This window comes from Companilactobacillus halodurans (genome assembly GCF_009600985.1).
Taxonomy (GTDB): domain Bacteria; phylum Bacillota; class Bacilli; order Lactobacillales; family Lactobacillaceae; genus Companilactobacillus; species Companilactobacillus halodurans.
Genome location: NZ_VDFP01000020.1, coordinates 1 through 47,155, shown reverse-complemented (window position 1 = coordinate 47,155; position 47,155 = coordinate 1). Strand labels below are relative to the sequence as shown.

The 47,155-nt window shown below is 35.6% G+C and carries 36 protein-coding genes and 1 pseudogene; 22 read left to right on the top strand and 15 right to left on the bottom strand.

Translation table 11 applies throughout. The features are described from left to right. A partial coding sequence (locus FHL06_RS15125; RefSeq protein WP_153384874.1) for an IS3 family transposase occupies positions 1 to 95 on the top strand: 95 nt, incomplete at its 5' end. Between the two features lie 52 nt (positions 96 to 147). Here FHL06_RS15125 and rlmD read toward each other — a convergent pair. Beyond that, entirely contained in the window at positions 148 to 1,530 is a 1,383-nt protein-coding gene (gene rlmD / locus FHL06_RS09515; RefSeq protein WP_153386064.1) for a 23S rRNA (uracil(1939)-C(5))-methyltransferase RlmD, read from the bottom strand. Between the two features lie 69 nt (positions 1,531 to 1,599). On the opposite strand from rlmD, the gene recX reads away from it, so the two are divergent. The 6 genes and pseudogenes from recX to FHL06_RS09485 all read left to right on the top strand — a co-directional run bounded on the left by recX (position 1,600) and on the right by FHL06_RS09485 (position 6,047). Continuing rightward, on the top strand, positions 1,600 to 2,373 hold the full coding sequence (gene recX / locus FHL06_RS09510; RefSeq protein ID WP_153386062.1) for a recombination regulator RecX: 774 nt from the start codon (positions 1,600 to 1,602) through the stop codon (positions 2,371 to 2,373). A 76-nt stretch (positions 2,374 to 2,449) separates the two neighbouring features. Then, positions 2,450 to 2,983 (top strand): DUF402 domain-containing protein, encoded by a 534-nt coding sequence (locus tag FHL06_RS09505; RefSeq protein ID WP_153386060.1) that lies wholly within the window; start codon positions 2,450 to 2,452, stop codon positions 2,981 to 2,983. A 68-nt stretch (positions 2,984 to 3,051) separates the two neighbouring features. Continuing rightward, positions 3,052 to 3,918 carry a LysR family transcriptional regulator gene (locus FHL06_RS09500; protein WP_153386058.1) on the top strand — a complete coding sequence of 289 codons (867 nt, stop codon included), beginning with the start codon at positions 3,052 to 3,054 and terminating at the stop codon, positions 3,916 to 3,918. Between the two features lie 102 nt (positions 3,919 to 4,020). After that, the gene (locus tag FHL06_RS09495) at positions 4,021 to 4,374 is read left to right on the top strand and encodes a MerR family transcriptional regulator (protein ID WP_153386055.1); all 354 of its coding nucleotides are present in this window, start codon (positions 4,021 to 4,023) and stop codon (positions 4,372 to 4,374) included. A 49-nt stretch (positions 4,375 to 4,423) separates the two neighbouring features. After that, a complete protein-coding gene (locus FHL06_RS09490) occupies positions 4,424 to 5,413 on the top strand; it encodes an aldo/keto reductase (RefSeq protein WP_153386053.1) in 990 nt (329 codons plus the stop codon). Positions 5,414 to 5,462: 49 nt separating this feature from the next. Then, positions 5,463 to 6,047: pseudogene (locus FHL06_RS09485) on the top strand (histidine phosphatase family protein). Between the two features lie 47 nt (positions 6,048 to 6,094). On the opposite strand, the gene FHL06_RS09480 reads toward FHL06_RS09485, so the two are convergent. The 6 genes from FHL06_RS09480 to FHL06_RS09455 form a co-directional block, all read right to left on the bottom strand. Then, positions 6,095 to 6,850 carry an amino acid ABC transporter ATP-binding protein gene (locus FHL06_RS09480; protein WP_153386051.1) on the bottom strand — a complete coding sequence of 252 codons (756 nt, stop codon included), beginning with the start codon at positions 6,848 to 6,850 and terminating at the stop codon, positions 6,095 to 6,097. Beyond that, positions 6,850 to 7,545, bottom strand: coding sequence for an amino acid ABC transporter permease (locus FHL06_RS09475; RefSeq protein ID WP_153386049.1), 696 nt, complete (start codon positions 7,543 to 7,545; stop codon positions 6,850 to 6,852). Before FHL06_RS09475 ends, FHL06_RS09480 begins: the two co-directional genes overlap by 1 nt. A 31-nt stretch (positions 7,546 to 7,576) precedes the next feature. After that, positions 7,577 to 8,362, bottom strand: coding sequence for a transporter substrate-binding domain-containing protein (locus FHL06_RS09470; RefSeq protein ID WP_153386047.1), 786 nt, complete (start codon positions 8,360 to 8,362; stop codon positions 7,577 to 7,579). 78 nt (positions 8,363 to 8,440) lie between these two features. After that, positions 8,441 to 9,364, bottom strand: a complete 924-nt coding sequence (gene cysK, locus FHL06_RS09465; protein WP_153386045.1) for a cysteine synthase A — start codon at positions 9,362 to 9,364, stop codon at positions 8,441 to 8,443. 13 nt (positions 9,365 to 9,377) lie between these two features. Next, a complete protein-coding gene (locus FHL06_RS09460) occupies positions 9,378 to 10,172 on the bottom strand; it encodes a homoserine O-acetyltransferase/O-succinyltransferase family protein (RefSeq protein WP_162000282.1) in 795 nt (264 codons plus the stop codon). Between the two features lie 254 nt (positions 10,173 to 10,426). Beyond that, positions 10,427 to 10,888 (bottom strand): hypothetical protein, encoded by a 462-nt coding sequence (locus tag FHL06_RS09455; RefSeq protein WP_153386043.1) that lies wholly within the window; start codon positions 10,886 to 10,888, stop codon positions 10,427 to 10,429. Positions 10,889 to 11,016: 128 nt separating this feature from the next. On the opposite strand from FHL06_RS09455, the gene FHL06_RS09450 reads away from it, so the two are divergent. From FHL06_RS09450 to citG, 9 genes are all read left to right on the top strand, one after another. Further along, positions 11,017 to 12,372 carry a hemolysin family protein gene (locus FHL06_RS09450; RefSeq protein WP_153386041.1) on the top strand — a complete coding sequence of 452 codons (1,356 nt, stop codon included), beginning with the start codon at positions 11,017 to 11,019 and terminating at the stop codon, positions 12,370 to 12,372. A gap of 133 nt (positions 12,373 to 12,505) precedes the next feature. Further along, the gene (locus FHL06_RS09445) at positions 12,506 to 14,083 is read left to right on the top strand and encodes a peptide chain release factor 3 (RefSeq protein ID WP_153386039.1); all 1,578 of its coding nucleotides are present in this window, start codon (positions 12,506 to 12,508) and stop codon (positions 14,081 to 14,083) included. 398 nt (positions 14,084 to 14,481) lie between these two features. Beyond that, positions 14,482 to 15,483: a glycoside hydrolase family 73 protein gene (locus FHL06_RS14935; RefSeq protein WP_153386038.1), complete on the top strand. Its 1,002-nt coding sequence runs from the start codon at positions 14,482 to 14,484 to the stop codon at positions 15,481 to 15,483. A 257-nt stretch (positions 15,484 to 15,740) separates the two neighbouring features. Next, positions 15,741 to 18,833 (top strand): L-type lectin family protein, encoded by a 3,093-nt coding sequence (locus FHL06_RS09435; protein WP_153386036.1) that lies wholly within the window; start codon positions 15,741 to 15,743, stop codon positions 18,831 to 18,833. A gap of 102 nt (positions 18,834 to 18,935) precedes the next feature. Then, positions 18,936 to 20,291, top strand: coding sequence for a branched-chain amino acid transport system II carrier protein (gene brnQ / locus FHL06_RS09430; RefSeq protein WP_153386034.1), 1,356 nt, complete (start codon positions 18,936 to 18,938; stop codon positions 20,289 to 20,291). Between the two features lie 326 nt (positions 20,292 to 20,617). After that, the gene (locus tag FHL06_RS09425) at positions 20,618 to 20,929 is read left to right on the top strand and encodes a PTS sugar transporter subunit IIB (protein ID WP_153386032.1); all 312 of its coding nucleotides are present in this window, start codon (positions 20,618 to 20,620) and stop codon (positions 20,927 to 20,929) included. 11 nt (positions 20,930 to 20,940) lie between these two features. Next, complete coding sequence (locus tag FHL06_RS09420) at positions 20,941 to 22,164, top strand: PTS sugar transporter subunit IIC (RefSeq protein ID WP_153386030.1); 1,224 nt, start codon at positions 20,941 to 20,943, stop codon at positions 22,162 to 22,164. 5 nt (positions 22,165 to 22,169) lie between these two features. After that, positions 22,170 to 22,514, top strand: a complete 345-nt coding sequence (locus tag FHL06_RS09415) for a PTS sugar transporter subunit IIA (protein ID WP_153386029.1) — start codon at positions 22,170 to 22,172, stop codon at positions 22,512 to 22,514. Between the two features lie 219 nt (positions 22,515 to 22,733). Further along, complete coding sequence (gene citG / locus FHL06_RS09410) at positions 22,734 to 23,546, top strand: triphosphoribosyl-dephospho-CoA synthase CitG (RefSeq protein ID WP_153386027.1); 813 nt, start codon at positions 22,734 to 22,736, stop codon at positions 23,544 to 23,546. A gap of 47 nt (positions 23,547 to 23,593) precedes the next feature. On the opposite strand, the gene FHL06_RS09405 is transcribed toward citG, so the two are convergent. The 5 genes from FHL06_RS09405 to FHL06_RS09385 all read right to left on the bottom strand — a co-directional run bounded on the left by FHL06_RS09405 (position 23,594) and on the right by FHL06_RS09385 (position 35,960). Continuing rightward, on the bottom strand, positions 23,594 to 24,022 hold the full coding sequence (locus FHL06_RS09405; RefSeq protein WP_153386024.1) for an SLAP domain-containing protein: 429 nt from the start codon (positions 24,020 to 24,022) through the stop codon (positions 23,594 to 23,596). Between the two features lie 189 nt (positions 24,023 to 24,211). After that, on the bottom strand, positions 24,212 to 27,325 hold the full coding sequence (locus FHL06_RS09400; protein ID WP_153386022.1) for an LPXTG cell wall anchor domain-containing protein: 3,114 nt from the start codon (positions 27,323 to 27,325) through the stop codon (positions 24,212 to 24,214). 432 nt (positions 27,326 to 27,757) lie between these two features. Then, a complete protein-coding gene (locus tag FHL06_RS09395) occupies positions 27,758 to 30,148 on the bottom strand; it encodes a SpaA isopeptide-forming pilin-related protein (protein WP_153386020.1) in 2,391 nt (796 codons plus the stop codon). 460 nt (positions 30,149 to 30,608) lie between these two features. After that, the gene (locus tag FHL06_RS09390) at positions 30,609 to 33,104 is read right to left on the bottom strand and encodes a SpaA isopeptide-forming pilin-related protein (protein ID WP_153386018.1); all 2,496 of its coding nucleotides are present in this window, start codon (positions 33,102 to 33,104) and stop codon (positions 30,609 to 30,611) included. 294 nt (positions 33,105 to 33,398) lie between these two features. Continuing rightward, positions 33,399 to 35,960, bottom strand: a complete 2,562-nt coding sequence (locus tag FHL06_RS09385; protein ID WP_153386016.1) for a YhgE/Pip domain-containing protein — start codon at positions 35,958 to 35,960, stop codon at positions 33,399 to 33,401. A gap of 149 nt (positions 35,961 to 36,109) precedes the next feature. Here FHL06_RS09385 and FHL06_RS09380 point away from each other — a divergent pair, with 149 nt between their 5' ends. The 3 genes from FHL06_RS09380 to FHL06_RS09370 all read left to right on the top strand — a co-directional run bounded on the left by FHL06_RS09380 (position 36,110) and on the right by FHL06_RS09370 (position 39,147). Beyond that, positions 36,110 to 36,700 carry a TetR/AcrR family transcriptional regulator gene (locus FHL06_RS09380; RefSeq protein ID WP_153386014.1) on the top strand — a complete coding sequence of 197 codons (591 nt, stop codon included), beginning with the start codon at positions 36,110 to 36,112 and terminating at the stop codon, positions 36,698 to 36,700. Positions 36,701 to 36,826: 126 nt separating this feature from the next. Then, complete coding sequence (rpoN, locus tag FHL06_RS09375; RefSeq protein ID WP_153386012.1) at positions 36,827 to 38,107, top strand: RNA polymerase factor sigma-54; 1,281 nt, start codon at positions 36,827 to 36,829, stop codon at positions 38,105 to 38,107. Between the two features lie 110 nt (positions 38,108 to 38,217). Then, positions 38,218 to 39,147: an AEC family transporter gene (locus FHL06_RS09370; RefSeq protein WP_153386010.1), complete on the top strand. Its 930-nt coding sequence runs from the start codon at positions 38,218 to 38,220 to the stop codon at positions 39,145 to 39,147. A 330-nt stretch (positions 39,148 to 39,477) separates the two neighbouring features. On the opposite strand, the gene FHL06_RS09365 is transcribed toward FHL06_RS09370, so the two are convergent. Together FHL06_RS09365 and FHL06_RS09360 are read right to left on the bottom strand one after the other, a co-directional pair. Next, entirely contained in the window at positions 39,478 to 40,503 is a 1,026-nt protein-coding gene (locus FHL06_RS09365; RefSeq protein WP_153386008.1) for a MucBP domain-containing protein, read from the bottom strand. A 472-nt stretch (positions 40,504 to 40,975) separates the two neighbouring features. Further along, complete coding sequence (locus FHL06_RS09360; protein ID WP_153386006.1) at positions 40,976 to 43,177, bottom strand: ATP-dependent Clp protease ATP-binding subunit; 2,202 nt, start codon at positions 43,175 to 43,177, stop codon at positions 40,976 to 40,978. 326 nt (positions 43,178 to 43,503) lie between these two features. On the opposite strand from FHL06_RS09360, the gene FHL06_RS09355 reads away from it, so the two are divergent. From FHL06_RS09355 to FHL06_RS09345, 3 genes are all read left to right on the top strand, one after another. Next, positions 43,504 to 43,770 (top strand): phosphocarrier protein HPr, encoded by a 267-nt coding sequence (locus FHL06_RS09355; RefSeq protein WP_153386004.1) that lies wholly within the window; start codon positions 43,504 to 43,506, stop codon positions 43,768 to 43,770. Beyond that, a complete protein-coding gene (gene ptsP / locus FHL06_RS09350) occupies positions 43,770 to 45,494 on the top strand; it encodes a phosphoenolpyruvate--protein phosphotransferase (protein WP_153386002.1) in 1,725 nt (574 codons plus the stop codon). The genes FHL06_RS09355 and ptsP overlap by 1 nt, the downstream gene beginning before the upstream one ends. A gap of 487 nt (positions 45,495 to 45,981) precedes the next feature. After that, a complete protein-coding gene (locus tag FHL06_RS09345; protein ID WP_153386000.1) occupies positions 45,982 to 46,758 on the top strand; it encodes a hypothetical protein in 777 nt (258 codons plus the stop codon). 125 nt (positions 46,759 to 46,883) lie between these two features. On the opposite strand, the gene FHL06_RS09340 is transcribed toward FHL06_RS09345, so the two are convergent. After that, positions 46,884 to 47,155, bottom strand: a 272-nt coding sequence (locus FHL06_RS09340; protein WP_192917958.1) for a transposase, incomplete at its 5' end; no start/stop codon positions are given.

Sequence of the window (47,155 nt, the reverse complement as noted above, 5' to 3'; positions counted from 1 at the left end):
ATGTATATTACTATAACAACAAAAGGATAAGGACAAAATTGGCCGGAAAGACACCGGTAGAATACCGGAATCTTTCCGACCAACTGATTGCCTAAAATAAACTCCAATTAATGGGGTTCACTTCATTTTGTGACTTGAGATTTTTTGTTATCTTTTAACTAATTTAACGATTGTTTCAACGTGTGGCGTTTGTGGAAACATATCAACTGGTTGTAAGTAAACGACCCGATATTCCTTAGTCAAAGTAACCAAATCCTTGGCTAACGTGGATGGGTTGCAAGAAACATAAACTAGCTTTTCAACGGGATGCTCGTTTAAAGTTCTGATTAAATTGTTTTCCAAGCCAGTACGAGGAGGATCGACGATAACTGAATTAACAGCTACTTTGTCATTCAGTAGTTGTGGATAAATTTTATCAACTGAACCGACGTAGTAATCGGCATTTTCAACTTCATTTAATTTGGCATTGGCTTTGGCATCTTCAATCGCTTCAGGGATAATTTCAATACCATAGATATGTTTAACTTTATCAGCCATCGTGATGCCGATAGTCCCAACACCGCAATAAGCATCGAGTAGGATGTCTCTTGGACTTGGCTCCAAGGCTTTGTTAACTAGGTCATATAATTTATCGGTTTGTAGAGAGTTCAATTGTAAAAAAGCTCGAGGTGAAAGATTGAAGAGATAGCCATTGATATCTTCTTGCAAATATTCGTCGCCCCAAAGTAATTTCGTTTCATCGCCCCAAACAGCCCCTTGGTCTTCTTTATTGATATTTTGAGAGATTGAACTAACTTCAGGAATTTCTTTTTGAATTCTTTCAATCAATTGGTGCTCTTTGATAAACTTGGTAGAACGTGTCACGAAGGTAACTTGTAATTGGTTGAATTCGACTGATTCACGGATAATAATCATGCTAAGGATTCCTGATTTTTGCTCTGGATTGAAGACGGGAATCTGTAAATCTTTGATCATCGAAACGATTTTACGCATGGCTTGCATTGTTAAGTCCATTTGCGTAGGCATTTCTTCTAGGTCGACTAATTCTTGAGTGCCATTTTTGTAAAGACCGCAACGAATTTGTCCATCGATTTCTTGAATGGGGAATTGAGCTTTATTACGATATTTTTCTTGTTGAACAGAGCCGACGGTTGGTCTGATCATGTATTTATCGTGAGCATAAGGCTTATACTTTTCAAGCGATTCACGGAGGATATCCGCCTTATATTTTAATTGGTCCTCATATTTGATATGGGCAAATTCTAGGCCTCCTACTTCATTGGCGAGTTCAGGAGTATCAGGATTTCTTGCTGGACTAGCTTTTCTTAATTTATGGATGCGACCGTTTAAAAAATGTTCGTGGACGTCAGTTACTTCGCAGACGATGACGTCTTGCGGAACTGCTTTAGGTACAAAGACGATGACATGCTTGAAAAAGCCGATACCTTCGCCGTTGATGCCGATACGTTTGATAGTTAGCGGAAATCTGTCGCCAACTGATAGTTCTTGCGTAATGTTATTTGTATGCATAATTTTTCCTTTGAATGTTTTTGAGATAAACTTACTCTTGAGAGTATAACACGGTGAGGTAATAATATATTGGCAAAAATCACAAAAATCCAAGCACAAAAACGAAAGGGCAGGTACAATATTTACCTTGATGGTAAGTATTCTTTCCCTGTTGCAGAAAATACTTTGATTGAATTTCGCTTGATGAATGGCGTTGAATTGACTGATGGTCAAATCAAGGAAATCCAATCACGAGAAAATGTTAATAAAGCTTATGGCGATGCGGTTAACTATTTAAGTTATCAATTGCGGACTGAAAAAGAAATTAAAGAGTACTTATATAAGAAAGAATATCATCGCGATGCAGTTGATTTAACGATAGATCGACTTAAAGACTTGCACTACATAGATGATGAAAACTATGCACAAAGTTTTATTAATACTCAACTACGTATGTCTGCCAATGGTCCCAAAATAATCGAGCAGAAAATGCTGCAAAAAGGGGTGCCAAGTGCAGTCATTCAAAATAAGCTGGATGAAATTGACCAGGACATCTTAGTAGAAAACGCGATTGAATTTGCTAAAAAGCAGGTTCGTAAACAAAAACGAGCTTCATTTAAACAAATGCTGAATAAATTACGTCAAAGTTTGTATCAAAAGGGATTTAATAAAGAAATAATTGATGAGACAATCAATCACTTAGATTTAGAGCCTGATGAGGATGAAGAACTAGATAAATTACGTGCTTTGGTTAAAAAGGTTGAACACAGATATGATAAACCAGAAAAATTGATTCATTATTTAATGACTAAGGGTTATCATTTTGACGATATCAAAAAAGTTTTGGAAGAAGAGATAGAATAGGTATACCTTTCAATAGTTTCACAGCTCTGTTATAATTTTTTTGGATAGATTTAGATTTTTAGAAAGCTGGTAAGTTATGCAGATTCCTAGAGAAGGGGATTACGTAGCAATCCAGAGTTATAAGCATGATGGTCATTTACATCGTACTTGGCGTGAAACAATGGTGCTAAAGACAAGTGAAAATGAAATTATTGGTTGTAATGAGAATACTCTTGTCACCGAAGCTGACGGACGTCGTTGGGTAACTATAGAGCCCGCATTAGTTTACTTTCATAAAAAATATTGGTTCAATATTGTAACTATGATAAGAAACAGCGGCGTATCTTATTACTGCAATTTAGCGACACCGTTTGCCTTAGACAACGAGGCCATCAAGTATATTGATTATGATTTAGATGTTAAGGTTTTTCCGGATGGAGAAAAAAGATTGTTGGATGTGGATGAATATGCCGCACACAGCAAGATGTGGAATTATCCACCAGAGATAGATACAATTTTACATGATAATGTCGACGTTTTAATTGATTGGATCGATAAAGGTAAGGGTCCTTTTTCGCAAGCCTATGTTGATCTTTGGATGCAGCGTTACAAGGAATTGTCACACCATTAGGGTTGCTATATCCTATGAGACCGCCATTTGGTGGTCTTTTTTAATATCTGATATCTAAGGAGAAAATCATGGAATTACGAGTCTTGAATTATTTTTTGATGATTGCAAGAGAAGAAAATATCACTAGGGCGGCTGAATTGTTGCACGTCAGTCAGCCAACGCTTTCACGCCAAATTGCTCGTTTAGAAGAAGAATTAGGCGTTAAATTGTTTACTCGTCAAAGTCACAAGATAAGTTTGACCGAATCAGGATTATTATTACGTCGCCGAGCAGAAGAAATGCGTCAATTGAGCGATAAAATTTTTGATGAAATGTCAGAGGACAATCAAGAATTGACCGGACAGATTGCTATCGGTAGTGGCGAGTTTTTAAGTATGAATGAGCTAGCGGAATTGATTGTAAAATTTCATAAAAAATATCCATTGGTGACCTTCGATTTTCAAAGTGGCAACTCCAAAGACATTGAATCTGGTGTCGAACGAGGCTTGATAGATTTAGCTTTACTAGTGGAACCAGTCAATACTGAAAAGTACGAATTTGTCAGAATAAATCAACAAGAACATTGGGGAGTTTTAACAAGAAATGATTCTAACTTAGCATCTTTGAAACAAATCACGCCACAAGATTTGGAAGATGAGTCAATTATTTTATCTAAAGGACCTTCGATGCAAAGTGAATTACGCCATTGGCTGGGTGATTCATTTGAAAAAGTTAAAATTGTTTCTTACTATAATTTGTTATATAACTCAGTTATTTTAGCTAAAAAAGGCCTTGGTAGTGTTTTATGTCTAGATTTAGAGGCTAGTTATGAAGGGATGACCTTTGTTCCTTTGCAACCAGCTTTAACTTACAGTTCAGTATTAGCTTGGAAAGCTGATCAAATCTCTTCAAAAAGCGTGACAACTTTTGTTGAATTTGCCAAGAAATACCTTTAAGGCATTCTGTCTAATTAATAATAAGCATTATACATTTCATAATCTAGGTTTCATAATAAGGATGTTCCTCAAAGGAGCATCTATTTTTTTTGAGAGAAATTTATGAAAAAAGCAGACGTAAGTAAAAAATATGATATACCGATTGAAATCTTAGATGAATATGAGTCTTGGGGTTTGTGCAACGTTGTGAAATATGTGATGGGCGAATGGCAGTACGATGACGAAGATTTGAAGCGTTTGAGTATGATTATGGCTTTGCATGATATCGGTTTTAAAAATAGTGAAATAGAAAAATATATGAGATTATTATTGGAGACAGATAATTCACAACAACAGATAATCGATTTATTGACCGATAAACGTAAGAGCAAACTGCAACAGATTCATCTTCAAGAAAAACAATTGGAAAGAATTGATTATTTGAGATATAAGATAAAAAATTCTCAGAGGAATTAGTAAGTATAGATTGTAAAAATCATACCTTATTTGAAAGGAAGTATTTGTGTTGGAATATCGTAAATTAGGAAATACTGGTTTAGATGTATCACGATTTTGTTTAGGAACAATGGGCTTTGGCAATCCTGCAAAAGGAAATTTCCCCTGGTCAGTTCAATATGACCAAAGTGAAAAAGTTGTTCAAAAAGCCTTAGATTTAGGAATCAACTTTTTCGATACAGCTAATTTTTATTCATACGGTGATAGTGAAAGAATACTAGGTAAAGCTTTGAAAGAGAATGCCAACCGTGATGAAGTCGTTGTTGCTACTAAAGTTTTCTTTACAAAATCAGATAAACCTAATCAACAAGGCTTGTCACGTAAAGCTATCTTGAGTCAAATTGACAAAAGTTTACAGCGGTTAGATATGGACTATGTCGACCTCTATATTATTCACCGTTGGGATTACAACACTCCTATCGAAGAGACGATGGAAGCTTTGCACGATGTTGTTAAGTCTGGGAAGGCTAGATACATTGGTGCTTCTGCTATGTATTCATGGCAATTTGAGAAAGCTCAAGCAGTCGCTAAAGAACATAACTGGACTGAATTTGTTTCAATGCAAAATCACTTGAACTTGTTATATCGTGAAGAAGAGCGTGAAATGATGCCCCTTTGCGAAGACCAAAATATTGCCGTTACACCTTATAGTCCACTAGCTTCAGGACACTTAACTCGTCGGACTTGGAACGCTAATACGAAACGTTCGGAAACTGATGAGGGTGCTCGCGGTAAATACGATGCTGCCGAAGATCAAGATATGAAAATTGTCGAACGTGTTGGTGAAGTTGCCGATAAACACAATGCCACAATGGCACAAGTTGCTTTAGCTTGGTTGTTGCAAAAGAAGCAAGTTGTAGCTCCAATTATTGGTGCTACTAAGCCCGATCATTTGGCAAGTTCAGTTGATGCCTTGAAGTTGAAACTAACTTCAGAAGATATTAATTATCTAGAAGAGTTATATTTGCCACACAAGGTTGTTGGACCACTTACTAAATAAGATAATAGGTTTACTCGTTAAGATAAATTTAAGTAAAATGGTGAGGAAAATGACTAAAACACTTTATTTGATGCGTCATGGACAGACTCTTTTTAATGAGCTTCATAAAATCCAGGGTGTTTGCGATTCTCCTTTAACTCAAAAGGGAATCGATGATGCAAAAAAAGTTGGAACTTATTTTAAACAAAATAATGTGAATTTTGATCACGCTTATTCCTCTACACAAGAATGAGCTTCAGATACATTGGAATTAGTAACTGATTTGCCTTACCAAAGAGTCAAGGGACTAAAAGAATGGAACTTTGGACTATTTGAGGGTGAAAGTGAAAAGTTGAATCCTAAGTTTGATCCAAAAATTGGATCATTAGGCGACTTCTTTGTCCAATATGGAGGCGAAGGTGCAGACCAAGTTCAACAACGAATGGTCAAAACTTTGACGAATATTATGCAACAACCCGACAATGAAAATGTTTTTGTCGTAAGTCATGGTGGCGCAATTTATCTATTTCTGAAGAATTGGATTCCTTTAGAAGAAATCGTTAAGCATGTAGAATTGCACAATTGTTCAGTTTTGAAATTCACCTTTTCTGATGATGTTTTTAATTATGAAAAGACAATTAATGTTACAGAATAAAAAAATACTCCAGCCAAATTTTTGGTTGGAGTATTTTTGTGGGTTTATTACTTTTGTGAATTATCGTCACTAAATGTGATACCAGATAGGAAATCTTTAATTCTCGTTGTAGGATGATTGAAGAATTCATCAGGAGTTCCGTCAAAGATGATATTGCCATCTTCAACGAAAACTATCTTATCAGCAACTGAGCGGGCAAATTCCATATTGTGAGTTACGATGACCATTGCTTGGTCCATCTTACTTAACTCTTCTAGAATCAACAAAACTTGAGTTTCTAGTTCTGGATCTAGGGCACTGGTTGGTTCATCCAACAAGATGTAATCAGGATCCATTGCAAGTGCACGACAGATTGAAACACGTTGTTGTTGACCACCAGATAATTGGCTTGGAAAACGGTCAGCGTATCCCTTTAGACCAACTTGAGCTAGTAACTGGCGAGCTTTTTCTTCAGTTTCTTTCTTAGGTTGACCAAGAACAGTTTCTGGAGCTGTTGTGATATTTTTCAAAACAGTCAAGTTAGGAAAGAGATTCCAGTTTTGGAAAACCATACTAGTCTTTTTTCTAATATCAAAGCTGAGTTTCTTAGAAACAGGTTCTGCGTAATCTAATTTTAAGTCTGAAAAACTTAAAGTGCCGCTTTCAGGTCTAACTAGAAGGTCAAGTGATCTCAAGAGAGTCGATTTACCAGAACCAGATGGTCCTAGGATAACGGTTGTTTCATTATCGGGAAAATCAACGCTGAGGTCTTTTAAGACTGCTTTGCCATCATATTTTTTGACAATGTTTTTTAATGAAATCATTAACCTTCACTTCCTTTAACGTATTTTGAAGTTTTGCGTTCGAGATAATGTTGTAAGAATGTCAATAAAGTACAAATTACAGCATATAGGAAAGCAGCCAATGAGTACATCAATAATGGTTGATAATTCTTAGCAGTGATTTGTTGACTGACCTGGAACATTTCCAAAATCGTAATTGAACTGGCCAAAGATGTATCCTTGACCAAACCAATAAATGAATTAGAAAGTGGAGGCAACGCAATTCTGACTGCCTGAGGTAGAACAATTTTTTTCAAAGTTTGACTAGTCGTAAAGTTTAAGGTAAAAGCTGCATCCCATTGATCTTGAGGTACAGATAACAAAGCTGAACGGATAGTTTCAGATGCATAAGCACCTGTATTCATTGAAAATCCAATTACGGCCGCAATAAATGGTGAGAGTTGAATCCCAGCACTTGGAAGACCGAAGAAGATAATAAATAATTGAACTAGTAATGGTGTGGAACGGAATAACCAAACATAAAAGTCGGCAATTGCCCGAAGTACCAACCATGGATATTTGATTAGTTTATTTTCACTGGGTTTAATAAATTTAATTAGAGCTGTTAAAACGGCCAAAATCAAACCGAAGAAGAACGAAACCAATGCTAATGGAATTGTGTATTGCAACATTGCAGTAATCATTTCTGGCAATGAAGTAACGATAATGTGCCACATGAAAGAAAAACCCCCTTTGATGAGTTAATAGTTATTTTTTAGTAATATCTTCACCGAAGTACTTCATAGAAAGTTTTTTCATTGTGCCATCTTTATAAAGTTCTTTAATAGCTTTGTTGACACGACCTCTTAGGTGAGTAGAGTTCTTGTTGAAAATAGGTGCAATTTTTGAAGGAGCTAATTCCTTATTTGGAATTGTGATATATTTCAAATCAGTATTCTTGTGATCTTTCTTCCATGTTAGAAAGGCTTCTCTAGAATTGAAGGCACCCTTAACACGTCCTTCATCGATCATAGACATTGATGTTTGGAAATCACTTGATGGAACAACGTCAGCACCGAAATGCTTAGCGTGATTGTAATTATCAGTACCAGTACCAGCGGCAATCTTTTGACCCTTGATATCATCAACTGATGTGATTCCTGTACCATCTTTAGTGATAACAACAGACTTAGAGTAAATATAAGGTGTTGAGAAAATGTATTGTTTCTTACGTGAGGCATTTTCTGCCACATTATTTAAAACGACATCGAATGTCTTAGAATTTAGTCCAGCAATAAGCGAATCCCATTTTGTTGGAACAAACTTAGCTTTTAAATCAAGTTTTTTGGCAATATCTTTACCAAGGTCAACTTCAAATCCTTTCAATTTACCGTCCTCACGGTATGAGTAAGGAGCATAAGTTCCTTCCAAACCAATCGTTAGAGTGCCTGCTTTCTTAGTGTCGGAATTAGCACTCTTGTTGCTTGAGCATCCAGTTAAGACCAAGATTAAGGCCACAACTGTAGTTAAAATTAAAGCGATTCGCTTTTTCATTTTTTGGTATCCCCCTATATAGAAATTCATCATTTCTCACTTTCTCATAAATTAATCATTCTTAGAAAGAATTTGACTTTAAAACTTAAATAAATCAGTTGATAGGTATCTTTCACCATTATCTGGGGCAACTGTTACAACTGCCTTGCCTTTTCCTAACTTCTTAGCAATTTCAATCGCACCAAAAATATTAGCACCAGCTGAAATACCAGGTAAGAAACCTTCCTTGCGACTGACTTCTTGAGCCATCTTAATAGCATCGTCGCTTGTTACTTCGATAATATCTGAATATGAATTCTTATCAAGCGTGTCAGGAATGAATCCAGCACTGATTCCTTGAATCTTGTGAGCTCCTGTTTTTCCTTCTTTTAATAGAGGGGATTCAGCGGCTTCTAGAGCATAGACCTTAACATCTGGATACTTCTTAGTTAAAGCATGGCTAACGCCTGAAAGAGTGCCACCAGTACCAACACCAGCAACAAAAGCATCTACTGGGGTATCGCCAAAGGCATCGATAATTTCTTTACCAGTAGTTTTTTCATGGATTTCTGGGTTAGCAGGATTAGTAAATTGCATTGGCATGAAGTAACCTTTTTCTTTAGATAAGTCAGTGGCACGTTTGATGGCACCGCCCATACCTTCTTTACCAGGTGTCAAAACAAGTTCTGTTCCATAGCCTTGCATCAATTTACGACGTTCAACACTCATTGTGTCTGGCATCATGATAATCAAGTGATAACCCTTTGCTGCAGCCACCAATGACAAACCGATACCGGTATTACCTGAAGTAGGTTCAACTAAAGTGTCGCCAGGTTTGATCTTGCCAGCTTTTTCGGCTGCCTCGATCATTGAAAGGGCGATTCTGTCTTTAATGGAACTGCCAGGATTGAAGAATTCCAACTTAACATAAACGTCGCCAGCATCTTCTGGGACAACGTGATTCAATTTTACGATTGGTGTATTTCCAATTAATTCTGTAATATTGTTAGCAATTTTTGTCATAATTATTTTCTCCTTAGCAAGTAGTTAATTTGTGTTCAGTCACAGTCTCGAGCCAATTTTGATAAAAGCTCAATTGTGTTTGTTTCCATGAAAACATTGGCTTATGGTCAAGTGGGGAATAGTAGTTGCTAGCCGGCCTAGCATCTTTTACTTTGTGACTAGCAATCTCTCTTTGATACTCGCCATCTAAACCATATCGCTGATATTCAAGATGTGAAAAGATAAAGGCTTGATGTTTAACTTTAGATTCAATCAAAGTAAAAAGACCATTTTTGCTGATTGCTTTGACCTCAAGTCCCTTGGTATTTTCGATTTGTTCGTGACTCATCTCTGCGTAACGAGCGTGTGGGGCTGGAAAATTGTCGCTAATGTCATTCAAAAGCTTTGAATTATTAATGATTTGATTTTGAAAAACACCAAATACTTTATGCGGTAAAATCTTTTTATCAATATTATATAGTCGATTAAGGGCAGCCATGGCGCCCCAACAGACATAAAGTTGAGGAATATTTAACCGATCTAATAAGTCGATTAGTTGGTTGATTTCATCAGCGTAGGTAACTTCTGGGAAATCTAATTTCTCGACTGGACTACCAGTGATGATGAAACCATCTAAGTTTTTGACCTCGTTTAAATCTAATGGCTTCATGTTTTCAGTTATTCGAGAGTCGAGCTGACGATTAACATAACGAGTAGCAGAATAATAAAATTTTAATTCTACATCATTTCCTAAAGCAGCTTGAAAATTTTGCATAGTTTCTAATTTGTTTTGCATTAAATTCAAGATTCCAATTTTAACAGGTTCCACAAGTAACTCCTTTCTAAGCAGCCAGAAATACAAAAAAGCGGGGCTGACTAATGTCAACTCCGCTTGATAGTTTTAGTTTTCACTACTTGATTATCAATTGAGTGGTATTAGACATGCTGAAAAAGTATAGTAATGTTCGTTCATTACTACACAACAACATGCTTTAACTTGTTCGTTATTAAAATTCATCATGTCAATACCTCCTGCAATTAAGATGTCTCAAATTTACAATTAAAAAAATAATAAGTCAAGCATTATTTACTTTTCTTCGAGTAAATTGAGAGTGATTCAAATTCCATATATGAAGCTAAAGTTAGTGATATTACTAAAATTAATACCAACCAACCGAGTGTCGTACCAAGAATCGTAGTTAGCGGCATAAACTTAGCAACTAAATAGATACTGAGAGTCGACAAACAGAAATCGACAGCTAAATTAGCACCAATGACCAGTTTGCTTCTCTCCAAGATAAAGAAATTCAATAATTCCTTGAGAACTTTTTGAGTTGAACTGCGATACATGATTAAAACAGGACGTTGTGCAATCACTTTGACCGCGAACATACCAAAGGCCCCGACAATTCCTCCAACAATAATTCTCCAACTCAAAGCATGGAGTACAAGCGAATTGTAGGAAACTCCAATGATTGATAAACAGAGGATGTAAGGGATTATAAAGAAGAAAAGGTAGATAACTGCGATTTTTTTATTAGACATTTTTGACAACTCCATATATACTGATATACCTATTTTATCATTAAAAAGGTTTATTGTTGAATACAATGACACCTGTTATAATTGTTTTGTTTATACTAAGTTTACATATGAAAGTGAGTGCGAGTTAAATGAGTGGTGACTCTTCTGGAGCGTCGCTTTCCGGACAGCTGATTTTAATAGTTATTTTAACGCTATTAAATGCTTTTTTCGCGGCCGGTGAGATGGCGATTGTCTCCGTTAATAAGACGTCTGTTGAAACAAAGGCTAAGGGGGACGATCGTCGAGCTAAAAAAATTCTTCAATTGATCAACGATCCTAATAAGTTCCTATCAACGATTCAAGTAGCAATAACTTTAGCAGGATTCTTATCATCTGCTAGTGCGGCAACTACCTTAAGTACTAGATTAGAATCAGTTTTAGGACAATTTCCGGGTAGTCGTGAGATTTCTATTGTGGTTATAACGGTAATTCTATCGTTTATCACACTGGTTTTAGGAGAATTGTATCCTAAGAGGATAGCGTTACAACGCCCATATGAGGTGGCCAAATTTACTCAACCAATGATTGGATTATTTGGAAAAATTCTTAGTCCATTCATCTGGTTGTTAGATGCGACAATTAATTTATTGATGAAGATTACGCCAATTGATTTCAATAAAAAAGATGAGCCAATTACTCGAAATGAGATGATTGCAACTCTTCGTCAATCAAGAAATAATGGAACGATAAATTCCGATGAGTATCAAATGTTACAAGGCATCATTCGTTTTGGTGACAAGACGGCAAGAGAAATCATGGTTCCAAGAACAGATGATTTCATGATTGACATCAATAACCCTGTTGATGAAAATATCGATGATATTTTGAATCAACCATATTCACGAATTCCGGTCTATGGTTCAGATAAGGATAATATTATTGGTATTATTCACATCAAGGATTTATTGAAGAAATCACGTGAAGTTGGTTTTAATAATATCAATTTCAAGTCGATTATGAAAGAGCCCTTGTTCGTTCAGGAAGGAACTAATATTGATACTTTATTGTTACGAATGAGAAGTACCCAAACGCAAATCGCCATGGTAGTCGATGAATACGGTGGGATTATCGGTTTAGCTACGATTGAGGATATATTGGAAGAAATCGTTGGTGAAATCGATGATGAATATGATCCAGTTACAAAGAATTTCCAAAGATTGGGTCCAAATAAATTCTCAGTTGTTGGTAAGATGACAATTGAAGATTTCGATGAGCTGTTTGAAGAAGAAATCAAAGTTGAAGATGTTGATACGATTGCTGGTTATTTAATCATGGGAATCGGTGAAATTCCGGATGCCAAACATCCTAAGTCAATTACGCTCAAAGATGGCGTCATAATTACATCTGGCGAGTTAAACGGTTCAAGAATTGAAAATGTTATTGTGACTGTTCCAGATGTTAAACTAAAGAATGTTACTACAAACATGTTTAAAGGGAAATACTAGCAGTATTTCTTTTTTTTCGAGGAAAATTATGTTGTGAATATAGTGGTAGAAGTTATTAGAAATAGCGTTAGATAGAAGAGGAAGGAAATGCGTAAAAGCAGTTATCAATAGTTGTTTTTACGCTTAGATAAATATGGATCAAAAACAACTAGAACAAGAAGTAAATAAACGTCGTACTTTTGCTATCATCTCTCACCCGGATGCTGGTAAAACTACTATTACAGAACAAATGCTTTATTTCGGTGGGGTAATTCGTTCTGCTGGTACAGTTAAGGCTAAAAAATCTGGTCAATTTGCGACATCTGACTGGATGGAAATCGAAAAGAAACGTGGAATCTCTGTAACAAGTTCAGTTATGCAATTCCACTATCGAGATAAAGATATCAATATCTTGGATACTCCAGGACACGAAGATTTCTCTGAAGATACTTATCGGACTTTAATGGCAGTTGATGCCGCAGTCATGGTGATTGATTCTGCCAAAGGTATCGAGCCTCAAACTAAGAAATTATTCAAGGTCGTTAAACAACGTGGTATTCCTATTTTTACATTTATGAATAAATTGGATCGTGATGGACGCGACCCACTTGATTTGATTGCTGAATTAGAGGAATTGCTTAATATCGAAGGCTGCGCAATGAATTGGCCTATCGGTATGGGTAAGGAATTAAAAGGTCTCTATGATATTGCCAACAATCGTTTGGAGTTATATCGAAAAGATGGCGACGACCGTTTCTTGCCTTTGAATAAAGATGGTCAATTAGAAGAACACAATCCAATCGAAGAAGAGGGCAGCTATGAACAAGCTCTTGGAGAAGTCGATTTGATTAAAGAGGCTGGAAATCAATTTGACCTTGATAAGATTAAAGCTGGTAATCAGACTCCTGTCTTCTTCGGTTCAGCTTTGACTAATTTTGGCGTTGAAACTTTCCTCAATACATTCTTAGATTTGGCACCAGCACCAAGTGCTCATAAGCAAAAAGACAGTGAAGAAATCGTTAAGCCAGATGATGAAGAATTTTCAGGTTTCGTCTTTAAAATTCAAGCTAACATGAATCCTAATCACCGTGACCGAATCGCCTTCGTTAGAATTTGTTCGGGTGAGTTTGTTAGAGGAATGGATGTTACGCTTCAAAGAACTGGTAAGACAATGCGTTTGAATAATGCAACCGAATTTATGTCTGATCAAAGGGAAACAGTTAAAACAGCTGTTGCTGGAGATATTGTTGGACTTTATGATACAGGTAACTTCCAAATTGGCGATACGATTTTTACTGGTAAAAAATCTGTTCAATTTGAAGACTTGCCACAATTTACGCCTGAAATATTTATGGAAGTTCAAGCTAAGAACGTTATGAAGCAAAAGTCATTCCACAAAGGGATGCAACAGCTAGTTCAAGAAGGTGCCGTTCAGTTGTATAAGAAATATACGACGAATGATTACATCTTAGGTGCTGTTGGACAACTACAATTTGAAGTCTTCCAATTTAGAATGAAGAATGAATATAATTGTGATGTTGTTATGAAGCCAATCGGTTCCAGAATTGCTCGTTGGGTCGACCCAGAACAATTAGACCCATCAATGTCTTCAACTAGAAATATGTTGGTCAAAGATTTGGATGATAAACCATTATTCTTGTTTGAAAATAGATTTGCGGAAAACTGGTTCACTAATAAATATCCAGATGTTAAGTTAACTTCAAAATTATAAGAAATCGCTGAAAGGCGGTTTTTTTTATTATAAAATTTATGTGGCACTGCAAAAAAATAAATAAAGGGGGATTTAACAACAAGGTGAATGCGGAGGCAATAATTGGAATTGTCGAATCAGAAATTTGAAAAGATTAATTCTAACAACCGATTAATTTTTTTATTTTACTCAGTAACAATTTTGTAATTTCTAAATGACTTTTTTTAGAATATCGGGGAATTTCCTGAGTTTTTCATAATAATTCTTTAAAGAACTTAAGAAAATCTTAAAGTCAACCGTCAAAAAATTACAATTATTTTTCAAATGTTTAATTCTTGTTACAAAATCCGTGTTTTATTGAAAGTGCTTTTTTTAAATAGTAGTCTATAACTAGATTATTTATTAAGGGGAAACCATTTATGTCTAAAAAAAATCTGTTAACTAGTGCTCTAGTACTTGGAACATTGGCTGCAACTGCTACACCTTCCGTAGTTTCAGCTGCAACTACAAATGATGTTGATTCAACAACACCAACAAATACAGAACAAGTAAGTAATAAATCAGAAGATAATAAATCAAACGTAATTGCTGGATCAAGTGTTAAAAAAGTTGATACGACAGTTGCTAATTCAGCAACAGTTCAAGCTGCCAGTGAATCTGTCAGCGCAGCTTCAAATACTACAGCTATTATTCAAGCCGCTTCAGGGGTTACGACTTCACAACAACAAGCTTTCCTTAATGAAGCTATACCAATGGCTCAAAAGGCAGCTGCTAAATATAATCTTTATACTTCAGTAATGTTGGCTCAAGCTATTTTGGAAAGTGCTTGGGGTACTTCTACTTTAGCTACACAAGGCCATAACTTATTTGGTATTAAAGGTGATTACAATGGTGCCTATGTAACAATGCCTACTTCTGAATGGAGTTCTTCACAAGGTTGGTATACAATCAATGCTAACTTCAGAAAGTATCCTAGCTACTATGAATCATTTGCTGATAATGGTGACAAACTTCGTAACGGAGTTTCATGGGACTCAAGTTATTACAAGGGTACGTGGAAGGAAAATACTAGTTCTTACAAAGATGCTACTGCATGGCTACAAGGTAGATATGCAACCGCTCCAAACTATGCATCTTCACTTAACAACTTGATTTCAACTTATAACTTAACTCAATATGATGGAACACCTGAAACAAACGGTGGTTCACAAACGAACGATAATTCAATCACTGTTAAGAATACAAATGGCAGCTATGTTCCATTAGTAGCCGTCAATAGCGATGGTTCTACTAAAGCTATCACTAACCGTGGTTTAGCTAATAACACACCTTGGTATACTGACCAAACAAAGACAATCAATGGTCATGTCTATTATCGTGTTGCTACAAATGAATGGGTACAAGATTCATATTTAGCATAATTATTGATTTGTAAAATGAAATAAGAAAACTTTTAAAATATGAAGCATAATAATCAATTTTGGTTATTATGCTTTTTTTAGTTCCCTTTTTTAGCAAATTTTGAAGTGATTCATGCCATCTTTTTAAATTCAAGACAAATTGTATAATAATTCTTTTCAATAATTGAATCCAAATCATACTGGTTACTTAGTATTATTTGTATACAAGGATAAATATTTATTATAAAAAATATGTTGCAATTTATGAGGTGGACATCATGAAAAGGAGAGGACTAAGTCTATTTGCAATTTTATTATTGCCAGTTTTTATTTTTCTTAGCAAAATCACTACTGTTCAAGCTGCCGATTCAGATACAAAAGCAACACATCCAACAACACAAGAAGTTTTTCAAGGAGCTCCTCCATGTCTTAAACTGGAGGATTATTTTGAAAAAGTCGATACTTATCAAGGTACTACTGCAGTTTCAAACAGTGTTCAAATATTAAAAGCAACTGATTCAGGATACCCTTCTGATATTATCCGTTTGACGAATGGTAACAATCAGGTCGGTTCAGTTTGGGGAAAAGCTAACAGTACGTCAACGACTGATACTAATTACAATTATAATTATTTAGATTTATCAAAGGATCAGGAAATTTCTGGTTGGATTTATATCGGAGATTCTGATGCCTATGGAAAAACCGGGGATGGATTAGCTTTGGTCCTTCAAAATGACGCTCGAGGAATCAATGCCATTTCTACTTATAATTGGTCGGTTCTGTTTCAAAATAAAAGCAAAGCTGTTGGAGGGGAAACTTTAGGAGTTTGGGGTGGTGTAGATAGTCCTACCGATATTTCCAATACAACTAAGTTTGCTCAAGGAGCCATTCAAAATAGCTTGGCTATTGAATTCGATTCTTATAGAAATGAAACTAAATCTGCAATTTTATCTTCTCAAGATAATTACTTTGATGCGCTGACTGATTCTACTAACGTTTTAGAAGCTAAGGGAGAGCATATCGCCTGGAATTATCCTGGAGAAGCCAGTACATATGAAAGATTTAGTTATTCTCTGGGTTCTTATTTTGGAATGCATCATAAAGATTCAATTCATAATTTAACGATAGCTGGTTACGATGGCACCCCTGAAATTGATCGGGCTTGGCATCATTTTACTTTTAAATACACTAAACCAGAGACTAGCGGTGGAACGACTGCCAAGATGTCTTATATTTTTAATGATAAAAATTATGACGGTTCAGTGAGACCTTTTTCAAAATGGGATAAAAGAGAGAATATCTCAATAGATTTGAACAAGTTCAATTTAAATTCAGGACAAACAAAAATTCGTTGGGGATTCACTGGCGGTACCGGTTCACCGGATTCTAAGGTAGCAGATAATTCGATTATTTTGGAAAAAATCCCTGCCGTTGCCAATGTTTTGTCAGCAACAAGTTTATTTGATATCACGCAAAATAGAGAGATTTTGGATTTAGATCAAAATCCAACAGCTGATTCCAAGGTCAATAATAATGACCAATTGAGATTTGATTACGATTTGAACTATGATTCAGGACTTTCAAAAACTGGGAATATCACAACTGAACTTAATTTGCCAACGTATGTAGATTTCACTCAAAATGATGATGGTATTGGCAAAATTATTTATACAGATGAAGATGGCAATGAGATTTCCAATGATATCCCTGATTCAGCCTTAACTAGCGATAAAACGACTCTGAATTTAACGTTAAATTCAATGGATTTAACTAATAAAAAAATCAAAATTGAATTATACGGATACGCTAAGGCACCTGATTCGGAAACAGCAAACGTTATAACGGTGCCACAAGCTCATACTTCATATCAAAGTGACCATTATACAGGCGATGTGATGTCGCCTCAGTTTGAAATCGACAATGAAAGCCTTAATCTCACAGCTACAAGCGATACAAATCAGGAAATCATTGAGAGCCAATCAACTACTTTAAGCGGTTTAGCTAATTACTTGAAAGGCAGTACCTTTGATGGAAATGGTTTATCAGTTCATGCAAAAATTGATGATGGCGACGAAGTGATTTGGAATGACATTTCAACAACTGCAGGCGATAAGGAAGCCATAATTTCAAAGGAATTAACGGGAAAGTACTTAGGAGTTGGAAATCACAAAATTGATGTTTATCTGACTGATTCATCGAGAAGAATTTCAAATACGATAACTTATAACATTCAAGTTATTGAAAGAAAATTAGAATTGACTCCTCAAGATGAAGAAATTACGGTCAATGATAATAAACCAGTTACAATTACTGGAAATTACAACTATTCCGATGATTCTGGTTTCCAAAACGATACTGCAACGATAACTTATCAAATCACAAATGAAGGTGAAGATTCTCAAGAGAGCGTAACGACGACGATTTCTCAAGAAGTTGATGCAAAAAAGGGCAGTGCTAAAATCTCATTAGATCCAATAGCCTTAAATAAAGCTACTGATATTTCATTAGATGATTATTTGAAGACGAATAATGTCGGATTAAAAGAAGGTAAAAATGAGATAACGATGGTTGTTTCTGATACAGCTGATAATCCATCGAATAAAGTAACTTTTGTTGTCAACGTGCCTAAAATGGAACCACTGATTACAACAAAAGATTCGCAATTGTATTCTTTAGGGATGTTTCCTATTGAAATTCCATTGACTTTTGAATATCCAACGACCGCTGAAACAAATAATTATCAGTTAAGTTCAAATGATTTAGAACTTAATTCTACGATTGACGGAGTAACTTATCGCTCTAAACCAGCAATGAATGGCGATATCGAGAATCCATACGCTTGGAATCCAATTGTGGAGTTGAATGATTTAGGAATTAAAGAATTGGATAAAACTACTTATACAGTCAAACTTTACGTAACTGATCCTTATGGAAGAAAATCTAATGAATTAACTTATCAAATAGATTTCAATTTAAAAGGGGCAGAAGTACTGGTTGATGATTCTAGCTTTAAGACAATTGATCCCAAAACATTTGAAACTGGTTATGTAGCGCGAAATAATGATTGGAACGTCAAAGTTAGAAGTTACAATTCAAAATGGAAATTGAATGCATCAGGTACCAAACTCCAAAATACTATTGGCAATAAGGATACCGATTTGAATATGTTTTATGTAGATGAATATTCAGCTACGAGCTTATTAAATGATCCACAAATTGCAAGTGATGACCAGACTAATAGTGGCAATCAAGTCTTTGATATTTCCGGTAATTGGAATCATGATGAAGGTATTTTGTTGAAGACTGATTCAGTTCCAGAAGCCGGCGACTATCAAGGAAAAATCACTTGGAGTATCGATGACAGTATTTAAAAAAGAGTTGAGATATTAATTTATCTCGACTTTTTTATTGTCCTCAACTCCTGAATCGCTTATCATATTTAAATGAGCTTTTTATGTGAGAGAGTGAAATAAATGAATGAAAAATTAACCTGGAGAAATCTTTTCTTTATCGGATCAATGTTGTTTGGCTTATTCTTTGGCGCCGGTAATCTGATTTTTCCCGTCTTTTTAGGTCAACAAGCTGGTAATAATGTCTTTTTTGCAATTGTTGGATTGTTGATAACAGGAGTTGGTCTGCCACTACTAGGGGTAGCTAGTATGGGCGTGACTGGCAGCAATAGTGTTTTTGATTTGGCAAGTAACATTAATCGTCCTTTTGCCTATGTTTTTACAATTCTGTTATATATGACGATGGGACCGTTGTTCGCTATTCCCAGATTAGCGACGATTTCGTTTCAATTAGGGTTGGTTCCTTTTGTCGCCAAATCTCATCAAGTTTTAGTTTTGGCAATATTTTCGGGAATCTTCTTTATCGTGACTTATTTGTTGGCTAGAAAACCTAGTAAATTAATGACTTATGTTGGTAAATGGTTGACGCCAATATTTTTAATATTATTAGGAATTCTAGTAGTAACAGCTTTTATCAAACCAATGGGTGGTTTGAATGCGAACCCTCAAGGACAATACGTTAAAAATCCGACTTTGAGTGGTTTTACTGAAGGTTATAATACGATGGACGCCTTAGCCTCATTAGCTTTTGGAGTCGTTGTAATTGATACGATTAAAAATTTGGGAATAACGCATCCGAAACAAATTGCTAAAGATACTATCAAATCAGGTTTTATTTGTGTAATTTTGATGGGCATAATTTATGGATTTTTAGCATTGATAGGAACAATGAGCGTCAATCAGTTCTCATTGGCAACTAATGGTGGCGTAACTTTAGCGCAAGTATTCAATTATTATTTTGGTTCTTTTGGCAGTTTATTGTTAGCTTTAATCGCAATCATTGCATGTTTGAAGACGTCAATTGGTTTATCATCGGCCTTTGGAGAAACTGCTCAAGAGATGTTTCCAAAGTTTAATTATCAAGTAGTTTTAATTGGTGCTGGGATTCTTTCATTTGTGGTAGCAAACATTGGCTTAACTAAATTGATCAATTATTCAACACCTGTGTTGATGTTCTTATATCCATTAGCCATCGTTTTGATAATCATTGCAGTGTTAACGCCGATTATTGGTGAATCTAGATGGATTTTTGGAATTGCAACTTTATTTACTTTGATACCTGCAATTTTGTCAGGTTTGAATGCTTTACCCGATGCATTGAGAAGTACTGGTTTAGTCCAACAAATTTTGACAGTCAATCAGTACTTGCCAATGGCGCAATTGAATTTGGGTTGGGTCTTGCCAGCAATAATTGGCCTTGTTATCGGTTGGTTGATTAGTTGTTTTAAGAACTATCGAGTAGTCGATGAAACTAGATGAAATATGGAAAAATAAAAATCTGTCATTCACAATCAAAATAAAAAATGATTGTCAATGACAGATTTTTTAATATCTCTATATCCCTTTATTTATGGGCATTTAGCTTGTTTTTGCTTGCCAAATTGTCTAAGGTTATATATAAGATTGCAGGGGGTATTGTGAATTGGAAGTATCAACTCTACTAAATAATTATTTGAATTTGAAAATTAATTTCTATCAGAAAAGGAAACGTTGGCAAGATTGAATTGCTAACGTTTCCTTTTTTATTTCTGTAATTTTTCATATTAAATTGATGTAGAGAAAAATAAAAATATTTGGAGAAAATTATGACGACAAGAGTTTTATTAGTTTGTGGTTCAGGAGCATCATCAGGTTTTATGGCTGCTAATATGCGAAAAGCCGCCAAGAAACGTGATTTGGATTTGAAGATTCAAGCACGTAGCGAATCAGAACTAGAGAATTATTTAAATGAAATCGATGTTTTAATGATAGGACCTCATTTAGCTTATTTAGAAGATGAGATGAAGGATTTAGTCAGCGACAAAGTAAAAGTCATTTTAATGAATGCTGATTATTATTCAATTTTAGATGGTTCAAAAGCGGTGGATCATTTATTAAATGTAATTGGGGATAAGTAAGGGGAATTTTTATGAATGAATTTATGAATGTTTTAAGTACTAAATTGGCACCGAAAATCAATAAAGTTAATCGTAATATCTGGATTAGTGTTTTAAAGGATTCAATTCTACAAGTCTTGCCATTTATCTTGGTAAGTTCATTTATTACATTATTGGGTTTGTTTTCCAATATATTTAAATGGTGGCCTGATCTTTCAGGTATCAGCAATTTTACTTTTGGGATAATTTCTATCTTTGTATCATTTTTGATTCCTTTCAATATGATGGAAAAGAAGAAATTGTCTAAGCAACGTCTAATCTCTGGTTTAACAAGTATCGGATTATTCTTATTACTGACTAATCCTAATTTAACAAAAAATGGCGAAGCTATTTTCCAATTCAGTTTCTTTGGAGCTGGTGGGATGTTTGTTGCTATTTTATGCGGTATCTTCACAGCTTTTGTGATGGAGAGATTTGGTAGTTTTTCATTTTTCAGTGAAGACAGCGTTATTCCTGACTTTGTGACTGCGTGGTTTGATTCAATGTTGCCAATTGGAACAGTCATTGCTTCAGGATGGCTGTTTGTCGATGTTTTAAAAATTGATGTTTATAAATTAATTATTCAATTGTTCTCGCCATTAGGAGGAATTGTCGAAACTTTGCCTGGTTTTGTTTTGGTAATGTTTATCTTTTGCTTCATTTTCTCAATGGGAATTTCTACTTGGGTAATGACGCCAATCACAACGCCAGTTTTCTTAGCCGCCATCCAAGCCAACCAAATGAATGGTGCATCAAAAATTGTTACTAGTGAGACGCTTTATTCAGCCTACTTGTGGATTGGTGGTGTAGGTTGCACGATGCCATTAGTTTTGATGATGCTATTTTTTGCTAAATCGAAACGTTTAAAGACTTTGGGGAAGGCCTTTATCGTGCCTAGTATTTTTAATATTAATGAACCAACGGTCTTTGGTGCGATCGTTTGGAATCCATATTTGATGGTGCCAATGTGGTTGCAAGGAATTATTTTACCAATCATCGTTTGGGTAGGATTGAAGAGCAAATTGGGTCAAATTCCATCATCTGTTTTCCAATTGTGGTATGTGCCATTTCCAATTTCAACTTGGTTGACAGGGAAAACATTTGGTTCAATTATTCTAGTTTTATTGGTGTTCATCGTGGCTGCTATGATTTGGTATCCATTCTTCAAATTGTATGACCGTGATTTGATGGAAAAAGAAATTGAAGAAGTGGAGTAAACTAAATGACTGATAATGATGCAACAATTAAAAATACCATGGATATCATCCTTTTTTCAGGTGATGCCAGAACCTTGATTATGCAATCGATGGACTTATTGGGGGATTGTGATTATCAAAAGGCCCAGGATTTGATGAAACAAGCTCATGAAAAATTAGTTAAGGCTCATCAATTGCAGACTGACCGTTTGCGAGACGAAGCTGATGGAGAAACCTTGGAATATTCAGTTTTATTCACTCACGCTCAAGATACAATGATGACCGTTAATACTGAATATAATTTGGTTAAGCATCTGATAAGTGTATTTGAAAAAAGAGACCAGAACTGCTGTGAAAAGAAATGTCGGTAAATTTCTAATAGCATCCTTCAAATAATCATAAGAATTTTTAAGTAAACGTATCCAAAAACATCTTCCTTACCCATTTTTGGTAGATTATTCAAATTTAATGTTTTATTATATAAGAGTTGCTTGTATCAATTAAGCTACTAGTATTTATTGTGAGTAATAAAACGGTAGTAGAAATGCAGAATTATATAATAAACTAATAAATGATAATTTGGAGCTTTTATGAAATTAAGTACACATTTGGCAGATGCCGCCCTAAAAGCCCTGTTATATGAAGTAGACGTTCAACCTAAACCGGGTTTAGTTGATCCAGTCGATCACTCGACTCATTTGGATATGGACGTTTTTACTTTTATTGACAGTGCTGTTTCATTACGACCATATTTAGAACAATTCGCCCAAGCTGGAGTTGATTTTGAGGGTGAAGATTTAACTAAGTTATTTGCTTCTATCAGAAAAATCGGAGTCAAGGCTGAGAAAGCTATGTTTGAGGCAACTGGAGAAATCAATACTCACAAAGGAGCAATATTTTCTTTGGGAATCCTTTTAGCAGCAACTGGATATGACCAAGATAATACTCGCGTGATTACTGAACGAATGCTTCGCGGTTTGACTGAAAATGATTTTAAAGATTTGGATAAAAAGAAGAATCTAACCAATGGTGAGAAGATGTTTCTTCAATATGGCGTGACTGGTATTCGTGGTGAGGCTGAGCGTGGCTATCCAATCGTGTTTGAAAAATCGTTACCTTTCTTAAAAGCACATTTTGGCAATGATTTCAATAATGTTTTATTGGATACATTGATGGTAATAGTTTCTGAATCATACGATTCTAACGTTGTTAAACGTGGCAATTTGGAATCTTTGAAGAATGTTCAAAAATACGCTCAAGATATTTTAGAGGCTGGGGGATGCAGCAATCCTGATGGTCGTGAAATTCTAGATGATATGAATAGTTATTGTAATGAAAATAATCTTAGTTTAGGTGGCAGTGCTGATTTATTGATTATTACTGTCTTCTTATTCTTGATATGAATTGAAATTAAAAGGAGTTGATCAAATGGTCAACTCCTTTTTAGTGATTAAAGCCAGCTACTATCATTGACAGAAGTCAGTTTATCTTTTTTAGAAGCTTGGTAATAAGTGCTTTGATTGAATTCGTCTTGATTGCCAATCTTATAAATCGTGTCTTTGGTTACGTAATGGGATAATTTTTTACCGTCTTTATTGTAAAAATGTGCTTTTGGAACAGTTACTTGAAGACGGAAATCATCGGCAACCATGGTTTCAATCATATTTTCGTCATATTGAGAATCATTGGTAATGATTTTAACATCACTTGCTTTAATAAATTTATCTTTACCGATGTGATAATAGAAACCATCAGATTTTAAATTGCTGGTGGTAGTAGTTGCGTGGATGGTGGTTTGATTAATTGCAGGAACAGTACTTATGCCAGTACCAATGGCAACGAGGGATGCTAATAAAAGACTCTTTTGAAGTAATTTCATAGTTTTTACCTTCTTTGAGAAACTTGATAAATTTGCTAATCCTTTATCAAAAAAGATAATAACTTATTAAAAGTGAGAAGTATATTTTACGGTGTAGCCAAGTGGTATAGGGATAATCTTGTATGAAATAATAGTCTCGAAAATATAAAAAAACTGGTCGGCCTAATTTAGGCTGATCAGCTTTTTTAACTAATTCTCATGTTTCGTTCTCTTTTTTATAATTACTGCAATTCCTAAGATAAAACCGATTACTATCAAAACCCAACTATTCTTATTACCAGTTTGTGGGAATTTACCTTTGCCATAACTTGCTGCTTGAGATGCAGGTATTATGCTATTTGAAGTTGCTACACCTGATAATAGTGATTGAGTGATTGCATTGGAATTTTCAGATTCAATTGCATTTTTTTTGGTAGTAGGAGTTGTTAGATTGGATAATGTAGAATTTTCCGGATTAATCACTGGGCTTGCTGGGTAACTTGGGTTTTTAGAAAGGGAAGTTATACCAGGTTTTCCAGGTATTAATTGGACAGTATTTGAAGAACTTGGTTTGCTAGGTTTTCCAGATGGATAAGTAGCACTAGGTTCATTAGGACTCTCTGGATTAATCACTGGAGAATTTGGCTTGCTAGGATTTGTCGATGAATTGCCTGTGCCAGAGTCATTAGGTTGTTCAGGGTTAACATTTGAATTATCTGGATTATTAGGATTTGTTGATGAATGACCTGTACCGGAGTTATTAGGTTGTCCAGGGTTAACGTTTGAATTATCCGGATTATTAGGATTTATCGATGAATTGCCTGTACCAGAGTTATTAGGTTGTTCAGGGTTAACATCTGAATTATTTGGATTATTAGGATTTACCGATGAATTGCCTGTACCAGAGTTATTAGGCTGTTCAGGGTTAACATCTGAATTATTAGGATTATTAGGATTTATCGATGAATTGCCTGTACCGGAGTTATTAGGCTGTTCAGGATTAACATCTGAATTATTAGGATTATTAGGATTTATCGATGAATTGCCTGTACCAGAGTTATTAGGTTGTTCAGGGTTAACATCTGAATTATTTGGATTATTAGGATTTATCGATGAATTGCCTGTACCGGAGTTATTAGGCTGTTCAGGATTAACATCTGAATTATTAGGATTATTAGGATTTATCGATGAATTGCCTGTACCGGAGTCATTAGGTTGTCCAGGGTTAACGTTTGAATTATCCGGATTATTAGGATTTACCGATGAATTGCCTGTATCAGAGTCATTAGGTTGTTCAGGGTTAACGTTTGAATTATCCGGATTATTAGGATTTACCGATGAATTGCCTGTATCAGAGTCATTAGGTTGTTCAGGGTTAACATCTGAATTATTTGTAGGTGGTGTTACGGTACTAGGTGTAGATGATATTTTCTCATCTTTAGCCTGTAGATTATTAGTACTATCTTTTACTACTGTGAAATTGATAGGATCTTTGTTAAGTTCATATCCACTTGGGGGAGTTACTTCAACAAATGAGTAATCTCCAGCGTCAATATCAGTGATCTTTATTTGACCATTTTCATCAGTAGTCAGGTTGCTTTCGATTACTTTGCCATTACTGTCTAATAGATTATAAACGGCACCAGCAAGTGGCGTATTTGTAGTGTCAACTTTTGTCAGAATTACTTGACCAGAATTTGAAATAGTAGCTTCATTAACATTAACATTAAATTTTTCAACTTCTACTGGAGTCGTTTGACCTGCAACAACGGTAAAATTGACTGGCGTTGAATTTAATTCGTATCCAGTAGCTGGTTGTGTTTCAACAAATGAGTAGTCCCCGGCTGCTAAGTTGTCAACAGCAATTTTGCCATTATCATCTGTTACTAAGTTTTCTTTGACGATGTTGCCATTATTATCTAAAAGCTTGAAAGTTGCACCTGCAACCGCTGCGTTAGTGTTTGAATCAAGTTTTTCTAAGATGACTGCACCAGGTTCAGCACTATCCGTTTGATTAACTGTTATATCTTCCATTCCATTTGAAGGTATCGTGACTTGGATTGGAGAAGGATTTAGCTGATAACCATCAGGTGCTTTGACTTCAGTTAATGTATAATCTCCATATATAGCATTGTCAATAACTAACTTGCCATTAGTATCAGTTATAACATCAGGCATAATAGTTTCTCCACTATTGTTAGTAATTTTGTATTCAGCTCCTTGAAGGCCATTTCCAGTGATTGGATCAGTTTTATTTAGGGTGATTGAGCCATCATAATTAATACCACCACCACCACTGTTACCACCGGAATCAATGCTTATCCAATCATATGCAGTTGAATCCACATTAAAAGTTCCTTCGTTAGATGACATTGAGTCACGATTCATCCAAGATACAAAGTTATCTTTATTTGAAGTTATCGAAGTACTAAAAATAATATTAAAGGTTTTAGAAATATTATTAGGTAAGGAAATTGTAAATTGATCTCCTGAAGTCGTTACAGTTGGAGTAATTGATTGTCCGTCACTAATAAATTGGCCTGATTTGTATGAACCAGTAGTTATGGTTAGAGAATCAGGTATATATGTTTGATGATCTTCTGGTGGATTTCCCACTAAACTCCCTAATGTATCCGTAATAACAACATTATTCAAATCATGGTCATTAGGGTTAACAATAATATTCCAAGTTATTTTTTTATAAGTTTGAGAGGGATCAGTTTTTGGTATTTCGCCGGTTTCATTGATCATCCAATCGTCAGTGTCACTGTTACCGTCCTCATCACCCTCAGAAGTACCTTTAGTAAGTATGGAAAGAGTTCCAAGACGACTAGTATTGGCAGTTGAAAAAGCATCATTGAAAGTTATAGTACCATTCGATGCATCACTCTTAATAGTAGCATTACCGACAACAACTCCTTGAGAGTTATAAATTGGTAATGATGAATCCTCGTAAGCGACTAAACTATTAGGTAGTTTAAAATTTGCTGTATCTCCACTTTTAACTTGAATACCATCAGGAATACTCCAGTTGTAATTGACATGGTAATTTAGCCAAAAATAAAGGTTATCAGATGGTTTAACAGATTTTCCATTGAGATCAGTAATTGTACCATCGTTAACAGTGAGTCCAGTTACGGGAATTACTGAACTAACATTGGTTGTAGCTGTATCATCAGTTCCCCCAGGAGGACTGGTTGTGGCGGTAGAGGCTGATGAAGAAACTGTTTCAGCTAAAACTGGATGATTAGGAATAAAAAGTAATAGAAAAGTTAAAAAGAAAGTCAAAATGGTTATTAAAAGAAATGATCTTTTCATTTTCATAATTTTTATCTCCTTTATTGATAGAGGATGAGTTGCCCCAACATCACCCTTTTTATAATATTTATTGAAATGCTTGATTTTAAAAATAAATATATGAAACCCATGAAACAAAAACTTCGAAAATTAATCTGTAAACGAATCAACATCTTAATTTCGATTAAAGTATATTGTCTAGGTAATTGTAAGTAAATATAATAGACCATTTATTATTCATATGTGTACCATTAGTATTCTTAATGTATACCAATATAAATAAAGCAAATAAAATTTTTTCAAATTAAAAGGTATAATATCTAAATATTTGAGAAATTTTTATTTTTATTATAGTTAGAAACCATTTCTTATTATGGATACGATAGATAATTTGACCTTTATTTAAAATAAATTACAAAAAAACTGGTCAGTCTAATTAGATTGATCAGCTTTTATTATCTAAATTTCATGTTTTACTCTCTTTTTGATAATTATTGTTATTCCTAATACCAAACCAATGACCATTAAGATCCAACCACTCTTATTACCAGTTTGTGGGAATTTACCTTTGCCATAATCCGATGATGTTTCAGGTACTGGTGTTGTATTATCGCTATTATTATTTGGTGACAATATTTCATCAGGATTTGGTGCTGGATTTATCGCATTAGGATTTTCCGGAGCAGTTACATTTGGAACACTTGCTTCAGGTTCATTAGGGTTTTCTGGATTAATAATTGGAGTTTCTGGTTTACTTGGATTTGTTATATTAGGATTTTCCGGCTTAACAATTGGAGCTTCTGGTTTACTTGGATTTGTTACACCAGGTTTTTCAGGTTTAACGTTTGGAGAATTTGGCTTGCTTGGTTTTGCAGGGGGATTTGTTACACCAGGTTTTTCAGGCTTAACAATTGGAGCATCTGGATTACCGGGATTATTTGGTTTTACAGGAGGATTGGTTGTGCCAGGATTATTTGGTTGTTGTGGATTGCTAGGATTTTCCGGCGGTGTAGTTGTGCCAGGTGAAGATGGAGTCTTTTCATCTTTAGCTTCCAAAGTGTTAGTCAAATCCTTAGTAACAGTGAAACTAATGGGTTCTTTGTTAAGTTCATAACCATTTGGAGATGTGACTTCAATGAAAGAGTAATTTCCAGCTTCAAGGTCAGAAATTTCAATTTGGCCATTTTTGTCAGTTGTCAAACCGCTTTCGATGATTTTGCCATTGCTATCAACCAAATTGTAGATAGCGCCAGGTAGTGCTGCATTGGTAGTAGCGTCGACTTTTGTCAAAACAACTTCACCAGAATTTGAAATAGTAGTTTTGTCGATGTTGAATTTTTCCAAAACGACTGGAGTTATTTGATTTGATACAACAGTAAAATTGGTTGGAGTAGCATTCAATTCATATCCGGCTGCCGGTTTAGTTTCTATAAATGTGTATTGGCCTACAGCTAAGTCGTCGACAGCAATTTCGCCATTGCCATCTGTAACCAAGTTTTCTTTGATAACTTTTCCAGTACTATCTAACAGATTAAAGGTTGCACCAGCAATTGTTGCTTGGCTATCAGGATCAAGCTTTGTCAAAATGACTCCACCGGGATCAGGGGTATCTTTTTGATTAAAGTTTAAATCAATACTGCCGTTTAAAGGTAAAACAATATTGATTGGTGTTTGGTTGAGTTCATATCCATCAGGAGCCTTAACTTCAGTTAAAGTATAATTTCCATAAGGGAGATTTTGGATGACCAATTTGCCATCGGAATCAGTTGTGGCATTAGAAATAATTACTTTGCCTTTACTATCTTTTAATTCATATTCAGCACCGCTTAAACCATTGCCACTATTAGTGTCGGTTTTTTGTAGGGTCACGGTACCAACCTTTTGCTCGCCAGTACCGGTTGCAGAACCACCCCATGAAACTGATCCACTAACATTAAATGTGCCCTCGTTTGAAGTCATGGTAGCGTTATTGGTCCAAGTATTAGTATCGTTAGCATTAGGGGTTACTGAGACACGATAGTAAATATCAACGGCTGTTGTGACATTTCCAGGAAAAGTAATTGTTACGGTATTTCCTGAAGTTGTAACAGTTGGATTCAGTTCCTGTCCATTGCTGACAAATCCGTTTGAATTATATGAACCAGCAATTGCGGTTAGAGAACCAGGAATATATTCTTGACCATTGGCTAATGTATCAGTGATAACAACACTGTTTAAATTGTGTTCATTAGGATTAAAGGCAATATTCCAAGTCAATTGGTTAGGGATGCCGGTAGAACTATAACTTGCAATCCAGCCTAATTTGTTAAACATCCAATTTTCGCCTTGGGTGCCATTACCTGGATTGGTTCCTTTACCAATCAAAGATAAGGTTCCTTTTCGATTAGCGTTAATGTCTGAAATGGCATCATTGAAAGTAATAGTACCAAAAGATTCACCATTTTTAATGTCAACAGTACCGATTTCAACGCCACTGCCATTATAAACGGGAAATGATGTATCGCCGGCAGCAACTATACCTTCAGGTAATGTAAATTCTGCTGTATCGCCAGCGTTGATTGAAACATCATCAGCAATACTCCAATTATATTTGACGTTGAAATTCAGCCAAGTATAAAGATTATCTGAAGATTGAACAGCGTTGCCATTCATATCAGTAACCTGAGCTTCATTGCCGTTCAGGCCATTGATTTCAAGAATTGATTTTGAAGTGTCTGCAGGAGCAACAGTTGTCGAAGCGGGTGGAGAAGTGGTTGCAGCATAAACAGAATTGTTAGGCATAACTAGGAACAAGAAAGTTAGAAAGAAAGTCAGAAAAGTTATGAGAAGAAGTGATTTTTTCATTTTCATAAATTCTTATCTCCTTTCTTAAAAAAGGGGGCTAACGGGGATTTTTTTGGTTTAAATAGATCTCTGGATTTTGTTTCATAATACTAAAGCAAGAAATAAATTTAAGGTTAAGCTTGTTTCAGTTAGCCCGCTTTTGTACTAATTGGAACAATCAATATAGAAAATCAATTTGAACTACGAATGGATTTCCTAATTGCAATTAAATTATATGACAAAAATGAGTAAGCGAATATAATATACCATTAATTGTTAATGACTATACCAATAGTATTTATAAGTGTATACCAATTACGAAAATGCAAGGAAAAAGGCCTTCAAATCGATAGACAAATGGTTAATTTGGTTAGAAAAGATTGCATAAAAAAGCTGGTCGGTCGATTGGGGCTGATCAGTTTTTTGATAAGAGATTGTAGAATTGAGTTACACAAGAGACGATGAGTTATGTTAACTGTCTCAAGTATCATTCTCTTTTCTTTTGAATGATGATTCCAATCGCTAAGATCAAACCAATTACCATCAAAATCCAACCACTCTTATTGCCAGTTTGTGGGAATTTACCTTTGCCATAATCTGAAGATGATGCAGGTATTGCTGATGCACTGTTACCAGTGTTATTTGGTGATAATGCTTCATCGAGACTTGGTGCTGGATTTATTGCATTTGAGTTTTCAGGTACTGCAATATTTGGCTTTGTAATAGGATTTGTTTCGCCAGGTATTACTGATTCTTCAGGATTAAAGACTGGAGCTTCTGGTTTACTTGGAATTGTTGCACTAGGTTTGCCAGGTTTCTCAGGGTTAGTGCTTGGAGAATTTGGTTTTACAGAAGGATTACTTGTGTCAGGGTTATTAGGTTTTGAAGGTTTATTTGGAAGACTTGGTTCACTTGGAGTTGTTGTACCAGGTTTGTTAGGTTGTCCAGGTGTACCAGGATTTGGTGTAACTACGCCAGGGCTATTTGGTTGTTCAGGAGCACCAGGATTTGGTGTAACTGTACCAGGATTGCTTGGTTGTCCAGGTGTACCAGGATTTGGTGTAACTGTGCCAGGATTGCTTGGTTGTCCAGGATTACTTGGATTTTTAGGTGTTTCTGGTGCGGATGGCACTTTGTCATCAGAAGCATTTAAGCTATTGCTCAAGCCTTTGACAACTGTGAAACTGATAGGTGTTGCATTAAGTTGATAGCCACTAGGAGCTGTAACTTCAACAAAGGAGTATTCACCAGCTTCAAGGTTAGGAACTGTAATCTGACCTTTTTCATCAGTTGTTAGATTGCTTTCGATTATCTTTCCGTTGGCATCTAATAAGTTGTAAATAGCTCCAGCAAGAGGTGTGTTAGCGGAAGAATCAACTTTTGTCAAAACTACGTCGCCAGTATTAGAAACAGTAGCTTCAGCAACGTCGAATTTTTCTACATTGACAGGAGTTGTTTGACCAGCAACAATAGAAAACTCGATTGGTGATGTGTTCAAGATATATCCAGAAGCTGGTTCTGTTTCAACAAATGAATATTCGCCAGGGTCTAAGTTGTCGACGTCAAATTCGCCAGATGTATCTGTAACCAATCCTTCTTTGATAACTTTTCCAGTGCTATCTAATAAATTGAAAGTTGCACCAGAAATTGTGTCCTTAGTGTCAGGATCAACTTTTTTAAGAACAACTGCTCCTGTCTTTGAAACATCAGGTTGTGAATAAGATTTTTCAACAGGACTATTTTCAGAACCGGATATTGTAAAGTTGATTGGAGTAGAGTTTAGTTGATAACCATCTGGAGCTTTAACTTCTGTAAATGTATAGTCTCCGTCAGGGAGGTCATAAATTTCTAATTCGCCGTCTTCGTCAGTTTCAGCATTGGAAATAAGAACTTTCCCAGTGCTATCAGTCAATTCAAATTCGGCACCTGGAAGTGCAACTCCAGAAGAAGCATCAACTTTAGTTAATGTAACGAGGCTACCACTAGCGTCACCACCGCCGCCGCCACTGCTACCTTGATACCAAGAAACAGAAGCGTCAATAGTATTAGTGCCTTCATTAGATGTCATAGTGGCTGAATTTGTCCGAATGTTAGTAATTTTATCAAATGGAGAGGGAAGTGAAACACGATAAAAGATATCGACAGCTGTCGTAACGTTACCGGGGAAGGAAATTGTTATTTGATTTCCAGAAGTTGTGACAGTTGGGGTTAGGGCTTGTCCATTATTGACAAATCCGCTTGGACCATATGAACCGGCGATTGCAGTTAAGGAACCAGGAATATATTGTTGATTGGGGCCTAGAGTATCAGTGATGACAACGTTGTTTAAATTGTGCTCATTGGGATTAAAAGCGACATTCCAGGTTATTTGGTTAGGAAATTTATAAGCGCCATACCCAGATATCCAACCATTTTTATTGAGCATCCAATTTTCACTATCAGAAGTGCTGTCTGACACAGTACCTTTTGTAGCTAAAGATAGAGTTCCAGTGCGACTGGCACTTGTATCAGCTAGCGCATCGTTGAAAGTTATCGAGCCATTTGCTTCACCATTTTTGATGACGGCTGTACCAACTTCAACGCTGCTGGAGTTGTAGACTGGAAACGATAAGTCTTCAGAAGCAACTAAACCATCAGGAAGTTCAAAACTAGCTGTATCTCCAGCCTTAACTACGACTCCATTGGGGATACTCCAGTTATAGCTGACATTGTAATTTGATGAGGTGGGGAAATTACCAGGTGCTTGAACAGTATTGCCATTAGAATCTGTAATTTTCGCATCACCAGCACTTAAACCAGCTAAGGAAAGAACTGATTCATTTCCGTTGTCAGATAAGGTCCCAGGAGGACTAGCTGTGTCGGTGGAAGCCGATGTTGAAATAGACGAAGCTGCTAAGACAGAGCGACTAGGAATAAATAAGAACAAGAAGGCTAAAAAGAAAGTCAAAATTGTTATTAGAAGAAGAGATCTTTTCATTTTCATTATTATTATCTCCTTTATACAAGGGATGAGTTAAATGATTCATCCTTTTCAAAAATACAAACTAAAATCTTAAATCAAAAATATAGAAATTCAATTCCGATAAATTAAATTGATTTTCTAATTTCGGTTAGAGTATATGGCCTTAAAAACGGTAAGCAAATATATTAGACCATTTATTATTTAATACTGTACTAATGGTATTTATCATGTATACCAATGTGCAAACAAAGTAAACAAAAAAGGCCTTCAAATCAGTAGACGAAATATCTAAAAATTTGAAGGCTCTTTGCTTGCTTAAACGAGTGAATGTTCTGCTGACTCTTTAGTAAAATCAATTTCATTGAGATGAGATTTTCTTTTAACGAAGAAGAGAATACTCAAAATTGAAAAAATAATTGTAATGCTTATCAATATCAAAATTTCAGATTTAGCTGAATCTCCAATCATGAGAGTTTGACGAAGACCGTTGACAGAATAAGTCATTGGTAGATAAGGATGGATTGAATTAAAGAAGTCATTTGATAGCTGAATTGGATAAGTTCCAGCTGAACCACCTAATTGAAGAACTAAGAGAATCATACTTAAGAATGCTCCAACTTTTCCTAAAACTAGGTTGAGCCAGTGAACAATTGACATAAAGGCAGCTCCAGTACAAAAAATCATCGCAAAAGTTTCAAATGGTTTAACAGGGGCTAAGCCATTAATAGCTATCAATAATAATAAAGCAGCAATACTTTCGCCTAGAACGAAGATGCCAGTGACACTATTTTTGCTTAACCACCAAGAAAAACCAGTGTGAGGGAATTTTCGAGGAGTGTAGCTATCAAAGATTAAATTAAATGCTAAAGCACCAACGAAGAGTGAAACAGATAACATACAAGGAGCCATACCAGTTCCGTTATTTGGAGCTGTGTCACGCTCTGTTTGTTTAGTTGTCGTGGGTTTTGCTAATTGAGCATAAGTTAGTTTAGTTGCCTTGATATCTGATTTTTTGGCGCCATCAACTAATTTAGCAGTTAATTGTTTGCTACCGTCTGTGACCTGATCGATTCCTGAACCCATTTGAGATGAACCAGAACTCAAAGTTTGAGCACCAGAGGCGATCTGGTCGGCACCACTAGTTAATTGAGCTGAACCAGATGATAATTCTTGGCCCTTAGAGTTAAGCTGCGAGACACCGGAATTTAGTGTGTCGGCACCATTAGCCAGTTGATTGACACCAGAAGTTAAACTGGGCATCTGTGAATCCATCGAGTCGATACCGCCTGTCAAAGTATTCAGACCAGCTGTCAGAGTGTTGCTATTATTTGCCAGTTGATTGGAACCAGAACTCAATTGGTTAGTTCCTGAAGCAAGCTTTTTCGAACTAGTATTGACGGTACTGATACCGGAGTTTAGTTGGCTCATGCCAGAGGTTGCGTTACCTAGCTGTGTCGTCAGCTCTTGTGAACCATTGGCTAATTGGGAAATCGCCGTCGACAATTCGTCTTGCGAAGCTGTCAAAGGTTGAGTTAAAGCGTTTATTTGTGTTGAAACATTTGCTTGGGTTTGGAAAAGATTGTTCAAATCAGTACTTAAGGATTGGGTCAACTGACTGAGATTTTCACCGTTAGAATTATTGACCGTGTCCATGATGGCAGCTTTTTGAGCTGCAGTTAAACCTTGTTCGTCAGCAACTTGTGAGACCTTGGAACTTAAATCTGAGTTGTTCTGATTAGAAACGGCCTGTTGAAGTTTGGTCAAATCATTTTTGATAGTTGTTGCTTGTTGACTATTATCATTAGCTAATTGATTTTTTAAACTGTCGATGGATGAATTGAGTTGCGTATTGCTGCCGTTTAGACCAGAGCTAACTTTTTGAAGATTGCTGGTTAATTCTTGACTAGCCGAGTGAATCTGATTCAGACCAGAATTCAGTGTATTAGAACTATTAGCGAGTTGATCAGTACCATTGCTTAACTTGCTGCTACCAGAATTTAAAGTTTGAATTGAAGAGTTCAGTGTTGCCACACCTGAAGTGTAGCTCTGCAAACCAGAATTCAAAGCTTGACCTCCAGATGTTAATTGGTCAACGCCAGATGATAAGGTACGTGATTTGTTATTAAGTTTTTGTAAACCATTATCCAAGGTGTTAGAACCACTTGCTAATTGATTGACACCTTGTAAGTATTGGTCAATACCTTGATTTAAAGTACTTGTACCGTTAGAAAATGTTAATGAACTAGCAGATAAAGTATTTAATCCTTGAGTGATTTGCTTATTAGCATCAAAAACTTTTTGATTACCATTAGCTAGCTTTTGACTACCTTTAGCTGCATTATCCATACCAGTTGAAACTTGCTTGATTGATGCAAACATAGTTTTAGCGTAGGTTTTAGTGACTTGATCAGAAACAGAAGCAGCGGCTTCTTTTGCAGATGAAGCAGTCATTTTAGAAGCTGTGAAATTATGACCAGCACTGGTCTCGTAATTAAGAACCATTTTTTGAGGTTTCTTGTTTAATAAGGTAGTGGCATTTTGGGAGAAGTTTTTTGGGATAGTGATAGTCATATAATATTTACCATCACTGAGTCCTTTTTTAGCTTTAGCTTTAGAAGAAACAAGTTGAAAATCCATTGCATTCGATTTCTTTAGACTTTTGGCTAAGTCATGACCAACTTTTAACTTGGTACCTTGATAATTGGTATCTTTATCATTATTAACGACTGCCACAGGGAGGTCTTTTAGTTCTCCATATGGATCCCACATTGATTTTAAAAATGTTACCGAATAAATCGACGGGATGAAGATCATTACTATAAAAGAAATCAACAGTAACTTGTGCTTTATAAGATACTTCCATTCTTGTTTAATCATTGCTTTACCTCTTAGTGAAATATGTTATAGTTGCTTTGAAAAATAATACTCAACTGTGGATTAAATGATAAACGATTATTATTTAAATTCCACAACATAAATACACAAAGTGTGTAATAACTTGAAATTATTTGAAAAGGAATAAAAAAATGAAAAAAGTTGATCGTCGAGTTCAAAAAACTAATCAAGCATTACAACTGGCATTTCAAAAGATGACTAGAACAACTAGTTATCGGGACATTACGGTTAAGTCTTTGACGCAAATGGCCCAAATTAATCGCAAGACGTTTTATCTACACTATGATTCAATCGATGATTTTTCTAACACGTTTGTCAACGATATCGCCGATAAATTATTGAAATTAATTACGGAAGAGCCTTTAGCTGATAAGTTGTTAGAACCAGGGTATATTTTTAATAAAATTTTTGACTTCTTTCAAGAATCACGAGAATTTTATGCTTTCATGATGACTTCAGTAGATTACAGCTTTTTAGCACGTAAAGTGGAAGTTAAACTTGCTCAAGGATTTTCAGCTGCTTTATATGAAACTTTTGATATTTCAAAGGTAGATGCTTATATTTGCGCTAATTTCTTGGTCAGAAATACATTGATGCTCTTTCGGCTTTATAATGGCGGGCAAGTTAAGCTTAGTAAGGCAGAATTTCGTGATAAATTGGCGCGTTTAAATTCTAGCGGCTTGAGTTCCTTTATTGATGCCACTCGTAATGTTAGAAAATAATTTTTATTTAGGTTAAATACAAATCGTCAAAAAAGCGCTATCATTATATTAGTTGTTAGATTGAAAACTTTTTCACATCAATGAAATTATGCTCTGAATAACTAAAAGATGAAGGGAGTGAATTGAATGGAGCTAAAACAAAATTTGAATCAGAAACAAGTTCAGGGATTGACCTTAACGCAAGGGATGCGTCAGTCAATTTTGATTTTGCAATCAGATGCGATTGATTTAGCTGATTATTTAAATGAACAAAGTCTGAGTAATCCCTTATTCGATGTCCATGTGAACTTGGATATGCCTTTTGTCGATAGTGGAAATAATACGTCGTATCAAATCAAAGATGAACAGCAATCACTCTTTGAATATTTGCTTGATCAAGTTCAATTGACAATGCGTAAGACGCCACTACGTGATTTAGTAGTTTATTTAATTGAACAATTGGATCCTAATGGCTATTTGACTGTGACTGATGATGAAATATATCAAGAAGTCGACGATATAACGCCAATTATGCTGTTGGATGCTAAAACACTTTTGCATCAACTCGATCCTCCTGGGATTGGGGCAAAAAACTTACAAGAATGTCTCTATTTACAAGCTGAAGCAGATAATTCCAATAAAGCTGTTATGTCAATGTTGAGCGATAATTTTGAATTATTCGTCAAACATGAATGGAAACAACTAAGACATGCTCTACATCTTTCAAACGCTGAATTGCAAAAAGATGTTGATTTTATCCAGACGCTTTCAGCTAATCCAGGTCAACGTTATACTTCTGAAGATGAACAATATGTTGTTCCGGAATTGCAAGTTAGAAAAAATCACGACAAATTAACTTTATCAGTCACCAAGTATGGTCAGCCGCAATTGATTTTTGCCGAGGAGACTTATGATAAGTTGGAGAAGTCGACTGATGACGATGTCAAACGGTATATTCACAATAAACTACATCAATACAAGACTTTGGAATATAATTTGCAGCGTCGTATTGAAACTATCTCAATTATTGGTCGATGTATCGTTAAAGCTCAGTATCAATTCTTTATGCAAAACACGAAAGCTCTCGAGCCATTATTGATACGTGATGTCGCACAGAAATTGCAACTGAGCGAATCAACTGTAAGTAGAACTATCAATGGAAAATATATTCAAACTGATTTTGGGATTTATGAATTAAAAGATTTCTTCTCTCGCCGTAGTAAAGTTACTGTCGGTACGGAAAAATCTGTTGATCAAGTCAAAGTTAAAATTAAAAGTATTTTGGAAAATGAAAATCGTCATAAACCTTTAAGCGACCAAAAAATTTCTAATATGCTGGTCAATGATGGTTTGAAGATTGCAAGAAGAACTGTTGCTAAATATCGTGAACAATTAGGATTTCCTGCCACTAGTCGGCGGAGAATTTAACGAGTAATCAAAAATGTCATATTTTGTTAAATATGGCTTTTTTTTGTATCTTCTTTTCCTTTTGGCATAAAAAATTTGTATAATATATTAACTAAAGGGGAATAGATGATATGAATATTGGACAACTGATCAATCAAATAGTTCTAATGTTTTGCCTAATGTTAATTGGGATTTTAATCAATAAATTAAAATTTATGCATTCGCAGACATCTAGCGATTTAACGAATGTTTTATTGTACATTGTGTCGCCGTGCTTAATTATCAACGCTTTTGAGCAACCTTATTCTGGAGATAGGATTCACCAGTTTCTTTTAGCCGCAGCCAGTGTGATAGTTTTATATGTTTTAGAAATTATTATTGCTAAATTAGTTTTTGGACGGTTGAATGATAAAAATTTGAGTCGGATTACGCAATACGGGAGTATTTATTCCAATGCAGGATTCATGGGTATTCCCTTGATCAGTTCTTTATTTGGGTCTCAGGGAGTATTCTTTGCGGTCGTTTCTTTAGCTGCATTCAATATTTTTAGCTGGACTCAAGGCGTGTCCTTGTTTAAAAATGAAGAAGTATCAGTTGAAAAAAATAATTGGTGGGAAATTTTGTTGAATCCTAATATTATTGCAATTATTGTTGGAGCGATTTTATTTGTTTTTTCTATCAAAATTCCAGATATTCCTAATCAAGTAGTTAAATATGTTGGTTCTGTCAACACGCCGTTGTCAATGATTGTTATTGGTAATAGTTTAGCTAATATCAAATTTACTAAGGACATGTTGAATAAAGAAATTGGGCTGACGATAGTCTTGCGTAATTTGTTATTCCCAATTATCGGGATATTCATTTTGAAATTAATGGGTGTAACTGGCATTGCTTTTTATACAACGATTGTTATGTCAGCTTGTCCAGCCGCAGGTTTAGTAGTATTGTTCACTTTGCAAGCAAAAGGGGATGCAGCACCGGCAATTTCTTTGATGAGCTTGTCTACTATTTTAAGTTTGATTACTATTCCTTTAGTATTTGGAATCGGTGGATTGATTTGATATTTTGAATTTAGATAGTAAAAACCCTTAACCGACTTTTTTGTTGGTTAAGGGTTTTTGTTTTGATTTGTATGTTTTGAGATGAGGGCAACCTAACTCCACTCTCTGATTGAAAACGAGTTACGATGGGCAACTCATTGCGGCTAAGCCTATTTCCTAAATCACTCGCAAAAAGCGCGAGCAATTCATGAAATTGTCTTAGTCCTCGTGAGCTAACCCCCCATCTTCACTCTCTGATTGAAAACGAGTTGCGATGGAGCAACTCACTACGCCTAAGTCTATTTCCCATATTGTCTTAGGTTCCAGGAGCTAACCGCCCATCTCCACTCTCTAAATATTTAGATACTTGCTTTCAATATAAAATCCATCGCTAAGTTCTGCCCAAACGCTGTAATTATCCAATTGCACTAATTTCTTAACTAAGACTTTTTCTCCGCCACGGTATCTTTGGTTATCCATATCTCCATAAGGCGTTTGCCAAGCTGTTATGTATTGGTCTTTGTAATACATTATTTCAACTGAACGGTTGATGTTCATGCTGTCGATTACGGAGTAGGTGTAACTGATGTTACTGGCTGTCTCTGCTAAGGGGCTGTCTAACATTTCTTGACGAGAGCTTTCCTTTTTGATTTCTTTTGGCGTGATATTTTCTGTACTTGGTATCCAAGTATTTCCACCGAGATTGTACCAAATGATATTATTGTATGATTCTTGAACTGCTCGATAAACTTTCCAAGTTGTCCCATATGGCAGGACTTTCTCTAATGGCTTTTTACTTAATGGTTGATCAAAAACTCGGACGTTGTTTGAAGTCTGGATAAATAAATCTTTACTGATTTGATAATTTCTAACTGGCAAAAGATTGTAAGTATATTCTTGTTCTTGAACCTGCTGGGTAAATTGACCAGTTGGTTTTTTTGGACCATGTATCAAGAAAAGGTTGGCTTCTTCTAATGGCTTAGTATCAAATTTTCGATTCAAATCGCCAATCAAATATTGTGGATCAGATATTAGATTACCCTCGGTGTTTCGATGGTAAACGATAACTGGTGCCGATAATTGACTCGCATAAACTAAATAAATTCCGTCAGAATTGGGGATAAATGTTTGTTGAAAATTGGTAACTGATGACAAAATATATCCCGGTATCTCTTTCCAAGGAATATCTAATTTGTCCAGATAGTGTCCCTTGATCGTGGTAGGTTGGATGATTTCTTTACCGATAGAATCAACATAATGGACCTTGATTTCGACATCATCGCGAGCTATTTTTTTTACTTTAGGTGAGAGTACATCATTTTCCATAGTTCTTTCCCCGTTATGGGAAAATTGCTCATTTTTAATTTTCTTTCCCATAAGAATCCCTTCTAACTTAAATTACCGTAATTCTAACATGAAAGAGGTAGGGAAAATGCCGACGGATGGCTGTTAGCGAGATATTTAAAGGAAAAACAAGAAAGAGTAAAGAAAATTTTAAACAATGGAATAAAAATAAGAGTAAAAAAGATTGAGCACAATTATAATTCAAATTATTTTGGTACAAAAATTTTGGTAGCAATTTGAGACTTTTCAATAATAATGGAGGTTATCAAGAGTTATTAAAGAAGCTGTTCGAAAATGAATTGGTTTCCTCAGAAAACTCCTCATCAACAGCCGTTGACAAAGAGACAAATTAACTTGGAATAAGGACAATGAAATTTTATTGTTTATTCAATCTAATTGGAGTGCTGTAGAAACTTATAAAACGATTTTAAACTGGTCAAATGAAGATAGTGTATAAAAAAAGGCTGAAACTTAACGTTTCAGCCTTTTTCATAAGCACCACTAATTATTTTGTAGTATCAGGTGCACTATACTTTGAAATTTTAATTTCACCCTTATCAAGGTGGGCTTCCAATTCCTTATCCTTAGAGTTATCTAGGAAGTAATCGGCAACCTTGTCTTCGATTTGTTCTTCAATTACACGACGAAGTGGACGAGCACCCATCTTAGGATTGAAGCCTAAATCAACTAATTTATCCTTAGCATCTTTTGTAACATGAATGCTTAGACCTTGATCAGCAATCATCTTGTTAGTATCGTCTAACATTAAATCAACGATCTTGAGCAAGTTGTCCTTGGTCAAGGAATTAAATTCAACGATGCCATCGAATCTATTCAAGAATTCTGGTTTAAAGAATTCTGATAAGCGATTCATGATTGAATTTGTTTTACCAGAAGCTTCAGCACCGAAACCAACATTTGCTTCTTGCAAACCTTGTCCAGCATTTGAAGTCATGATAATAATTGTATCTTTGAAACTAACAGTTCTGCCTTGTGAATCAGTCAAACGACCATCATCTAGGATTTGCAAGAACATGTGCATAACATCTGGATGAGCCTTTTCAATTTCATCAAGCAAAATCAAACTGTATGGATTACGACGAACTTGTTCAGTTAATTGACCAGCTTCTTCGTAACCAACATACCCTGGAGGCGAACCGATAAGCTTTGACACGCTTTGTTTCTCCATGTATTCAGACATATCGAATCTAATCATCGAATCTTCTGAACCAAAGAGTTGACGAGCTAATTGCTTAGCTAACTCTGTCTTACCAACACCAGTAGGCCCAACAAATAGGAATGATCCAATTGGACGACCTGATTTATTGAAACCAACTCTGTTACGACGAATAGCTCTAGCAACTTCGCCAACAGCTTTATCTTGGCCAATGATATGACCTTTCAAATCAGTTTCTAAGTTCTTTAATTGAGCTTGTTCGTTTGATTGCAATTCTCCAACAGGAATGTTGGTCTTCTCTTCAACAATCTTTTGAATGTCTCTTTCAGTTACAATATTTTTATCTGCTGGTTCATCCTTATTACTATTCTTCATATCTTGGAATTTAGTAACTTGATCACGATAGTAAGCAGCCTTTTCGTAATCTTCATTGCGGAGGGCAGCTTGCTTTTGAACTTCAGCATCTGAAATCTTGTTATCTAAGTCAGCCACATCAACATGATTGATTTGCAAGTTCTTCTTTGAACCAGCTTCATCGATTAAATCGATAGCCTTATCAGGTAGAAATCTATCTTGAATATAACGAGCTGATAGTTCTGCCGCTGATTTGATAGCTTCTTTAGAGAATTTTACATGGTGATAATCTTCATATTTAGGTTGCAATCCCTTGAGGATTTGGACAGTTTCGTCAACAGAAGGTTCGTCAACTTGAACTGGTTGTAAACGACGTTCAAGGGCAGAATCTTTTTCGATTGTCCGATATTCGTTAAGGGTTGTTGCACCGACTAGTTGCAAATCGCCACGGGCTAGGGCAGGTTTCAAAACGTTACCTGCATCCATTCCGCCTTCAGCATTACCTGCACCGACAATTTCATGAATTTCATCGATAAAGAGGATAATTTCTTTGTTCTTTTGTAATTCATTGATCAATTGTTGCATTCTTTGCTCGAATTGACCACGAACGCCAGTACCTTGAACTAGTGAAACTACGTCTAGTCTAACGACATGTTTATGTTGCAATTTTTCAGGAACATCGCCATCGACGATTTTTTGAGCCAAACCTTCGACAACAGCCGTCTTACCAACACCAGCTTCACCAATTAGAACTGGATTATTTTTTGTTCTTCTATTTAATATTTCAATTACACGATCGATTTCCTTGTCCCGACCGATGACTGGATCAATTTGACCTTTTTTGGCGAGATCAGTTAAATCAACACCATACTTATCTAGGACTCCGTTGCCTCCTGAACGACGGCCATTATTTCTATTGCCGTTGCCCGTTTGAGGTTGAGGACCTTGTTGCTCGAAAGCATTGTTTGGTTGCTGACCACCATTTAAGGCGTTGAACAAGTCTTCGAAACTAGAAAATCCGCCTGGATTTTGTGCCATATTATTCATACCTTCATTAGCTTGATTTCTTAATTTTTGATAACAGTCTTGGCAGAGATTAACTTCTGTCCGTTGACCATTAACACTTGTGTACAGATGAATTGTCGCTTCATTTTTGTGACAATTTTGACATAACATTCGCACCCCACCTTTCCTTTATCACAGGATACAACGGTAGTATATAATTAGCACTCGACGAATGCAAGTGCTAAGTCTTGGAAATGATAAATTTCTTTATCTAATAGAAGAAATATATCTTTTTTTCAATTTTTATTGAAAAATGTAAATAATATAAACGCTTTCAGGCTCTAGTGTTGTAAGCGCTAAACGTCTTATCGTGCTTGGTTTATAACGACTTTTTTTGGCCAAAGCCCTTGTGAAAAATTGAAGATAATGGTAAATTAATTAGTGAATATTTGTAGGTCTACTACAGAATTTTATAATTATATGGTGAGGTATTTATTATGGAAAAGAAAGAATTTCACATTATTGCAGAAACAGGAATCCACGCACGTCCAGCAACTATGCTAGTACAAACAGCTAGCAAGTTTAGCTCAGATATTAATATTGAATTCTCAGGCAAATCAGTAAACTTGAAGTCAATCATGGGTGTTATGTCACTCGGTGTTGGCCAAGGTGCTGATGTTACAATTTCAGCTGATGGTGACGATGCTGCTGATGCTATCGTTGCTATTGGTGACACAATGACAAAGGAAGGATTGGCAGAATAATGGTTAAAACTATTAAGGGAATTGCAGCAAGTGATGGTATCGCTACTGCTGAAGCATACCTTTTAGTTCAACCAGATTTGTCTTTCACTAAGAAAAGTATTTCAGATGCTGATGGAGAAATCGGTCGTCTAAAGGATGCTATTTCAACATCAGATGATGAGCTAACAAAAATCAGAGATACCGCTAAGGAATCTCTAGGTGAAGAGGAAGCTCAAGTTTTTGATGCTCACAAGATGATTTTGGCTGATCCTGAATTTACGGGTGCAGTTGAAAAGGAAGTTTCAGATAAGAGTGTTAATGCTGAACAAGCACTTCACGATGTTTCTGAAAACTTCATTTCAATATTTGAAGGAATGACAGATAACCCATACATGCAAGAAAGAGCAGCCGATGTTCGCGATGTTACGAAACGTGTCATGGCACATCTACTAGGCGTTGCATTACCTAACCCAGCATTAATTGACCATGAGGTCGTTATTGTTGCTCACGATTTAACACCTAGTGATACAGCTCAATTAAATAAGAAGTATGTTAAAGGTTTCGTTACTGATATTGGTGGTCGTACAGCTCACTCAGCCATTATGGCACGTTCTCTTGAATTGCCAGCTGTTGTTGGTACAGATACGATTACCAAAGATGTTAAGAAGGGCGATAAAGTCATCGTTGATGGCTTAAACGGTTCTGCAATCGTTGAACCTTCCGATGACGATATCAAACATTACAGTGAATTAGCTAAGAATTTTGCTGCAGAAAAAGCAGAATGGGAAAAATTAAAGGATCAACCTTCAGTTACAGCTGATGGCAAACACTTTGATATTGCTGCTAATATCGGTACACCTGATGATTTACAAGGTGTTATTGATAATGGTGCCGAGGGTGTTGGTTTGTATCGTACAGAATTCTTGTACATGCAATCAGACAGTCTCCCAACTGAAGAAGATCAATTTAAGGCTTATAAGAAAGTTCTTGAAGGCATGAAAGGTAAGGCAGTTGTTGTCCGTACAATGGACATCGGTGGTGATAAGCATTTACCATACTTGCCACTTCCTGAAGAAATGAACCCATTCTTGGGCTACCGTGCTATCCGTATTAGTTTGGATAGACAAGAAATCTTCAGAACTCAACTAAGAGCATTGCTACGTGCATCTGCTTATGGTAACTTACGTATCATGTTCCCAATGATTGGTACTTTACAAGAATTTAGAGATGCTAAGAAGGTCTTTGAAGAAGAAAAGGCTAAGTTAGTTAAAGACGGCGTTAAAGTTTCTGACGACATTCAATTAGGAATGATGATGGAAGTTCCAGCTGCTGCTGTTCTTGCTGACCAATTTGCTAAAGAAGTTGACTTCTTCAGTATTGGTACTAACGATTTGATCCAATACACAATGGCTGCAGATCGTGGTAACGAACACGTTTCATACCTCTACCAACCATATAATCCTTCAATTTTGAGATTGATTAAGCATGTTATTGAATCAGCTCATAAAGAAGGCAAGTGGGCCGGCATGTGTGGTGAAGCCGCTGGTGACAACACTATGCTTCCATTGCTATTGAGCATGGGTCTTGATGAATACTCAATGAGTGCTACATCAGTACTTCGTGTAAGAAGTTTGATGAAGAAGTTGAGTACAAAAGACTTGGCTACATTAGCAGATCGTGCTGTTAACGAATCAATTACTAATGAAGATAACAAGAAACTTGTTGAAGAATACTTAAACAAGTAATAATCTATATTAATGAATTCAAAAAGAGTCCGCGTTGGCGGGCTCTTTTTGTCTCTCATGGAAAAGTAAAAAGTATGTTACCCTATTAAAAGAGATTAATAGAAAGGGAATATATGAAGAACAAGGTCATTAAAAATTTCATAGTATTTATTATTTTTTGGCTCCTGATTGTTTTGGGATTAAACCTACACAATCATCAACCACTTTTTTATAATTTTCCATGGGAAATATTATTAATATTTGCTTTATCGTTGATTCAAGTAGTTTCAAATTTGAGTAAGCGAGCTATCTGGGGGATTTATTTCGTAGTCTTTTATATTTATATGTTACTTGTTGGTGGCTATTACAATTGGAGCTCATTGGTTATATTTGCCATCTCAGCTATATTTATGTCAGCGGTTACTTACTTCATTGGAAGCCAATTTAAAAAGGGAGATAGCTTAAAATAAACAATTAAGGGGATTGATATTTTAACTGGGAGTTAAAAATGAAAATCAAAAAAATCTTACTTGTTTTCCTATTTGTCATTTTTGCTTTGGCAGCAGGATGTCAGCATCAGAATAAAAGAGAGATCAATCAAACTGAACAAGCACAATTGGTTAAGAAGAACCGGGAAGTTTGGAATAAGAAAGTAAAATCTTCTAAAAAAGTTCAGTTGAATGCTCCTAATGATGATATTGTTTCTGTTCCCAGCGGTTACGATGATACGAATATGTCACTGTCGCGTTTAAAAAATGGCAATCAATATTTAGTCAAAGCTAAGGTAATGAATTTACAGCCTGAATGGAAGCGTCCTTTTACACCTGAAACGAAAGCTAGTATTTTTGTAGAAAAAGTCATTAGTGGCGATAAATCAATTCAGAATTCTACTATTAAAACTGAATTTTCCGGAGGTCTTTCAACAGCTGAATATTGCTTTAATGATATAGAAGGGCGGTATCTTGGTGAAGACTTTGGCATTGATGATCCTAAGACGGTTATATATATGAAAAATCAGACTGAACCGATGCCAAAAATCGGTTCAACAGTTATTTTAGGACTTGAGAAATTTAGACCGGATGATAAGTATCACGAGAAGTTGTACAAGAAATACGGTTTAACGAAGGAAAATTTCTTTACTATTAATAATCCAGAAGTGACATATTGGATTAAAAAGCATGGTCGCTTTAAATTAAATAATCCGGCTTTTTATCAAAAAGAGAACCGAAATAGTAATCCCAATATTTTTAAGTTAACTAAAAAATTAAATGAAAAGTATTTATAAATTTGGAATATGAAAAAAAGAGAGATAAAGCACTGTTTTTATACAGTACTTTATCGGCTCTTTGTCAAATCGTATTGATGAATGATTTTTGAGCTTATTAAGTACTCTCATTGAGGGTACTTTTTTTATGCACAAATCAATCTTATTCTCTTAATAAAATGGTTAAGATTTCTAAATCCATAAGAATTTCTTTTCAATTTCTTTATTTTTCCAATGGTGCCCTCAAGAGGGCCATTGGAATATGGCAATAAGCAACTGTTTTTTACATAGTTTATATTTTTTCGTAACGTTGTAATGGCTGTATCCATTGCGGTTCCATTTCTTTTATACCTGTAGGTGGTTTCCCTAAGTATATCTATGTCATGATGTCTTATCGCTTCTTGAATGCTTTGGTAAG

Bases quoted from the DNA above. Each gene is read 5' to 3' on its own strand.
- cysK (WP_153386045.1), bottom strand. From the start codon at position 9,364: ATGACAAAAATTGCTAACAATATTACAGAATTAATTGGAAATACACCA.
- FHL06_RS09405 (WP_153386024.1), bottom strand. From the start codon at position 24,022: ATGAAATTACTTCAAAAGAGTCTTTTATTAGCATCCCTCGTTGCCATT.
- FHL06_RS09385 (WP_153386016.1), bottom strand. From the start codon at position 35,960: ATGATTAAACAAGAATGGAAGTATCTTATAAAGCACAAGTTACTGTTG.
- FHL06_RS09475 (WP_153386049.1), bottom strand. From the start codon at position 7,545: ATGTGGCACATTATCGTTACTTCATTGCCAGAAATGATTACTGCAATG.
- rpoN (WP_153386012.1), top strand. From the start codon at position 36,827: ATGGAGCTAAAACAAAATTTGAATCAGAAACAAGTTCAGGGATTGACC.
- FHL06_RS09470 (WP_153386047.1), bottom strand. From the start codon at position 8,362: ATGAAAAAGCGAATCGCTTTAATTTTAACTACAGTTGTGGCCTTAATC.
- ptsP (WP_153386002.1), top strand. From the start codon at position 43,770: ATGGTTAAAACTATTAAGGGAATTGCAGCAAGTGATGGTATCGCTACT.
- FHL06_RS09495 (WP_153386055.1), top strand. From the start codon at position 4,021: ATGAAAAAAGCAGACGTAAGTAAAAAATATGATATACCGATTGAAATC.
- brnQ (WP_153386034.1), top strand. From the start codon at position 18,936: ATGAATGAAAAATTAACCTGGAGAAATCTTTTCTTTATCGGATCAATG.
- FHL06_RS09415 (WP_153386029.1), top strand. From the start codon at position 22,170: ATGACTGATAATGATGCAACAATTAAAAATACCATGGATATCATCCTT.
- FHL06_RS09355 (WP_153386004.1), top strand. From the start codon at position 43,504: ATGGAAAAGAAAGAATTTCACATTATTGCAGAAACAGGAATCCACGCA.
- FHL06_RS09365 (WP_153386008.1), bottom strand. From the start codon at position 40,503: ATGGGAAAGAAAATTAAAAATGAGCAATTTTCCCATAACGGGGAAAGA.
- FHL06_RS09345 (WP_153386000.1), top strand. From the start codon at position 45,982: ATGAAAATCAAAAAAATCTTACTTGTTTTCCTATTTGTCATTTTTGCT.
- FHL06_RS14935 (WP_153386038.1), top strand. From the start codon at position 14,482: ATGTCTAAAAAAAATCTGTTAACTAGTGCTCTAGTACTTGGAACATTG.
- citG (WP_153386027.1), top strand. From the start codon at position 22,734: ATGAAATTAAGTACACATTTGGCAGATGCCGCCCTAAAAGCCCTGTTA.
- FHL06_RS09455 (WP_153386043.1), bottom strand. From the start codon at position 10,888: ATGTCTAATAAAAAAATCGCAGTTATCTACCTTTTCTTCTTTATAATC.
- FHL06_RS09425 (WP_153386032.1), top strand. From the start codon at position 20,618: ATGACGACAAGAGTTTTATTAGTTTGTGGTTCAGGAGCATCATCAGGT.
- FHL06_RS09450 (WP_153386041.1), top strand. From the start codon at position 11,017: ATGAGTGGTGACTCTTCTGGAGCGTCGCTTTCCGGACAGCTGATTTTA.
- FHL06_RS09420 (WP_153386030.1), top strand. From the start codon at position 20,941: ATGAATGAATTTATGAATGTTTTAAGTACTAAATTGGCACCGAAAATC.
- rlmD (WP_153386064.1), bottom strand. From the start codon at position 1,530: ATGCATACAAATAACATTACGCAAGAACTATCAGTTGGCGACAGATTT.
- FHL06_RS09370 (WP_153386010.1), top strand. From the start codon at position 38,218: ATGAATATTGGACAACTGATCAATCAAATAGTTCTAATGTTTTGCCTA.
- FHL06_RS09390 (WP_153386018.1), bottom strand. From the start codon at position 33,104: ATGAAAATGAAAAGATCTCTTCTTCTAATAACAATTTTGACTTTCTTT.
- FHL06_RS09505 (WP_153386060.1), top strand. From the start codon at position 2,450: ATGCAGATTCCTAGAGAAGGGGATTACGTAGCAATCCAGAGTTATAAG.
- FHL06_RS09435 (WP_153386036.1), top strand. From the start codon at position 15,741: ATGAAAAGGAGAGGACTAAGTCTATTTGCAATTTTATTATTGCCAGTT.
- FHL06_RS09395 (WP_153386020.1), bottom strand. From the start codon at position 30,148: ATGAAAATGAAAAAATCACTTCTTCTCATAACTTTTCTGACTTTCTTT.
- FHL06_RS09480 (WP_153386051.1), bottom strand. From the start codon at position 6,850: ATGATTTCATTAAAAAACATTGTCAAAAAATATGATGGCAAAGCAGTC.
- FHL06_RS09445 (WP_153386039.1), top strand. From the start codon at position 12,506: ATGGATCAAAAACAACTAGAACAAGAAGTAAATAAACGTCGTACTTTT.
- FHL06_RS09360 (WP_153386006.1), bottom strand. From the start codon at position 43,177: ATGTTATGTCAAAATTGTCACAAAAATGAAGCGACAATTCATCTGTAC.
- FHL06_RS09500 (WP_153386058.1), top strand. From the start codon at position 3,052: ATGGAATTACGAGTCTTGAATTATTTTTTGATGATTGCAAGAGAAGAA.
- FHL06_RS09380 (WP_153386014.1), top strand. From the start codon at position 36,110: ATGAAAAAAGTTGATCGTCGAGTTCAAAAAACTAATCAAGCATTACAA.
- FHL06_RS09400 (WP_153386022.1), bottom strand. From the start codon at position 27,325: ATGAAAATGAAAAGATCATTTCTTTTAATAACCATTTTGACTTTCTTT.